This is a genomic window from Hymenobacter coalescens, from assembly GCF_054783195.1.
This window is the reverse complement of record NZ_BAAGRA010000017.1, coordinates 168,980-226,105: the sequence shown is the minus strand read 5'-3', so window position 1 is coordinate 226,105 and position 57,126 is coordinate 168,980. Positions and strand designations below refer to the sequence as shown.

The window sequence follows — 57,126 nt, the reverse complement described above, 5'->3', positions numbered from 1 at the left end:
GCGGGTAAAGCCGCTATTCCCGTGGGCCCCATTCTGGCGGGTGAAGAAAAGCTGACGGCGCAGGAGCGCGCCGAGCGCACCTTCCTGATGCCGGCCCGCAAAAAGATGCCTTCGGTGCAGCACGCCGCGCCGCGTCCGCAGCTCGACCCGGGCAGCGCCGAGGCCGTAGCCATCGGCCCGCCGACGCAGGAAGAGGCCGCCGCCGAAGAGGCAGCTGCCAAAGCCGAAGCCAGTAAGCCCGCCGTACGGGCGCATCGCACGTCGCGCCGGCACCATTCGGCGCGGCACCGGAGCAGTACCAGCCGCCGCAAATCGGCGGCGGCGCGCCGCAGCACCAGCAGCAAGAAGAAGTCGAGCAGTAAGAAGAAGACCGGGCGGCGGCGCTAAGCGGCCTTGACAGCTCCCAACGACAACGGCAGCCCGCTTGGGCTGCCGTTGTCGTTGGGAGAAAGTCTGCAATGCTCCGTTAAGCGTTCTGCGGCATCAGGCGCACAACGAGGCCATCGAGGCGCTCGGTGATGCGGATCTGGCAGGAAAGCCGGCTGCCCTGCGACATGATGGGCAAGGATTCCAGCATGGCCATTTCGTCGTCGGAGGGCTCGGGCAGCTCGGGGCCGGCCAGCACCTCCACGTGGCAGGTGCCGCACAGGGCCATACCGCCGCAGGTCGCCTGAATTTCGTAGCCCGAAGCCTTCATGACTTCCATCAGGCTCAGGCCCATATCGGTGGGGGCTACCAGCTCATTGCGCTGGCCCGGCGCCTCTTCCACGTACACGCGTACTTCGTCGGTCATAGGTATTGAGTTGTCAGTTGTCAGTGGCGGGTTGGCAGGTCAGGCAGCAGTGCAAACTGCCACCTGACAACCCGCAACTGATAACGCAGATTACAAAGTAGGCACGCCGTTGACGGTGGTGTATTTGAGCACGTACTTCTTATCGGGGAAGATGTGCTTGTAGGCGCCCTGGGCCATCAGCGCCGCCTCGTGGAAGCCGCAAAGGATGAGCTTGAGCTTGCCCGGGTAAGTGTTGATGTCGCCGATGGCGTATACGCCGGGCACGGAGGTGCTGTAGTCCAGCGTGTTCACCTTCACTGCGTCGTCTTCGAGCTCCAGCCCCCACTCGCCGATGGGGCCGAGCTTGGGCGTGAGGCCGAACAGGGGAATAAACGAATCGACGTGGAGCGTGCGCGCCGTGCCGTCGTTGGCGGTGATGGTGACGGCTTCCAGTGCCTCGGGGCCGTGCACGTGGGTCACGTTCGAGCTCAGTACCAGGTTCACCTTGCCCGCGTCGTGCAGGGCTTTCACCTTTTCGGCCGAGTCGGCGGCACCGCGGAACGTGGTGCCGCGGTGCACCAGCGTCACTTCTTTGGCCACGTTGGCCAGGAAGATGGTCCAGTCCAGGGCCGAGTCGCCGCCGCCGGCAATGACGATGCGCTGGTCGCGGAAGGTTTCCGGGTCGCGCACCATGTAGTACACGCCGCGGCCGCCCTCGTACTTCTCCAGGTCTTCGATGGCCGGTTTGCGCGGCTCAAACGAGCCCAGGCCGCCGGCAATGGCAATGGCCTTGCAGTGAATCACCGTGCCATCGGTGGTGGTAAGGTGGAAGGAGCCGTCTTCCAGCTTCTCAAACTTTTCCACCCGCTCGCCCAGCGTGAAGGTGGGGTGGAAAGGCTCAATCTGGCGCATCAGGTTCTGCACCAGGTCGCCGGCCAGCACTTCGGGGTAGCCCGGAATGTCGTAGATAGGCTTCTTGGGGTAGATTTCCGAAAGCTGCCCGCCCACCTGGGGCAGCGCGTCGACGACGTGGCAGCGGAGCTTCAGCAGGCCGGCTTCGAATACGGCAAACAGCCCAACCGGGCCGGCACCGATGATGCAGATGTCAGTGGAAATGGTAGGGTGCATTACGGGGGTAAAACAGTCAGCGGGCGCGGCCTTCGGGGCGCAGCTCCGTTCGAATCAGGTAGATAACCGCTGCCACCGGAAAGTGGTTGCTGGTTGCGCAAAAACGTCGGCAAAGGTACAGTGCTTCGCTTAAAACATAGACTACTCGGCATAAAGAAGCCCGACCGGCCGTGGCTACAACCAAACGGGCGGACGCAACTGCTGCGTCCGCCCGTTGGCCGGCGAGAAGAGGCGACAGGCTTAGTTCCGCAGCTCGATGCGCGTAAACTTGTGCGCTTGTTCGGTGACCAAGCGGGCGATGTAGAGGCCCTCGCGAAGGTTGCCCTTGGTCAGCTGATACCGGTACACCTGCCCGATGCGTCCTTCGCCCTCGGCCAGCACCGCTACCACCTGCCCCCGCGTGTCCACGATTTCGAGGCGGAAGTGGCCGTCGCGCGGCAGCTCAAACGAGAGGGTCGTGCGGTCGGCCGCGGGGTTGGGCGCGGCCGTGAGCACCACTTCCGAGACGGCCCGCACGCTCGGTACCGTGCTGCAGCCACCGAGCGAGTCGCCGTGGGCCAGGTGGTCGGCAGCCCCGACGGCATCCACGCACAGCTCTTTACCGTTGTGGCACACGAGCACCTTGTTGGAGCGGTTGCCGCAGCGCACGTCAAGCACCTTGATGGTAACCTGGGCCGTTTCCACGCACATACTGGCGTCGGTGGCCGTGACCGTGAAGGTGTACGAGCCGGCGGCGGTCGGCGTGAACACGGGGCTGCCGGTGTTGGCGCCGCTGAGCCCCGCCGCGGGCGACCAGCTGTAAGAAGTGATGTTGACGCCGTTGGCCTGCAGGGTTACGCTTTGCGGGCCGTAGCCGAGGTAAAGGGTGTTCGCATCGCCGCCGGTGAACACGTTGGAGGCCGGCACCACCGTGATGGTAGGCGGTGCGCAGGCGTACATGGGCGGCAAATCGAAGGATTCCACCTGGTCGAAGCGGCTAAAGTTGGAGCCTTGGCTGGCGCTGTAGCCCAGGCCGCGGCGGGCAAATACCTGCCAGATCATTTTCTGATTCTGGCCGCCGTAGTTCACCTGATCGGCCTGCAAAATGGCATTGCGCGCATCCGTGAAGCCGGGGTTGCAGGTTTGCAGCTTCAGCCCGTCGATGATCAACTGCATGGCCATGTTGTTGCCGCCGGTGCCGTTGTACAGGTCCGGGTTGAAGCCGTACCGGTTGATGAAGGCCCAGTTCAAATCCCAGAGCATGGTAGCCCATACAAACCCGACGCCGTGCGGCATGCTGAGCGCCGGGTTGTTGGTATCGTCGTAAGTGTAGCCGTTGACAGCAAAGTCCGTGCTGTACGGGGCCGGGCGGATGCCCCGGCCTTCGGTGGAGTAGCCCAAGGCGTAGGTACCAATGCCGCGCCGTTTGGCGCCCGTATCCCCGGGCTTCATGGTCAGCATCAGGCCAAACCAGTCGCTCCAACCCTCGCCGCCCTGTTCGTCGTTGTTGAGGCAGTTGTTGTTGAGGCGGCCGCCAGTCAGGCGGATGCTGATGCCGTGGCCGTACTCGTGGGCAATGATGCCGTTGTCAAAGTCACCGTCGAGCTCCGGCCCGACGCCATCGTTGCTGATTGCCACCTGCACCTCCTGGCCCGCGTCAAGCGCGGCTCGGATGCTGCCCCCGATTGCCTGGCCAATCATCACGGAGGGAATGGTAATGGGGCTGCTGGGCGTGCCGCCCATCGTGCTGGGCTCCCCGGGAAGGTTATTGACCACCACCACGGCCGTGGCGCCAGCCTGCTGGGCACGCAGCACTTTCTGCCATAGGTCGCAGTTGCCGCGGTACACGAAGGCAATGTTGCCGCTCATGGCCGCGGCGTTGCTCAGAGCCGTGCAGCCTTCCTGGCCCACACCGGTAGCCGTGGCCGTCAGCACCAGCTTGCCGGTAACGGGGGTGGCGGGCAGGGGCGGACCAAACGAGGCGAGCCGCGTCATGTAGAAACCCGCCAGGGATGCGGGCGCCGTCACGCTGAAGGTCTGTGGGCCAGGAATGCCGGTCCATAAGTACATCTGCATGCGCGGCCGGTTGCCGTCGATGGGCGTGAAGAAGTTGGCGTTGTTGCGGGTCGTGGCAATGTTGCGGCTGTCCTGGGCCTCGGCGCGCACGTCGTCGTTGGCGCCGAAGGGAGCCACGGCGGGGCCGCGGCTGTAATTGCTCACCTGGAAGTTGCCGCTCACCTCGTCGAAGCCATACTTGTACCACACATCATGCATGATGTTGTTCAGGTAGAACAAGTTGGTGATGGCCGCGTCGCGGTAGGTAACCGGTTGCTGGGCAAAGTCGATGGGGTAGTTGAACAACAGGCCCGGGCCGGCGTTCGGGCTGTAGTTGAGCCCGCTGTTGTTGTTGGTGGGGTCTTCGTAAGCGTGCACGTTGTTGCCCCGGGTGTTGGTAAACTCCGCGCCGGCCGCGCCGTTGGTATCGTGCCAGCCGTAGGGCGAGGCTGTGGGGTCGGCAGTGGAGCCGGCCGCAAATTCGCGCTGGCCAAGGCTGGCGTGGCTGGGGCTTTCGGCTGGCAGGGCGAATACGTGGTAGGCGTTGGCGGAGGGGTCGGCGTACGGGACCATGGCCACTGCCGGGGCCATCAGCGGCGTCATCAGTTTCCGCTTCCCGTCGATGAAGGCGCCGTCCGGACCGTGGTTGTCAAACTCGCAGTGGGTCACCAAGTTGTTCTTGTCCAGTACCTGCCCGCTGCTGGCGTCGAGGCGAATGTTCCAGGCGTTCAGGGCGTCGAGTTCGTAGATAAAGACTTCCCAGGCTAGCCTGAGGCTGCCGTCGGGCATGGGCTGGTACACGAGCCGGGCCGTAATGGGCTCCAGCGAGATACCGCCGGTTCCAAACACGGTGGTCCGTTCTGCCTCGGTACTCCGGCTGCGCGCGGTCAGCGCCTCGCGCGGGCTCAGGCCCAGATGCCGGGCGGCGGCGGCCACGGCGTTTTCGGCCGTCATTACGTTCGGGGCCGTGCGCACTTTGCGGCTTATCTCCCGGTGGAAGCGGTTGCCCACGCTCAGCACCCGCTCGTCGCCGGTCATGTTGACGGTGGTGATGGCTCCGTAGATGGGAATGCCCCGGTAACGCTGCTGCAGGTACAAATGGCGCAGGCCGTTGTTGGCGCCGCGCGTCTCGCTGCTCAAACTCAGGTCAGCCAAGTCGGCTTCCGCTACCTGGAGGGTTTGTTTGTGTTGGCGCAAGTGTTCCAGGGCGGCCGGTGGAACAGTCTTGGCGGCTGGGAGGGGCTCGTTCTGCCCCATGACGGCCGGAGCAGTCAGCAGCAAGGTGGCCAGCAGCAGCCGATGCAGGAAAGGTAGTGGGTGTGGCATAACAGGTCTTTGGTTGTTGGGAAATGAATGTACCTGTTTTTATAAGAAAAGTAATATATATTGAATATTAAGTACAGCGTATTGCTGATAATACAACCGCCCATCGGCTCGCTGCCTTGGATCGGTATGGTTGACCTTCTCGCCGCCTGCTTTATTAGGCCGTATCCCTTTCTGTAGTCGCAACAGCATGTGAGTTAAATGATTGATAGACAATTGATTGATGTTTTGTCTGCTGGGTGGTATTTTTCTGCTATCCAGTTCGAAATGTTGTGTTTGATAGGTTATTGAAATATGCCGCTTGCCCTGCTTGCGCAGTGTTACGGCCAGTGAGGTCCAAGGCATGAAGACAAAAAGCCGGTTTGGAGCAATGTCCAAGCCGGCTTCTGGTAAGTAAGAGGGGAGAGGTAGCGGCTAGCGGCCGCGGCGGTCGTCGCGGCGCCCGTACGGCTCATCGTAGCGGCTTCCCGTGTCGTTATCATAGTCGGTGCTGGGGCCGTACAGCGTAGGGTCGTAGGAGCCGTAGGCCGAACCGTAGGCGGCGTCGTCGCGGCCGCTGTGGCTGCTGCTCATGTTGCGCGTGCTGCGCAGGCCGCGGCTCTGGTCGCGGCTCTCGTTGTAGCGGTCATGATCGTAGGCGCTGCGGCCCCGGTAGCCGTCGGGTTGGTCGTAGTTGGCGCCCCGACCGTACGAACCGGCGCTACTGCGCTCGTTGTGCTCGTGGCGGCCCCAATAAGCACTGCCGTAGCGGTCCTGGTCGCGCTGCGGCAGGCTGCCGCGCCGGCTGCTGTTGAAGCCTTCGTACTCGGCGTTGGATGTGGACGCGCTCCGGGTGCCCAAACTCATCCCGCGCATTCTGCCCGCGTGCTGGTCGTGGTACGCGTCCACCGGGCCGTAGCTGCGGCCGTACTCATCGAGGCTGGCGTGGCTGCGGTTCCTCTGCTGCCTGCCCGAGTAGCTATCCTGGTCTTCATATTGGTCCATGTTGCCCGGGCCGAAGTCGGAGCGGTCCAGGCCGTGGCGCGGGCCGCGGTCGGAACGGTAGTCTCCGCGGTCAGCGCCGCCTTGCCTGCCCGCCATATCCCGGCCGCCTTCCGAACGGCGGTCTGGCCGGCCGTACAACGAGCCGGCGCGGGAGCCCCGCGCCTCATTTTCGTAGGACGACGCGCCGGGGCCGAAGCTACGGTTCTGCAACGGGCGCTCCTGGTCATTCCGGCTGCGCCGGGCGCGCTCAAAAGCGTCGTATCGGTCTTCGTCGCGGTAGTGGTTGTAGTTGGCCATGGCGGGAAGCGTGTGTTGGTTAGACCAAAATCTACTGACTCCCCAAACGAAAGGTTACCCCCGTGACAGCGTCGCAAATGCCTCAGTTAAGCTTGGTTGTGCTACCGTCGTGCCCCGTGCCAGCCGGCCAAAAGCATCCGGCCCAACGGTTGGACGCGTACAAGCAGAAACGACTCTATTCGTTTGATTGCCATGTCAAGTTCGTACTTCACACCCATCCCCGCAGACCTGCCCGAAAACGAGCAGGCTGCCCGGCGCAAGCGGCAAAACCACGCCGAGTGGGGCATTGCCGTGGCGTCATTGGGCGGTACCGCCCCCGGCCACGCCATCCTGATTGAACTCCAACGCTACATCGACGGTGAACTGAGCATAGAAGACCTGGCCGGCCTGGGCGAGCCGCCCCGCCCGGAAACCAAAGCCTTCGAAGCCGTGGTACACCGCGAACGGCTAAGCCGCGCCGCCTGAGCGGCCGCTTCGTCCCAGGAAAGCCCCGCCGGATTTTATTCGGTGGGGCTTTTTTCGGCCAAGTGCGGTAGCAGAAGCGCCTCAGAACAGGATGAGTTTGTTGCGCAACGCGTACTGAATCAGCCCCACGATGGACTTCGACTTGGTTTTGGTGAAGATGTTGCGGCGGTGCGTTTCCACTGTTCGCTCGCTGATGAACAGCTTCTCGGCAATGGCCGCGTTGGAATATTCCCCCGCGATAAGCTGCAGGATTTCCTGCTCGCGCGGGGTGAGCAGCACCGCAGGCTCGTGGGAGGGCTGCTCGCGCGTGGCGGGCACGTCCAGGTTGTCAAGCAGCGTGGCGCCCACTTTCGTATCGAAGAACGTGCGGCCCTCGGCTACGCGGCGGATAGCCGTGGCCAACTCCGTGCCGTTGGTGCTTTTGAGCAGGTAGCCCGAGCCGCCTGCGGCCAGCACTTCCTGAATGGATGCGTGGTCGTGGAACATGCTTAGGGCAATGACGCGCACACGCGGGTGGGCCGTGCGGATGGCCCGTGTAAGTTGCGCGCCCGACATCTGGGGCATATTCAGGTCGACCACGGCGACGCGTACTTCCGGGTGCTCCTGTAGGCAGCGCAGCGCCTCGACGCCCGAATGCGCCATGGCGGCCACGCGCAGGTCGGGCTCGGCCTGCAGGAGCACGCGCACGCCCTCCAGCACCAGTTGGTGGTCATCGACGAGCAGCAGCGGGATGCGGTCGACGGGGGAGAGGTCGGTGGGGGAAGCGGTCATAACTGCGGGAAGCAGAACAAATAAGCCTATTAATAAACGATTTCCTAGTCCTTTTGACAATAAAAAATCTAGTTATATACATATTTTGCAGTACGGCAAAGCATCCTGAGCCCGGCAAGCGGTTTCCGGTAGCTGAATTCATGACCACCGAATGCACCCGGATAAATCAGAATGGATGAGGAAAGGCAAGCTGGTAGGAACTGCTAGCAGGACTTGGCCCACCCTTTAGGCCAAGGCGCGGCCGCCGGGTCGGTGTTGTATCTTTGCCAAAGAGATTAGCAACCGGAGCCGGAGGTGGAGCCCCAACCCGCACAACGCAAGATCATTCATCTGGACATGGACGCGTTCTATGCCTCGGTGGAGCAGCGCGACAACCCCGCGCTGCGCGGGCGGCCCGTGGCCGTCGGGGGCGCCCGACAGCGCGGGGTGGTAGCCGCCGCCAGCTACGAGGCGCGGCAGTTCGGCGTGCGCTCAGCCATGCCTTCCGTCACGGCGGTGCGCCACTGCCCGGAGCTGATTTTTGTGAAGCCCCGCTTTGAGGTGTACAAGGCCGTGTCGCGGCAGATCCGGGCCATTTTCGCCGAGTACACACCCCTGGTCGAGCCGCTGTCCTTGGACGAAGCTTACTTGGACGTGACCCACAACCTGCCGGGCATAGCTTCGGCCACGCAGATTGCGCGCGAAATCCGGGCGAAAATCCTGGCCGAAACCCAGCTGACGGCTTCGGCAGGCATCAGCTACAACAAGTTTCTGGCGAAGCTGGCCTCGGATTACCGCAAGCCCAACGGGCAGTTCGTCATCCGGCCCGAGCAGGGGCTGGATTTTGTGGCCGGGCTGCAGGTGGGCCAGTTTCACGGCATCGGGCCGGCCACGGCCCGCAAGCTCAACGACCTGGGCATCTTCACCGGCCTAGACTTGCGCAGCCAATCGGAGGCGTTTCTGCGCCAGCACTTCGGCAAGGCGGGCGGCTACTATTACGCCATTGCACGCGCCGAAGACCACCGCCCCGTGGTGCCCGACCGGGTGCGCAAGTCTGTGGGCTCCGAAACCACCTTCGCGCAGGACCTGACCACCCACGAAGAGCTGGTGAACGGCCTGCAGCCCTGCCTCGACGAGGTGTGGGAGTATTGCCAGCGCGCCGAAATGCTGGGTCGCACCGTCACCGTAAAGGTGAAGTACGCCGACTTCCAGCTGATTTCGCGCAGCCGCACCACCTTGGCGCCCGTGGCCACTGCGGCGCTGCTGGCCCAGCTAAGCGACGAGCTGCTGCGCGGCCTGCTGCCCCTGCCCAAGGGCGTGCGGCTGCTGGGCGTGTCGCTCTCGAACCTGGAGCCCGCCGGCGAAGTGGTGGGCCGGCAACTCACGTTCGGGTTTTAACCACGCCGGGCAATGCCGCCCCCAAGCCGCCAGGGCGGCCGGTATCTTGCAGTAGCCTTACAGTTCGTCCCGATGCGTGGAGTTGCCCTGTTGCTCATTTGCTTGGCCATCATGGCCATCATGGCCATCATGGCCATCATGGCCGTCGGCAGCCACGGCCACCTGACGCTCCGGCCGCACAGGGCGGAAGACTTCGTGTTCTGGAGCATCATCGTGTGGACCGGGGCGTGGGGCCTGGGGCTGCTCGTCCGGGACCTGAAACGTGGGCGATGATAACGCCCTCGGGCTTTAAGCCGCCTTCGCCCGTTTAGCGGCCGGTACGTGTACCGGCTTGCCCTTGGCCCCACCGGTAGGCTTGCGGCCTCGTGCCTTTCGCTTCTTTACTTTCTCCCGCTCGGCCTTGCGCACTTCGCGGTTTTCCAGGCGCTGGGGCATGCGCGCCATCAGCCGGTCGCGTACGAACTGGGCGAGGTGGGAGAGGGCAATGACCTGCGTGCCGTTGAGCAGTTTGGCCACGTCGCGGCGGCGCAGCAGGCTTACGTGGTGCAGGCCGTGGTCCATGAGGTACTGCTTCACCTCCGAGAGGCGCAACAAACCGGCTACGGCGGCCCGCTCCACGGTGGCGTTGTAGCGGGCGGGGCGGTGTTCCCGCAGTCCCTCGGGCGCAGCCACCAACACGCCCACCCAGTCCGGTACCGCCTCCAGCAGCTTGGCCAGATGCTTTTCCGTCACGACGAACGTCACCAGGTCGTAAGCGCGGGCGTAGCACGGCAGCTGCGCTTTCACGCGCTGCAGCGTGTCGCCGTCGCTTTTTACCTCGTAGCCGTGCATGAAGTGCGCCGTGATATGCACCACATCGGCGCGGGTGGTGCCGGTAGGTAGCTCATCGACGTACACGCCGCCCTGGAGCAGCGGGTAAAGCAAAGCGCGGATTTCCGGGTCGTTCATGTAACCTCGAAGATACAACGGGCGGCGCAGCCGGCCAACGCGCCGCTGGTAGGAGGCAGTCTGGGAGCCGGTCGCCGGCCTACACGGGCTTTTCCAGCACCTGCAGCGTCAGCGTCTTCAGGGGCTGACCGTGGGAGGCATCGGTGGGCAGGGGCAGCTGCTGCCCGGTGCGCTGGTAGCCGCGTCGCTCGTACCAGGCCAGCAGCTCGGGCCGGGCCGTGAGCACCGTCATGCGCACCACCGGGCGGCCATGCTGGCGCGCGTACGCTTCGGCGGCCTGCAGCAGGTGGTGACCGATGCCCGCGCCCTGGCGGTCGGGAGCCACGGTGAGCAGGCCCAGGTACAGCGCATCGGGCTGCGGGTGCAAAAAGGCGCAGCCCACCAGCGTACCCTGCGCGGCGCGGGCGAGCAGCAGCGTGGCGGCGGGCTGGGCCAGCAGCTCGGCGAGGGCGGCTACGTCGGTGCGGGAGCCGCTGAGCAAGTGGTCTTCGGCCGTCCAGCCCACCGGGCCGCCTTCGCCGCGGTAAGCCCAGTTGGCCAGGGCCGCCACGGCGGGCAGGTCGGCGAGGGTAGCGGGGCTCAGGTGCAGGGTCGCGTTCATGGGGCAAAAATACCGGAGTTCGAAGAGGGCGCCGCGCAAAGTTGAGTAGCTTGGGCCGGCAAAGCAGGCCGCAGTTTCAAGTGCCGCAGGCGGCCGGTATCTTTGCTTTTGGCACGGCCGGCCACGCGCCTTCAGGCCGGCATCGATATCTACTCTCCGGGGAGGCCGTGGCCCGCCTTCCCTCCCTGGCATGGCTAAAGGAAACAAGCGCATCTCCATCGCCGACCTCGCGCAGCAGCTGGGGCTGAGCATTTCCACGATTTCCCGGGCGCTCAACAATGCTCCGGACGTCAGCGAAGCCACCAAGGCGCAGGTGTGGGCCCTGGCCGAAAAGCTGAACTACCAACCCAACAGCCTGGCCGCCGCGCTGCGCCGCGGGCGCAGCAACATGCTCGGCGTCATCGTGCCGCACATCAACGGCGCGTTTTTTCCGGCCGTGGTGCAGGGCATCGAGGAAGTGGCCAGCCGGGCGGGCTTCAACGTGATGATCTGCCAGTCGAACGAGGATGTGGCCCGCGAAAAAAAGCACGTGGAGGCGCTGCTCAAGGCCCAGGTCGACGGCGTGCTCGTGTCCATGTCGGCCACCACGCGCGACTTCGCCCACTTCGAGCAGGTACGCAGCCAGGCCACGCCGCTGGTGTTTTTCGACCGCGTGCCCGCCGAGCTGCCCAACGCCTGCGGGGTGGTCGTCGACGACTACCGCGGCGCGTGCCAGCTGATGGAGCACCTGCTCGGGCAGGGCTGCCGGCGCATCGCGCACCTGGCCGGGCCCCAAACCCTGAACACCACTCGTCAGCGCCTGCAGGCCTACCGCGACGCGCTGGCGGCCCACGGCCTGCCGTACGACGAGCAACTGGTGGTGCCGCTGGCCGACTCCGGCATGGCCGCCGGGGCGGCCGCCATGGAGCAGTTGCTGGCCCTGCCCCGGCGCCCCGATGCGGTGTTTGCGGCCTACGATTTTCCGGCCGGCGGCGCGCTGCAGGTACTGGAGGAACGCGGGCTGCGCGTGCCCCAGGACGTGGCGCTGGCCGGCTTCAGCAACGAGCCGTTCACGACGATGGTCAAGCCCCGGCTCACGTCGGTGGACCAGCGCCCCAAGCTGATGGGCGAAGCTGCCGTGCAGCTGTTTCTGCAGCTGTTTAAGCGCACCGAATACTACACCGGCCAGCGCATCGTGCTCAAGCCCCAGCTGCTCGTGCGCGAGTCGTCTTTACGCGGCGGAGCGCGGTAAGGGGCCAAAACGACGGCGCCGCCGGCTCGTTCCCGGAGGAAGCGGCCGGCGGCGCCGTGCGGAAAGATCGGTTAGAACCCCGGCTTACCAGTACACCGTGTAGAGCGTGGTCAGGATGGCCACGACCACCAGCGCGCCGATGGTGAAGCTGCGCTGGGGCTTGAACATCGACGCATCGACTTCCAGGCCCTTTGGCTGTACGCCGCGGCCGGTTTCGATCAGGCTGATGATGACCATGGCGGCGATGCAGATGACGAACACGAAGCCCATGCGGTCGAGGAAGGGAATTTCGTAGACGCCGGCGGCATTGGGCACCGCGAAGCCCAGCGGGGCCAGAAACGACAGGTCCACGAAGCCCGGCAGGAATTTGAAGAGCACCGAGAGCAGGAAGCCGCCGATGGTGGCGAACAGGGCGGCCGTCGAAGTCGTTTTCTTCCAGAAGAAGCCCAGGATGAACATCGCGAAGATGCCCGGCGACACGAAGCCCGTGTACTCCTGTATGTACTGGAAGCCGCCTTTCTTGTCGATGCCCAGGTGCGGGGCGATGAGCACGCCCAGCAGCATGGCCACCACCACCGAGATTTTGCCCACGGCCACCATTTTCTTTTCCGAAGCGCCCTCGTCGAGCACCTTCTTGTAGATGTCGAGGGTGAAGATGGTGGCAATGGAGTTGGCCTTGCCGGCCAGCGAGGCCACCACGGCGGCCGTGAGGGCGGCGAAGGAAAGGCCCTTCAGACCCACGGGCAGAATGTTGAGCAGCACCGGGTAGGCGCGGTCGGGATTTACTTCCCCATCCTGCATGAATTCACCGGCCCCGAATACGTCCTGCTTGTAGAGCACATAGGCGGCTATGCCGGGCAGCACCACAATGACGGGCATCAGCAGCTTCAGAAAAGCCGCGAACAAGATGCCCGAACGGGCCGTGGGCAGGTCGGCGCCGAGGGCGCGCTGGGTGATGTACTGGTTGCAGCCCCAGTAGTTCAGGTTCACGATCCACATGCCGCCGAGCAGCACCGTCAGGCCGGGCAGGTCGATGAAGTTCGGGTTCGACTCGTCGAAGATCATGTGGAAGTGGTCGTTGGCCTGCTGGGTCATCAGCGAGAAGCCGCTGAGCACGCCGCTCTGGCCGTAGTGCTCGGCCACCATGTTCAGGGCCAGGTAAGTAGTGGCCAGGCCGCCCAGAATCAGGAAGAACACCTGGATGACGTCGGTAAAGCCGATAACCTTCATGCCGCCCAGCGTGATGATGATGGCGAAGGCTGCCAGCGCGTACATGCAGAAGTCCAGGTTCAGGCCCGAGATGCTGCTTACGGCAATGGCGCCGAGGTACAGAATCGAGGTCAGGTTCACCACCACGTAGAGCATCAGCCAGAAAATGGCCATGATCATGGCCACCGTGCCGTTGTAGCGCTGGCTTAGGAACTGCGGCATGGTGAAGATGCCGTTCTTCAGGTACACCGGAATGAAGAACACGGCCACGATGATCAGCGTCAGCGCCGCCATCCACTCGTAAGTGGCAATGGCCAGACCCATCTTAAAGCCCGAGCCGGACATGCCCACGAACTGCTCGGCCGAGATGTTGGAGGCGATGAGCGAGGAGCCGATGGCCCACCACGTCAGGGAGCCTTCGGCCAGGAAGTAGTCCTTGGAGTCGCCCTCCATCGTGCCGTCGTGGCCCGTTTTGCGGCGGTAAATCCAGATGCCGTAGCCGGCTACTATGATGAAGTAGACGAAAAAAACGATGTAATCGAGGGTGGAGAGTTGGTGCACTGGCAGAAGATATGAGAATGAAGAAGGTGGACGGAGGAAGGAAGAAGGAAGGATTTGACTTTCTCCTTCTCCGTTCTTCCGGCTTCGTTCGCCTTAAATGTAGCGGTTGAGCAGGTTTCGGAGGTGTTTTCAGCGGCGGCAGCGGCCCGGCGGCGTGGCGTCGCCGGGCCCGCAGACCCCACCTGCTTCTGCGGTCGAGGCGTGCTGAACAGGCTTTGATCGGCGGGCCTGGGTATCAACGCAGCGAAGCGGGAGCGGAGCCCGACCGGCCGGGCCAGCACGGGCTCATGACGCCGCGGGAGCTGGCTGCGGGTCCGCGGTGCGCTCCAGGTGCTGCTCCAGCACCGCGTGCCACTGCTGGTACACCTCTTCGTAGCGCGGCGCGTCGGCGTCGGGCTGCACCACCTGCAGGCGCTGCATGTGCCGGAAGGCTTCCTCGGGCGAGGCGTACACGCCGGCGCCGATGCCCGCGCCCAGGGCCGCACCTACGCTGCCATCGGTCTGGTACAGCTCCACGGTCAGGCCCGTGGCATTCACGAAGGCCTGGGTAAAGACCGGACTCAGAAACATGTTGGCGCGGCCGGCCTTGACTACCGTCGGGTGCAGGCCGCCGGCGCGCATCACGTCAAGTCCATAGCGGAAGGCAAAGGCCACGCCCTCCTGCGCGGCGCGCAGCAGGTGGCTGGCCGAGTGCAGGTTCAGGTCGAGGCCGTGAAAGTGCGCGCCCACCTGCTCGTTGGCCAGCATGCGCTCGGCGCCGTTGCCGAAGGGCAGGCACAGCAGGCCCTCCGCGCCGGCGGGCACGGCGGCGGCCCGCCGGTTCAGCTCGGGGTAGCTCAGCTCGTGGCCCACCGCGTTTTTCACCCAGCGGTTCATGCTGCCTGCGCCATTGATGCACAGCAGCACGCCCAGGTGCGGGTGCTCGGCCGAGTAGTTGACGTGCGCAAAAGGGTTCACGCGTGACTGTTCGTCCACGAACAGCTGATCGGTAACAGCGTAAATCACCCCCGACGTGCCGGCCGTGGCCGCCACTTCGCCGGGCCGCAGCACGTTCAGCGACAGGGCGTTGTTGGGCTGGTCGCCGGCTTTGTAAGTCACCGGAATGCCGGGCGTGAGGCCCAGCTCCTCCGCCACTGCGGCTTTGAGCTGGCCGTGCTCGGCAAATACCGGCCGCACCGCAGGAACCAGGCTTTCATCGAAGCCGAAAAACGCCAGCAGCTCCGCCGACAGCTCGTGCCGGGCAAAGTCCCAGAAGATGCCTTCCGACAACGCCGAAATGCTCGTGGTGACCTCCCCGGTCAGCTGCAGGGCCAGAAAGTCGCCGGGCAGCATGATTTGGTTGATCTGCGCGTACACCTCCGGCTCGTGCTCCTTCACCCACGCCAGCTTGGCGGCCGTGAAGTTGCCGGGCGAGTTGAGCAGGTGCGTGCGGCAGTACTCCGCCCCAATGGCCTCGAACGCCTGCTCGCCGTACGGCACGGCGCGGCTGTCGCACCAGATGATGGCGTCGCGCAGCACGTGCTGGTCGCGGTCGACGGCCACCAGCCCGTGCATTTGGTACGCAATGCCGATGGCACCGATGTCGGCGGGGTTATAATGCTGCGTGGCGTGGGCCTGCAGGATGGCCTGCCGGGCGTCGAGCCACCACTGGCGCGGGTCCTGCTCGGCCCAGCCGGGCTGGCGCACGAGGATTTCTCGCTCGGTGTCGGGGTAGGAGACGGAAGCCAGGCACTGCTGGGTGGCCGCGTCGACCACCGAAACTTTTACGGACGATGTGCCGAGGTCGATGCCAAGAAGAATCATGGGAATGCGGACTGGAAAGAGGTTAGTGGTCGGTTGGGGGCTGGCTGGGGAAAACGAGCCCGTAGGCGGATGCTCATGGGGTAGCTTCTGAATGCCGGGGACGGTTCAACGGGTTGCTGGCCGCGGGTGCTGGGTTTGAAATAACGCCGTAGAGCAGGGCGCCCAAGCGTGAATGACTTTGGGGCGAACGAGAGACCGTGCGGCCCAGGCCCCCTGCTTTGTCTGGATGCCGCGTGGTTGAGCACTGCCATTGGCAAGGGGCCGCGCGAGGCGCGGTGAGTCGCTCTACGCGCTTGGCATTGGCAGCCCAGCTCAAAAAACACTTGCATGCCGCTCATGACTTGGTAAAGCTCCCGGCAGACCCACCAGGATGTTCAGGCTGGAAATATAAAGCAAATCTGCATTAAGGTACTATTCGGAAACGTTTCCGTTAGTCTGGATTTGGTGCCTGATTTTAGGTTTTGCCAACGGAGTAGCGCGTCTTTCATGAGCGGGATCTGTACTACAAGAAGGCTGGATTAAGGCAGGCAGCAACCGGGCAGAAAAGCCGGTAACGTCACGGGATGATGATCTGTATTGGCATGTGTCGACGTTTTTCACTACTTTATTTTTTTGCTTCGGGTAGTCCCAGGGCTAAGACAAAGCAAAAGAAAGCCCGCTTGGATGAGTGAGCGAGCATCGCCAAATAAAGTATCGGTAACGATTCCGGTTATGTATTTCTATAAAGCGCAAGGGCAAAGAAGAATACCATTTACAGATAGAGGAAGGTGTTCTGTTTTGCCACGCACCCGGCCGGCAAGCGCAAAGTGCCGCATCGGACAGCTTGGCGTAGGTGCAGGGGGCAGTAAGCACAATCACCATTTGCTTTGACATGCGTCATCTTTTGCCGGCCGCGCCGGCTTGATATTCACTGGCCATAGCGCAGGGCCACACTCCTGCGCTACCGCTCCCGATGCTAGACCATTTACTTGATGCGGGCCACATTGCCAGCCAATCCGTCCGGGTGGAAGCCGGAAAATACCTGTTCCGGCTAGGTCAACCCCGCGCAGGCGTGTATTGGCTGGATTCCGGCTGTGTGGGGTTGTGGAGCGAGCAGGTGACAAGCATCGGTTGCTGCGTGTTGCGTGCGCCCGCGCTGTTTGGGGCCGTGCACCTGCTGCAGGACTACTGCCTCCACACGGCCGTGGCACTGACGGCTTGCGCCGTGCGGGTGATGGACGCCGCGCACCTGCTGGCTCTCACGCAGCACCGGCCCGCGCTACGACTGTACCTGCTGCGGTGTCTTTGCCAAGAAACCAAGCTGGATTTGCCTCACTACGAGTGATATGCGCGCCTTTGGCGGTTAAGTGCCCAGCCGAGCCTGTGCCTTGCCTACGCGGTAGCGGGCCGCACGCACAAGCAGCAAGGCCAACGAAGAATTTTTTGCTGCGGAGCTAAACCTGACGCCTTCAGCTTGCTCTCAGTAAAAGCGCAGCCGGCGTTTCCTGTGCTGCCATGACCTGTCGCCGTTGTCCATGACCCCGCCCCTGACCCCGGAATCCTTCGTTGGCCTGCCGCTGCCGGAGCAGTTGTACGCCGTACTCGACCACGGCACCCTCCTGACCACGCGCTACGAGGAAACCTATGCGGTGACGCACTACTTGGTGAATGGCTTTTTTGCCGACCTATACTATGCCGCCCACGCGCTGCTGCCCGAGCGCATCCACGTGCTCGACGACCGGCTTTGGTAAAAGTCGGCGGGCGAACCGGGCCTGTGCCCGATCCGCCCGCCGCCGAATGAGCGCCGCTGCTGGCACCCTTAGTCTACCCGCAGGTTCTTGATAGGGTTGGCAGTGGCTGCCCGCACGGCTTGATAGCCAACGGTCAGGAAAGCCACAGCCGCCGCCAGCGCACCGGCCGCCATAAACGCCCAGAGCGGAATATCGATGCGGTAGGCGAAGTCCTGCAGCCAGCGGTTCATGGCCAGCCAGGCAGCCGGGAAGGCGATGAGCGCGGCCACGGCCACCAGCACCAGAAACTCCCGGGAGAGCAGCCCGACGATGGAGCCCACGCCGGCCCCGAGCACCTTCCGGATACCAATTTCCTTTTTGCGCCGCTCGGCCGCGTAGGTCGCCAGCCCAAACAGGCCCAGGCAGCCTACGAAGATGGCTACGCCGGTAAACACCCACAGCAAGGAGTTGAGCTTGTCTTCGGCCTGATACATCTGCCCGAAGCTGTCGTCGAGAAACCGGTACTCAATGGGCGTATCGGGGCTGAACCGGGCCCACACCTGCTTCACGCCCTCCACCGAACTGCCTATGTTTTCCGGTTTCAGCTTCACGGCCACCTTCCAGTAGGCGGGCGGGTGAATTTGCAGCACGGCCGGCTCCAGCCGGTCGTACAAGCTCTTGTAGTGGAAGTCCTTCACCACGCCGATAATCTTGCCGACTTTCAGCGAATCGGGATTCTTGTCGTTCCAGATGGGCCACTGCACGGTTTGCCCCAGGGCCTGCTGCGGCGTGCCGAAGCCAAATTCCTTGACGGCCGTTTCGTTGAGGATAAACGCGTGGTCCGCGTCGGTGCGCTGCTCTTTGGAAAAGTTACGTCCTGCCACCAGCTGCAGGTTGAGGGTTTTGAGGTAGTCGTAATCCACCATCAGCTGGGTGGCCGAATGCTCTTTCATCTCGCCCTTGGTAGGCACGATGAGGCCGTCGCCGGCCACCTGGTCGCCGGGGAAACCGTAGCCGATGCTGGCTGACACCACGCCGGGCACTTGTTCCAGCTCATGCTTGAACGCCTCGTACTGCTTGTTCATGTTGTCGCCGCGCATGGGAAAAAACATGATCTGGTCGCGGTTGAAGCCCAGGTCCTTGTTGTGCAAGTACGACACCTGCTCGAATACCACGAATGCGCAGACGATCAGGAATACCGACAGGGCAAACTGCACCACAATCAGCCCGTGGCGCAGCCACTGCACCCGGCCGAAAAGGCCGTCGGTAACCACGGCGCTTTTCAGCACCTTCACCGGCTGAAAGCTCGACAGCACCAGCGCCGGGTAGAAACCTGCTACCAGGCCCACGACCACCGTCAGCACCGCTAGCAAGCCCAGCAGCGCGGGATTGGCGAGCAGATCGAACGTCATGCTTTTGCCGGTAAAGGCGTTCAACGAAGGCAGCAGCAGCGCCGTGAGCACCGTGGCCAGCAGCACGCTCACCAGCGTGAGCAGCACCGTTTCGCTCAGAAACTGCAGCATGAGCTGCCGCTGGCTGGCCCCGATGGTTTTGCGGATGCCCACTTCCTTGGCCCGCTGCATCGACTTGGCCGTGGCCAGGTTCACGAAGTTGAAGCCGGCAATCAGCAGGATGAAGGCGGCGATGAAGCTCAGGGCCTTCACGTAGGTGATGTTGCCCTTTACCGCCGGGTCGTACTTGAAGCTTGAAGAGTACAGGTGCGCCTCAAGCAGGGGCTGCAGGTAGGGCCGGACCGTCAGGCGGTCCTCCTCGCTAAGCGTGGGCTGCACCTTCTGCGTGAGGTAATCCTGCAGCTTGGCCTCCGTTTGGGAGCCATGGGCGCCCGGCCGCAGCTTCACGTAGGTGTAAAACTGCTGCCAGCCCCATTTTTCCATGCGTTGCGGAGGCAGCTGGTACGCCGCCAGCGGCATGAGGTAGTTCATCTTCAGGTGAAACTTGGAGAGGCTCCCTTGCAGCACACCCGTGACCAGAAAGGTGGATTTGCTGATCTTCAGCTCTTTGCCAACCGGGTTGACATCCCCGAAAAGATTCCGGGCCACATCCTCGGCCAGCACCACCGAGGTGGGCGCGCTCAGCGCGTGCGCCGCCGAGCCGTATTTGAAGGGCAGCTGGAAAACGCCGAAAAACGTGGAATCCGTGATGATGCCGTTGTCCAGGTACATTTTCTTGTCGCCGACATCCAGCAGGTTGAGGCTGTTGCCAATCATCAGGATGCGCACGGTCTGCTCCACCTCCGGAAATTCCCGCTTCAGGGTGGTGGCAAACATGGGCGACACCGAGCTGTGGCTTTCGGGCGCCTCGCTTTGGATTTGGCGGGTGTACACGCGGTAAATCCGGTCGCCGTCGGGCACGAACCGGTCGAACTGCAGCTCGTCGTGCACGAACAGACCGATGAGCAGGCAGGCCGTGAGGCCCAGCGCCAGGCCAGCAATGTTGAGAAAGGAAAAGCCTTTGTGGCGCAGCAGGTTGCGGTAGGCCACCAACAGGTAATTCTTCAGCATGGCAGTAGGAGGGGGCTAGACGGCCAGGGATTTGTGCACGTTTTCGAGGACCACCTGCCCGTCGAGCAGGCGCACCACGCGGTGGGCATAGCGCGCGTCGTGCTCGGAGTGAGTCACCATCACGATGGTGGTGCCGGCCTCGTTCAGCTCGGTGAGCAGCTCCATCACCTCGTTGCCGTTCGAGGAATCGAGGTTGCCGGTGGGTTCGTCGGCCAGGATGAGCCGGGGCGAGTTCACCACGGCACGGGCCACGGCCACGCGTTGCTGCTGCCCGCCCGAGAGCTGCTGCGGGAAGTGGTTGCGCCGGTGCATGATCTGCATCTTCTCCAGCACCCGCTCCACTTTTTCCTGGCGCTCCGCAGTGCTCAAGCCCAGGTAAATCAATGGCAGCTCCACGTTTTCGGCCACCGTCAGCTCCTCAATCAGGTTGAAGCTCTGAAACACGAAGCCGATGTGCTGTTTGCGCAGCTGCGCCCGCTGCCGCTCGGTTACGCGCGTTACGTCCTGGCCGGCAAACACGAAGCGGCCGCCGTCGGGCTCGTCGAGCAGGCCGATGATGTTCAGCAGCGTGGACTTGCCGCAGCCCGAGGGCCCCATGATGGCCACGAACTCGCCTTCCTGCACGGCCAGCGACACGTCGTTGAGCGCCTTGGTCTGCACCTCGTCGGTGCGGTAAATCTTCTGGAGTTGTTCGATCTGGAACATGGCCGTACGGGCTGCGGAGTGGAAAATAGCGGGAAGGAAAAGGTAGCGGTGGTGCCGGAGCACCGGAAAATGCGGACGAAAAACGCGTTGTGCCAGGTGTGGCCGGGCCGGCGGCGCTGGGGAGTAGCAGCGGGGCTGCGCCGCCGGCAGCGTCGCTCATTCACCATCCTGACCGGCGCTGCCAGCGGCCCGGCCAGCCCGGCACAACGGTTTGTTCGGGAGCAGGGAAGTTTAGTCGGTTTTGGCGCGCAGCGTCAGCTCGCCCATGGTTTCGTAGCCGTCGTAGCTAGAGGTAACCACCCGGTCGCCGGGTTGCAGGCCTTCCAACACTTCGAAGTAGTCGGGGTTCTGGCGGCCCAGGCGGATGTCGGCCCGGTAGGCCTTGCTGCCGTCGGCGCTGACCTTGAAAATCCAGTTGCCGCCCGTTTTCTGGTTGAAGCCGCCGCGGGGCACGCGCACGGCCTGGGTCTGGTCGCTCAGGGCCAGGCGCACCGGCAACGACTGCCCGCGGCGGATGTCGGGCGGCGCGGCGCCCACAAATTCCAGGTCCACCTGCAGGCCGCGCGTCACCTGCGGAAAGATTTTGGTTACCCGCAGCGTATAGGGCTGGTTGTTCAGCGTCACCTCCGCTTTTTGCCCGGGGAAAATGCGCGAGATGTAGTACTGGTCGAGCGTGGCGCGCACTTTCAGCCCGGAGAGCATGTCGAGCTGGCCGATGCGCTGCCCGCGGGTTTTCAGCTCCCCGATTTCGGCGTTGAGGGCGGTCAGCCGCCCGGCCACCGGCGCCTTGATGGTCAGGTCCTCCAGCTTGTGGCGCATCAGGGCCAGGTTGCTCTGCATGCGGTTCACCGACTGCTGCATCTGCCCGATCTGCTGGGCCATGCGCAGCGAATCCTGCCGCAAGGACTGGCGCGTGAGCTGCTGGCGGCGCTGCTGGAAGCGGTAGTTGTTTTGCGACTGCGTAAACTCCTGCCGCGAAATCACTTTCTCTTGGTAGAGCGTGCTGTTCAAGTCGTAGAGGCGCTGGGCCTCACGCAGCTGAAACTCGATGTCGGCCAGTTGGTTGAGCTGCTGAATGCGGTTTTGCTGGAGCAGGTTGCGCGTGTTGTGCAGGTTGTTCATCAGGTCGAACACCGCCGTTTCGCGGTTCACCATTTCCAGCTGCAGGTCGGTGTTGGCCAGCTGAATGATGGGCTGGCCCGCCGCGAGCGTGGCTCCGTCTTCCACCAGGATGCGCTGCACCGTGCCGCCCTCCGGCGCGTCGAGGTACACGGTGTGAATAGGCATCACGGCCCCATCGACCGGCACAAACTCCTGAAACGGGCCACGCGTGACCGGGCTAATGGTCAGCCGCTCCGAGTCGACGTTGAGCTTAGCCGGTCCCGCGGCCGTCAGCAGCGTGGCGGCTCCCCACACCAGCAGCAGCACCGCCGCGCCCAGCAGCAGCAGCCGGGCGGGCGTCCAGGTTTTCTTCTGAATAGGTATGTCCATGAGCTTGGCGCCGTTTGGTTGGCCTCGGGTAGAAGCCTTGCCAATCCTTAAGGAAGAACGATGCCATTTTGGTAATTAATTGAAGTTCAATAAATTAATTTCAAGATGCTAGCCAAGGGCTTCCAAATCGTACGGTTTTGATACACCGCACCGTCCGCTTCTGATACATTTGCCCGCCGCCGCAAAGCTGAAAAACCGCTTCTGACGGCCTTCCGGCCACTTTTGAGAAATTAGTATAGTTTATGGTGGGTTATTCGGTGCTTTGCAGCTGGGTGGCCGGCTGCCCCGATTCCTTTCCTTACTCCCCATGGTTCTGAAAAAAGCGCGCGTTCTGGTGGTTGACGACGACACGGACGTGCTGTTCGCCATGCGCCTGCTGCTCAAAACCGAAGTGCAGGAAGTCGTGACCGAGAAAAACCCGGAGCTGCTGTTGTCCTTGCTCGGCAAGCAGCGCTTCGACGTGATTTTTCTCGATATGAACTACAAGAGCACCCTGGGCAGCGGCAACGAGGGCCTGTACTGGCTCGGGCGCATCCGCGAGAAAGACCCCGCCGCCACCGTCATCATGATTACCGCCCACGGCGAAGTCAGCACGGCCGTACGCTCCTTAAAAGCCGGCGCCACCGATTTCATTGTGAAGCCCTGGCACAACCAGCAGCTGCTCGAAACCCTGGAAGCCGCCCTGCGGCAGCGCGCCGCGGCGGGGCAAACCCCGGCAGTCAGCTCGTTGCCCCGCCGCCCGGCCGCGGCGGGCGGGCCCGCGCTGCTGGGCGAATCGGAGGCCATGCGAGAGGTGCTGCACAAGATCGAGAAAGTGGCCCCCACCGAGGCCAACGTCCTGCTGCTGGGCGAAAACGGCACCGGCAAAGAATTGGTGGCTAGAGCCCTGCACCAACGCTCGTTTCGCGCGGCTCGGTCTTTCGTGACGGCTGATCTAGCCGCCATGAGCGAAGGCATCTTCGAAAGCGAGCTGTTCGGCCACAAGAAAGGCTCGTTTACCGACGCCCGCGACGACCGCGCCGGCCGCTTCGAAGCCGCCTCGGGCGGTACCCTGTTTCTCGACGAAATCGGCAACATTTCCCTGGCCCAGCAGGCCAAGCTGCTCACCGCCCTGCAAAACCGCCAGGTGATTCCGCTGGGCAGCAACCAGCCCGTGCCCGTCGACATCCGGCTCATTTCGGCGACCAACGCCCCGCTGTACGAACTGGCCGGGCGGGGTGAGTTTCGCAAAGACCTGATTTACCGCCTCAACACCGTCGAAATCACGTTGCCCCCGTTGCGCGCCCGCGGCGACGACGTGCTGCTGCTGGCCCGCCACTTCGCTGCCGTGTACGCCGCCCGCAACCGCCGGTCCACGCCCGATTTCGAGTCCGCCGCCCTGCAGAAGCTGCGGCAGCACAGCTGGCCCGGCAACGTGCGCGAGCTGCAGCACGCCGTGGAGCGGGCCATCATCCTGAGCGAAGGCGACGTGCTGCGCCCCCAGGACTTCCGCTTTTCGGCCATGGAAACGCCCGCCGCGCCCACGCCGGCGCTGCCCGAGGGCCCCCTGCAACTCAGCGAGGTGGAGAAAAGCACCATTTTGCGCGTAATTGAGCGGCACAACGGCAACATCACCAAAGCCGCCAAGGAACTGGGGCTGACGCGCACGGCCCTGTACCGCCGCCTCGAGAAGCATGACCTCTAAACGGCTGGAGTTGGGCATTGCGCTGCGGCTGCTGGGGCTGCTGGCCTGGTTGGTCGCGGGCCTGTACGCCCAGCAGCGCCAGGCATATGGGTTGCTGGCGGTGGCGGCGCTGCTGCTGGCCGCGTCGGTGTGGGAGCTGGCCCGCTACGTGACGCGTAACAACCGGGCGCTGGCCGACTTCCTGCTGGCCGTGAAGTACCGCGACTTTGCCCAGCACTACAACGAGGAGCACGCCGACCGGTCGCTGCGGCCACTGTACGCGGCGTTCAACCAGCTCAACGCCACGTTCCGGCAGCTCAGCGCCGAGCGCGAGGCCCAGTTTGCCTACTTGCAGACCGTGCTGCAGCTCATCGATACGGGCATCATTTCCTACGACGAGGCGGGCCGGGTGGAGTGGGTAAACGAGGCCTTCAAGCAGACGCTGGAGCTGCCCTACCTGAAAAACATGCAGACCCTGGACAAACGCCTGCCCGAGGTATACCAGGCCATTCAGTGCCTGCAGCCCGGCACGCCGGCGGTGGTGAAGCTCCGCGTAGGCGCCAAAACCATGCAGCTGCTGCTCTCCGCCACTGCGTTTCGGCTGCAGGGCCGCGCGTTTACGCTGGTGGCGTTCAAGAACGTCAGCCGCGCCCTCGACGACACCGAAACCGAGGCCTGGCAGAAGCTGCTGCGCGTGATGACCCACGAAATCATGAACTCGGTGGCGCCCATCGCTTCCCTGGCCGATACGCTGCGCCGCCACCTGCGCCGCGAGTTGGAACAGGCGGCTGCCACCCCGCCGCTGGCCGGGCACGCCCTGCTCGACGACGTGGCCGAGGGCATCGGCATCATCCAGAGCCGCAGTGAAGGACTATTACGTTTCGCCCGGGTGTACCGCGACCTGAGCACCATCAGCGCCCCGCAACTCACGACCGTGTACGTGCAGGAGCTGTTCGGCAGCATCCGCGGGCTGATGACGCCGCAGCTGCAGGAAGCCGGCATCGAGCTGCTGACCATGGTCGAGCCAACCGATCTGCAGCTGCCCGCTGATTCCCAGCTGCTCGAGCAGGTACTCATCAACCTGGTGCTGAACGCGGCCTACGCCGTGCGCGAAGCCGTGCGGCCGCGCATTCAGCTACGCGCCCGCACCGCTGATGCAGGCCACGTTGTCATCGAAGTAACCGACAACGGCACCGGCATTCCGGCGGAGCTGCTGGACAGCATTTTCATTCCCTTTTTCACCACGCGGCCCCACGGCACGGGCATCGGGCTGAGCTTGGCCAAGCAGATCATGCACCTGCACAAGGGCAGCATCAAGGTGCAGTCGGCGGAAGGGCTGGGCACGGTGTTCCGGCTGGAGTTTTAGCTGCCCGCTGCCGACCACGCATCTGCTGCGTGCCATATCCAGCGGCGCTTCCATACCATTTGGCTGGGAGAGAAGGCAGAGCCTGTGCTGGGCCCCTCAGAAGCAAAAAGGCCCTCAGCGCAGCGCTGAGGGCCTTTTCTGTGGTCACGTAGGGACTGCGGTAATTGCATTCGTATTCCTCTAAATGCGTCGATTTACAGCTTTGGGTGGTTATATGGCGTATTCAAAGCGGATATTCTGTGTGTGAATTTGCACGAAAATGATACCGATGTTTTACCTCTTTGTTTTACCTGATTGTTCGGCGTCGTACCTTTGATGAGAAAGTCGTGACCCCAACTACATGGCAAGTGTGAAGGTTCTCCTGAAGGAGGAGAAGATCAATAAAGCCGGCGAAGCGCCCGTGTACCTGCGCATCATCAAGGACCGGAAGCCGAAGTACATCTCAATCGGCGTGCGCGTGAGGCCGCAGGATTGGGACGGTGACGCAGGCCGTGTCAAGAAGTCGCACCCGAACAAGAGTCGGGTCAACGCTTTTATTGCTACGAAGGTCGCCGAGGCGGAGGGGGTAGCACTTGATTTGCAACGGGAGTCGAAATTCGTTTCCCCAGTGCAGATCAAGAAAGCCATCATGGGGCAGTCGTCGGAGAGCTTTCTGAAGTACTTCGCGCAGTACCTGCATACTTTAGAGAAGCACGGTAAGATCAGCACGATGAGTAAAGCTACGGCTGTGTACTCCAAGCTCAAGGTGTTTCTCGGCGCAAGTGACCTGCTCTTCGACGAAGTAACGGTCAGCTTCCTGAAGCAGTATGAGACGTACCTGCGAGACGAACTGGGGAACTCCGTCAATACCATCCACTCCAACCTCAAGATCTTCCGCAAGCTCTTCAACAACGCCATGTCGGAAGACTTGGTGTCACCTGAGCGTGACCCGTTTCGGAAGTTCAAACTCAAGTTGGAAAAGACCACCAAATCGTACCTCACCGAGGAGGAGTTAGTATTACTGGAGACCGTGCCGCTGAAAGAAGGCACCAAGCTGTCGCACCACCGCAACCTATTCGTTTTCGCCACCTACGCAGGTGGGCTGCGCATATCGGACCTGCTGCAGCTCAAGTGGGAACACTTTTCAGGCACGCACATCCGCCTGACCATGCACAAGACTGGAGATGTAGTTTCGGTCTGGATGCCGAACCGGGCACTCGAAATCTTGGCGTTTTACCGCGAAGCCGGTAACAAGTCTTCCGCGTATATCTTCCCGTTTTTCCGCGCCGACGTTGATTACTCTGACCCGAAGAGGTTGTATCGTTCCATTTCGTCGGAAACCGCACACGCCAACAAAAATTTAAAGATAATTGCTACTCGGGCCGGGCTGGAGAAATCGATCAGTTTCCACAGTTCGCGGCACACTTTCGCAACCCGAGCGCTGACCAAGGGTATACCAATTGAACTGGTGTCGAAGCTGATGGGTCATGCGTCGATCAACACGACGCAGATCTACGCCAAAATCGTGAACGAGAAGCTCGACCAAGCAATGGAGCTTTTCAATTGAACACAATGAAGAAACCAAAGTTGGCACTGGAGTACTTCATTCGTCTGATTGAACTCCAGGGACTTGCAGATAGCCGGGAGGCATTCCACCGGAGATATAGTACCGCGTTCAACAGCAAACCGAAACACCCATCTGTCCAGTATAATCTCGTTGTACGCGAGTACGACGCGGTTCTTGAGAGGGTAGTGTATGAGGAATCGATACGTGGTTCCCTCCAAGGCACACACGTGTTAGATTTCGGTCAACAACTCCGCGCCGAGGTGATTGAGGAAACCCTGGAGGTAAAAGCGCTTGTACTTGAAAAGCTGAGTTCAAGTGCTCATCTTGAGCGAGAGGTGTTCTATCGTCATGTGATGACGGATATCGAGCGGTTGGCCGGGGTGGTAGCCAGGGAGGAAGTGTTTGCTCGGTACCCCTATATCGCTGCCGCTCTGCTGGACATTAAGGAGTTTGTCCTTGCCTTCGCTCCGCAGCCGTCCGAAAAGGTGGGCGACAACCAACTTGTACCTATAGAGAAGCCGGTAACCGGGTTCCACTACATGTACTTCAAGGAAGGCAGTCGCCAAGAAGACAAGTCGCTTACGCGCAGCTACCTGGGGGAGTTATTTTACGGACTACGAGAAACGCTTGGGTTAATTGCTCCAACCACCTCCCTGGCAGACTTCAGAGCAATTTTTTCTGGAAAGGTCATTAAGAAGCCCATTATGTGGATGGGGAACCTCAACCAACTTGCGTACCTCATTAAATGCGTGGAGCCCAAACTGGTCCCACCCGCACGTAAAAGGCTGCCCGCAAAGTGGGTCAAAGCGGCAGCATGCTTCACCAGGGAGGATGGTGCAAACATCGACCCCATGCAACTGCAGCAATCAGGGGTCAAGGGAACGGATGTGCTCAGAGGACGTGAAATTCAAGAAGTAGCGGCCTTGCTCAAGTGACCAACTTGTAGAGGTGCCCCATGGCTGTGCTGTCGGCTTGGTGCGCCTCTTTAAAGTCGAAGGGGAATCTGCTATCAAAAGTCGAGAAGGGGAAAGACATGAAAAGCCCGCACAGGTAATTGTGCGGGCTTTTTTTCTGGATATAGAATTTCAAGTCCATTTAAAGTGCATCTCAAGTGACTGCACCCGCCGTTTTGTAGAGGTGGGCTGCACTGTTATTTCGCAGTGTAAACCACTTCTACAAAACGCACCTCAAATGCAAGTAATCGTACTACAGAGCGAAGCATACGACCAGCTTCAACAGAACACGTTTGCCTACGTGAGAAAGCTCATGGAGCAGGAACGCAAGAAGTCCGTCATCGAATGGCTGGACAACAACGAGGCAGCTGGCCTGCTCAAGGTGACCAAGCGCACCTTGCAGAATTGGCGCGACGAAGGGCTGATCGGGTTCAGCCAGGTTCATGGGAAGATTTACTACAATCGTGAGGAAATCGACCGAATGCTCCTCAAGCACCACAATAAATCATTTCGGGTAGCTGCGTAAAGGCGTGTACGATAATCTGCATCTGCACTTCCACCTGCCCGAGCCTGCGCACGAGTTTGAAGCCGCTCTGGCCGAATCGCCTGCCTTTGCTGGTAGCGACGGCCAGACCGATGGCAGAGGACGCATTCGGGTTCAATACCGAGGAATGCGCATAGAGTACCTGCCTGGCGAATTTCGGGGACGAGTCCGAGGCTCTTTGCACACCTTCGCGCAAGGTTCAAACGTCGGCATGTTTGGCGCATCGGAAGCAGCCCAAGCTGCCAAAGACTTGGCTGCTTCTCTCGGGCTGCCTCCTGAGCTATTTATAACGTGCAAGCTGGAAGCCGGTGTCAACATCGTCGTGCCTTCTTCGCCGCGCCCGTTCCTGGAAACCTTGAGTCACCACAAAAAAAGTCTCTTCTATCCACTCACTCCTCCTGCGGGCCGCCTTCGTCCGTTGGAGTACCAAGCGGTGCACTTAAACTACAAGCTTAAGTACTACGACAAAGGTGAGTACGCCCGCCGTCAAGGTGTTCCGTTGCCAATGGATTGCAGCCACCTATTGAGATTCGAGGTGGTATTCACCCGTGCCCGCGACCTGAACAAGCTCACCGGCCGCACCAACGTTACGCTCCTGGACCTGGCTGCACCCGATGTACTCAAAATGGTCGCCACGCATGTGCACGACCAGTGGAAGCAGACGGTTCGCCGGGTTCCTGTTGACTATTCAAATCTGCCCATAGCTCATGCTGCCCTGCTGTATGCTGGTGCTGACTTGAACTGGTGGGAGGCCGTGCGGCCTGGTACCCCAAGGTCTACCTTCAAGACCACTCAGGCACGTTACCGTCAGCTTCAGGCGCGAGCTAAACGGCGAGAAGAACCTCACCCTTACGACATCCTGCTGGCTGAACATATGCGGGCTCTGTGCCCAGACGGGTTGCCGCTAATGAAGGTGAGTCCAGAAATCGGTACCGTTCTCCACACATGTAATCAGTTGGAAATTGGTGTGAGTGGTAGGTGGGAGGAGAGTGAAGTGGAAGAGCATGTAAGCGAAGTCGGAAAGGTACTCGCGGCAGCATGAGTACTGTGTGTATCTCCGTGCGCTGCTGATGTACGGCATACTACTTCGACCTCATGGGGAGCTATGCTTGCTTGGGTGTCGACGCTTCGACGAGGAACTTGTGTACTTCACCCTTGTCGGGCATGAATACAAGAGAGGACGCATTCGGAGCTTACCAGTTGCTGATTACGTACGCGCCGAGCTTCTCAGAAGGTGGGCTGACTCGACTTCGAGCGGCTCGTCGTTATGGAGTACTTCGAGCGTACTTCAACATCAGGTGTTCGAGGACGATGACCCGAATGATGGAGCCACGCCTCATTCAACCGAAGCGACACTCTACAGCTTCCGGCACGCAGCTTCGCTGAATGTCTTCGAGCGCACGCAGAACCTCAAGCTGCTGCAGCGACTACTGGGACACTCGACCTGAATACGAGCATGATCTACCTGCGCAGCATCGGCGCGGTACAGGTGGAAGCCACGATGATGCTGTCACTGCAGAGTGAAGCGCCCTGGCAGTATGTCACGAGTCACCGTCACCATCGGGAGGGAAGTCGTCGAAGCCATCGGGCTCAGATGGGGGCTGCGGTTCAGTGCGTGGCGGACTGCTTACCACCTTCGTGTCGATGATCTGCATGACCTGTACATGCAGCTTTTTCTCCGCACTGGTAAGTTTAAATGTGTCATCCTCTGACGACGGCGCTAGCACCGGCGAGTGTATCGTGTAGCGGATGACGGACTCCGTCGACAGTTCCCAGCCCAGCACTTTGCTCACGGTGGTTTCCTTGCGCTCAATAGCTACCGCAGAGTCGCGTCCTCGCCCAGCGAGGAGCTCGTTAATGGGCTCATCGTAGGGCTGCTTAAGCACTAAGCTGGCTGCGCTGGTCCACGGAAGCACCCGCGTCTCGTGCTGTAAGGCGGCATCCAACCCAAGAATCTCGTCACGGTCGTCGCGACTGACGTTGAAATGCTGAAACATGATGGAAAAGGCCACCTCTATCCGCTGGGTCGCCTCCATCAGGAGTTTCAGTTCGTGCCCTTTCGCGGCGAAATGCGTGGCTTCCCGACGGGGGCTCGACCAGATCAGCCGGCAGTTCTCGTAACACGAAACGGCGTCTTCTGAACCGAGCCACATGAGCAATTCTGCCTCTTCCAGTCCTGCTTCTGTCGACTCGACGGCATGAGCCTTCCTGACGAACGTGGCGTTGTACCTTCCCTCAGATTCAAAGGTCGCCATTGGTATACTGATGAAGAGCTTGAAGCGCTTGTTGACGGCAACAAACTTTACGTGGGTTTTCCCGCCGTAAGCTCGCACCTTCACCTCACGTAGGGTAAAACCACCTTCAAAACGAACATCTATGGTCTTCTCCCATATGGGTGACGGCGCGAACCGTAAGTACTTGATATTTTGAGGTAGTCGGATGCCTTCGACTTCCAGCCGAAATTCTGCGTCGTCGTCAGTGGATAGTTTGATTGGGCGCGCCCATTCACCTTTTTGAGCGTCTTGCACCACTTGTACCAACGGGGACTCAGCGGGTAAAGTGAAATTGATGGTGTACTGGGTGTCGCCCTCGCGTTTCCACAAGTTGTCAACCTCGAAGCCGGAAGCTGGCCCTTTAGAAGAGCCGCTGTAGCTCAAGTCGGTGCGAGACAACCAACTGAAAGTGGCGTCAGGCGATACCTCGTTGTTTTTGAGCTCAGGTAACGCTTTTTCGTTGATGTCGCGCAGCAACTCATCCACGAACTGCTCGCCTGTCATGTCGAGGTAAACGACGTTGCGACGAGCTAGGCGTTCCGCTCTCATCTTACTCAAGCCAGGGGCGACGAGATAGGCTGGTCGCATATTGGGGCCGAGGGTATCGAGAACACGCATGAACACATCCAATACGTTGGGGTCTTCCAGTGCGTACCCCACGAACAAGAGCGTATGCGTCGCGAATAAGGCTTCCAAGTGCGTCCAAAGCGCGCGGTCTGCTTTGTCGAAGAATCGGTTATAGTGGCTTTCCGTGACAATTATGCTGTTCGGATCGTGAACATCGCCGTGCACTTTGTAGAGGGTAGTCTTACCGCGCTGCCGATACGGCAAATTGATACCGCTGGTGACTGTGTGCAGCCGGTCGAGATACGCGTACTCGAAGAGCCGGTCGTAGTTGGTGGTAACGATGTGCTCGATGAAAGCCACTTTTGCTAGCTGCTCATGTGTCTGCATTGTCTGCGGACGAGCCGAGAATAAGTCGCACACTACTCGGTTGAGCGCGTGCGCATTACCGCCGTGTAAGTCGAGGAAAAGCTCGGCGAACTTAGGCAGCGGGATGTCTGGGCATTCCGGTTTCTCCTGCCGTAGCTCTTGAGCCAACTGCAGCCGCTGCGCGCTCGACAACGCCCCGTACAGGTGCTCGACAACACCAGCTCCCATTGGGTAGCCAGCGTACCGGGAGAAGCCGGAGCCAGCCCACAGCACGACTTCTTGACGGCGGATAGCTTTGAACAGAGTCTCTTTGTCCATGACCAGCAGGTTATTGGAAATGATCAACCGGTAGCCGACCAGCGAAATTGGCTTCGGGTTGACGGAGTCGTTAACACGTTGTGGGTACCCGTCGGGCGGTCCAGCACTTGCGGGAGACCTTATTCGTCAACCAACTCTGCCGATGGACGTGGCTTGTTGCGCTGCTCGAAGAGGTAGATAAATTGCCGCAACCGGTCTTGAGGCGTTGGTGCATCGGAGTCTCTCGGACTTCCAGGGTACTGCTCTATGGGCTCAGGACCGTACAACCCTCGGGCGATATTCAGCAGGTCGTCTCCCACGGACTCAGCCAGCAGGTTGACCTCTGATGAAGTCAACCCAGCGCGGAAGAGCGGGCCGCCGTTCACCGAAACGTGGGGAGAACTTGCCTCAAGCAACGCGTACACATCGTTGGGGTTGGCTTCGAGAAACGGTAACACGTAATCCCTCAACTTCACAGTAGTCCGAGACTTTTGCCAGTACATGTGCATGAGCCTGTTGGCGTGTTCTGGATGAGACTTGTAGAGTGGTTCCGTATCGGCTTCCCGAAAGGCCCTCTGCAGCAGCGCTTCCGACAATTGGTGCTCAGCAGCGTCCCATTCACGCAGGGTGAGCAACTCGTCGGCAGCGTCGGCGTCGCCGTTCTGCAGACGAGTCATCACGGACTCTCGGTGTGTTAGGAGCACCTCCGTCAGCGCTGCGGCCAACTCGAACGTTCCTCCACTGCCCACTTGGCCGAGTAATATGGAAAATCGGTCAGGTTTGGGCACGAAAGCGAGCAGCTGGAGCAGCACCCAGCTCGCATGAGTGACCTCGCTTCTGGAAAGGAAGATCAGGCCGGCAGCACGCTCCGCGCTCATTTTGGGGCTCAGAGAGCTAATTACCTGCCACAGAGATGTCGCCTGTTCCGTACTCAATTCATGAGTGCGGAAGCTCACTTTCTGCAAGAAGGTACTCATGCTCAACCTCGCGATGAGTTCCTGGGCGGTTTGCAGTTGGCTCGGGTACGGTAGCATCATGAAGCTATCAAATTCCTGATCCGAAACGTCGCCGGTTAGAACTGTGTAGGCAAAATACCGTCCGAAGTGCGTAGACGCAGCTATATGTCGGTGGCGGGTAAGCTCCTCGCTCGTCAGGCGACTGGTGTGGTTGGTAGTGCCGAAAAGCCTTCTGCGTCCATTCAGGGCATTGATCCGGGGAAACAGGGTGCTGAGTAATGCACGGGCGGCGCTGCGCTCATCGGCTGACTTGTAATGTTCGAGTACCTCGTCAATGATTGCCTCTTCTTTGCTCTCGCGCTCTGAGCCCTGCAATCCGTATCCCGACTGGTTGCGTGTACTGCCTACGAAAAGGGCCTCGCGGCTTGCGACGAAACGGTAAAGCTGCGGGTAGAAGACGTGCATTGCTTCCGTGAGCAGAAAGTCCACTGTGTTGACCTCTCCTTTGAGCAGCGGCAGGCTGAACGTAATCGCATTGGCGTACCGTACAGCTAGTCGGGGCGTCGTCAACCGGGGTAAAATGGCGCTGCGTAATCCGCCCCCAATGCGTCCTGCCTCTTCCTGAGTGGGTTCAATACCCGCTTCAGCCAGAGCTTCGTCTACGCGTTGGAAACAGAATTGCATCAGCGCATCGGTGCGCGCTGGTGGAAGACGCAATGGGACCTGAATGATCTTCTCCAGGAAATTTTGACCAGCGAGCAAGGCTCGTCCTTCGGTATCGTCTTCGGAGCTGGACGTAAATACCTCGCCGATGGCACGGGCAACCATGACATCGTCGAAGGCGAGTAGGTAAGCGGTGTGCTTGAAGTCGGCCGTCAGTTTTATCAACCGAAATACGGCCTGTATCTGGCTCTTTTCCAAGCGGTCAATGTCGTCGATGATGACGACTACGCGCTTCCCTGAATCGGCAATCAGCTTCTCGATACGCTCACGCTGGGCGTCGACTTCGGGCTGAGCCAACTTCAGTAGCGCTTCGATGCTCTTGTTCACATCTACCGACACGGGCCCTGCTGGCAATGATGGGATGAGAGGGGCGATATACGTGCTGAAGCCTTTGACTGCCTGTTGCGTCTTCGTCAACAGGTTCTGGTCGATGACTTTCGCTAGCTCACCAAAGAAGTTCAGTAGCAGTTGGGTCTCATCCGGAAAGCGCCACGGATTGAAGTTCAGGACGGCAACTTTCTCGGGCTTCTCTGCAAGAGCGCGCCGAATGAAATTGAGTACCGTGCTTTTGCCTTCTCCCCATTTGCCATACAGACCGACTACGATGCTGTCGGGGTTGTTGCGTTGCGTAAGGCTTTCCGCAATTCGCTTCGCGAAAGGTGCCCGCTGAAAATTGTCGTGGAGAAGGTCTACAAGTGGGCGGTCTGTAGCTCGGGCCGCTTGGTCAAGAGGGGACGACATCAAAGATGGGGACTGACGATAGGTAGAGAACTGTCGTGAAGAGGCACCTCAATATCGTTCCAATATGCGAGTAGCCACACGCCGGGTCGCTGTTCGTTTTGATGTAAACGAGCTAGGTATGGCGTTATTCACCCATTCCCCTATACATGGCCGCTAAACCTCCTTGTCCGAATGGGTAATTGCCGGGTCGTCGACCAAGTCGCGCACTTCTAGACCCAGCGCCCGACTCAGGGTGATGAGCAGGTCGAGTGTAGGGGCGAGCTGTACGAGCTCGATGCGCTTGATGGTGGACTGCTCCACGTTGGCAATGTCCGCCAGCTTCTGCTGCGAGTATCCGCGCTCCTTGCGTAAAAAGCGCAGCCGTTCGGAGAAAGCCTTGAGACCTGCGGGGTTTTTCACACGGCAAGCTGCCGCGGATGACGTTACGATTTAAGGGCGTATGCGCCCTTAAAATGACGTACTTTCATTACCTTGCGGAGGTGTTTCTCTGGCGTGAGAGCAACAGCAAGCCGAACATCGACTTTCACAGGTCGGCGGTGGACACGTCACGCTATTGGAGTGGCTGTTGACACGCCTGCAAGAAACCATTGAGTTCGGAGACAAAACCTGCCATCCTCATGCTTTCATCGTCGCCCCATCCTTCTGCGAACCACTTTTCCTACACGCTGGCTAGTTCAGAGCAACGTGCACAGGCGCTAGCCTACGCACGGAAACGGTTAGACCCACAGCTTCCGAACTTCAGCGATGAGCAATGGGAGAACATGTTCAGCACGTATGCCCCAGCATTGAGCGTGGAGCACGAAACGGGTGCCGTGGCGCTTGCAGACGATGCATTGCTGTTGTTCGCCAATTGGGTTCACCTCCACCGGAATACTGAGCACGACGTGTCCCTTTACGGACATGAAGCCTACTACCTCGCTCGAAATTTGGTCTCTTACGCACAGGAAGCCAGCGACCTGGTTGCCGGTGATCCAGAATTGTCGAAGCCGGAGTCCATCGGCATGATGAGGGCGCTTTTCCAGCGGCTGTCAGTTGGCAACGTGGTTGCTGAACGGGTCTACCACGCATGTCAGAAGCCCGATGAGCAGGGGGCGTGAACAGTCGGCTTGAGACCACCAGAGACGACCACCACAACTCTATCTAACAAGCAACGGCAGGGCAGCGCTATCGACCGCTCAGCAGAGGCTCTGCTGAGCAGCGCCGCCGCAGGCCGACACTTATAGTATATGCGCAGGTCATTACTGGTATTGACGCTTCTGCTACCAGCCTTCACCATTCGGGCTCAAGAGCTGATGTTGCCGGCGAAGTACTTCGTCTACAAGATTGTGCTTACTCGTCGTACGCCCGAAAACCCAGCTGAGCGCCAGCTCAACTCGTGGGACGTGTCGATGATTATGGTTACCAATGAGGCCGGTGTTCAGCTGTACAAAACTGACCATAAAGACGGTGCTGATGGTCGTCAATTCCGTGCAGTCGGCCCACCCGTGTACCGGCTGAGCGCTCTGGAGTATGCCAAGAGCACCTACAGTGAAGGCGTAACCACGGAACTGTATGCGGCATCTTACAAAGGAGCCATCACCCCGCCCGAGGACTTGGTACGGAACCCTGGTGCAGTTATCGTGGGCTGGGAATCTGGTGTTCAGGAAGGTAACGCGCTGAAAGTACTCTGGCCCCTCGACAGCAAGAGCGGCAACAAGAGCACCCCGCTTCTTGCCAGGGGAAATTATCGTCTTTCCTTCTACTGCATGTCTGCGGAATAATCATTCCCCAATGAGTTGACGTCGGAAGCTGCAGAAGAGAAAGTTCTGCGTGGTGGCGAAGGGTGTGATATGGTCTTCAGTAAGGCACCGAATTTTCTCGAAGCCGTGATGCAACTCAGCATTCAGAGAGTCTTCGCTGTATTGACGGATGGGTAACCCGTTACACTTGGCAGGACCTTGCTCAGAAAAGGTGCCGATGGTGAGAAACCCCGTTACGGCCTGCCGAACGGTAGTCAGGTAGCGGGCAATCTGCGCCTCGGTAGTCAGGAAATGAAACGCGGCTCGGTCATGCCATAGGTCGAAGGTGATGTCCGGCTTGAACTCGGTTATGTCGCTGATTACCCAATTCACTCTCTCAGCACGGCTGCCGAGGCGCTGTCTAGCTTTGTCGAGGGCAATGGGCGAAATGTCGAGTACGGTCAGGTTTTCGTAGCCTTCGGCGAGCAGGAAATCAACCAGCCTACTGTCGCCGCCGCCTACGTCGATGATGCGCGCCGTACGAGGAAGATGAAAGGAATGGATGAAGTCCAATGAGGTCTGCGGTACAGACTGCGTCCAGCTGACTTGCTCGGGCGTTTTAGTGGCGTACACAGCGTCCCAATGATTTTGAGCAGCAGAAGACATAATCGCCGAATTTTTCGGGTTGAACAAGAAGCTAGTTCAAAGCTGTCGTTGGCAAACCGCGTAGCTGCCATTCGGGAAAGCCTTCATCAAGACACACGGCTGGGTGCCCTAGTCCACGCAGGTAGACTACGGCGTCGTCAGCAAACACACAGAATGGCCCGCGACAGTAGGCTACTATGGGGGAACCGGCAGGTAGTTGGGCGGCGTATGGGGCTAAATCAACCAGAGGCACGGACACAGCCTGCGGAATATGCCCACGCTGGTATTCATCTGCCGGGCGCACATCGAGAAGAATCACGGTGTCGGCAGCCTGCCGCTCGACCAATTCATCGATAGTGATGCGGTCGAGCGTATGACGCGCATTCCGAAAATCATGCACAACCTGTCTTACCTCGGGCAAGTGTTGTAGCGCTAGCGTCCGCAACGCGTGCCAAGTTTGCAGTACGGCCTCACTACCCAAGCGGTAGTAGATGTGGTTGCCGCGGCGGTGCGTGACCAGCAGCGCTACTTGCTTGAGTACCTGCAGATGTTGCGAGGCATTTGCAACCGACAGACCAGTTTCGTCGGCAATACGCTCCACGGTCTTTTCACCCTGCGCCAGCAACTCGATTATCTCGACTCGGTGCGGGTTGGCCAGTGCTTTGGTCAGGCGCGTAAGGTGGGTGTACACCCGGTCTTTAAACTGACGTTTCTCCATGCCACATGTTCGTTGGCGTAACGTTCGTCATAAACCACTGTATATTCAAGAAATTTATTGAATAGTATGGGGCGATATTTCATGGCGGCCGATAGCGCAGAGCCATACGCTTCGGGCTGTGTACAAAATGGGTAAAGCAAAGCGCCCTCCTGAGAGAAGGGCGCTTTGTTGGGAGGTCAGAACTTCATGCGTTGGATGCGAACGGCGTTCAGGATAGCCAGCAATGCTACCCCCACGTCGGCAAACACGGCCTCCCACATCGTCGCCAAGCCGCCCGCACCCAGCACTAGCACGATGCCCTTGACGATGAATGCCAACCAGATATTCTGCCACACAACTGAGTGGGTGGCGCGCGCAATGCGCCGGGCGGTGGCAATCTTGCTTGGGTGGTCTGTCTGAATGACGACGTCGGCCGTCTCGATGGTGGCATCGGAGCCGAGGCCGCCCATCGCAATGCCTACGTCGGCCAGCGCTACCACCGGTGCGTCGTTCACCCCGTCGCCCACGAAGGCGAGCTTACGGCCCGCATCGAGGTATTGCTGTAAGTAGCGGGCTTTGTCCTCGGGCAACAGCCCACCGTGGGCCTCATCGATACCCAGTTCTTTGGCTACGCGCTGAGTGACGCTGTCCTTATCGCCGGAGAGCATGACGAGCTTAGTAATGCCGTCAGCGCGCAGTTCCTGCACGGTACGAGCGGCATCCTCTTTCGGCGCATCGGCTACGGTGAGGTAGCCGGCGTACTCCCCATTTATGGCGCCCACGACGATGCTATCAACCACTGCGTCGACTTCAGTCGGGTAGCTGACGCCAAACTTGCGCAACAGCTTGGTGTTGCCAGCCAGCACCTCCTGCCCGTCGACTTTCCCGCGTAGGCCGTGACCGACTATTTCCTCCACGTTGTCGACAGCGACACCTTGGGCAGCCGGGCCAGCGTGCGTCATTACAGCTTTGGCTATCGGGTGCGTCGATTTGGCTTCGAGCGCACCCAGCAGGCGTAGCAACTGAGCTTGGTCGGTACCGGGGGCGGGCTGCACCTGCTGCACGGCGAAGACGCCCTGGGTGAGGGTGCCGGTTTTGTCCATGACCACCGTGTCCAGCTCGCGCATCGTGTCCAGAAAGTTGGAGCCCTTGAACAGGATGCCGTGGCGTGAGGCTGCGCCGATGCCGCCGAAGTAACCCAGCGGAATGCTGATAACCAGTGCGCAGGGGCAGGAGATGACTAGGAACACCAGCGCCCGGTACAACCAGTCGCGGAAAACGTAGTCATCAACTACGAAGTAGGGCACCAGCACCAGCAGCGTTGCCAGTACTACCACGATGGGCGTGTAGACCTTGGCAAAGCGGGTGATGAACTGCTGGGTCTTCGCCTTACGGCCTACCGCATCCTGCACCATCTCCAGAATTTTGGCCAGCTTGGTGTCTTGGTACGTGGCTGTCACGGCAACCTGAATCAGTGATTCCAGGTTGACCATGCCGGCCAGCACAACTTCACCCTGCTGCTTAGTCTGCGGGGCCGATTCGCCGGTGAGGGCGGCAGTGTTGAAAGACGCCGGCCCCTTCGTCAGGGTGCCATCAAGGGCGACTTTCTCCCCCGGCTTCACCTCAATGGTGTCGCCGACCTGCACCTGTTTGGGGTCGAGTACCAGCGCCTGACCGTCGCGCAGGACGGTTACTTCGGTAGCCTGGATTTCGAGCAGGGCGCGGATGCTGCGCTTGGCGCGATTCACGGCTGCATCCTGAAACAGCTCGCCCACGGTGTAAAACAGCATCACGGCTACACCTTCGGGGTACTCACCGATGGCAAAAGCGCCTAGCGTGGCAATGCTCATCAGCAGGAACTCGTTGAACACGTTGCCACTGGGAATGCTCAGCACCGCCGTGCGGACGACTTTCCAGCCGACGAGCAGAAAAGCCACGCCGTACCAGAGCAGGCGCACGAAGCCGGCGAAAAATGCCACGTCAAAATAGTCCAGTGCGATACCGCCGAGCAGCAACGCCAGGCTCACGCCCGGCCAGAGGTATGGGTTGCCGCCCGCGTCGCCGTGGTCATGGTCGTGCCCATCGTCGGCACCGTGGTCGTGGCTGGCGTGTTCGTCTTCGTCGGCAGCTGGCTTGGGTTTAGCTTGTTTCTTCGCGCTGGGGGCAGGTACGCTGCAGCACGAGTCGCCCAGCGGATCAGCGGCGGGTTTACGCGTAGGAGGCGTGGTGGGAGCAGCCGGCGCGTGGTTGTGACCGGGTACGTCGTGCCCCTGGGGGTTAGCCGCTGCTTCGGGGGTGAGCTGGTCCCGGTTGAGGGCACCCACGTTGTCGAGGTTCGCTTGTTTGGCGGTGTTCAGCTCCTCGTTGGTGTTCTGGGAAGTTGGATCAGTCATGGAAGGCAGAGCAAGTGTGAAGAGATAAGACCGAGCCGGAGAGCGGCTACCAGTCCAGGAAAAAGCCCGCCAGACCCACTAGCACGAGGACCGCGCCGGTGAGTCGACGTTCGTGCCGGGCCAGTGCCGCCAGGTTCAGGCGACGCAGGCCGGTATAGGCGGCGACAACCAGCGTCGTCATCGCCCCGACCGTGACCAGCAGGTAGGTAAGCATAAGCAGCGCCAGAACCAGGGGGCCGCGGGCGCCGGCCGTGAGAAAGAAGGTTTGAATCTCCAGGCAGGGTGCCAGCAGCATGGTTGCGGTCAGGCCCAACACGACGTGGCCGCGCGGACGCACCGGCGCCGGGTCGGGGTGCGTGTGACCCTGGCCGGAGAGGGCATAGAGCGCACCGATGAGTACGAGCAGGGCTGGTGCGGCTACTTCCGCAAACTGCTGGAAGCGGGCAGACAGCTGCCACCCAAGCAACCCCAGGGCTACCCCCACCAGCACCGTGCTCAGGACGTGCGCCATGCCCGCAATCAACGTCACGCCCACAGCTCGGCGCAGCGGCCACTGCTCGGCCCGTGCGACGGCCAGCACCGGCGCCCAATGATTGGGAATGGCGGCGTGCAGCAGGCTGAGCAGCAGGGTTCCGGTGAGTAGTTCAAGCATGGTGGAGCGTTACGAGCGGGGCCAGAACAGAATGATGCCGATACCCAGAAATACGACCGTCCCACCCAGCACGTCGTAGCGGTCCGGACGAAAGCCGTCGACGTACCAGGCCCACACGATGGAGAGGATGATAAACACCCCGCCGTACACGGCGTAGGTTTTGCCGAACGAGGTGGTTTGCCAGGTGGCGACGACGCCGTAGAGCACCAACAGCAGCCCGCCGACCACTCCCGTCCAGCTGGGCCAGCCGGCTTTGAGCCATTGCCACATCAGGTAGCCGCCACCGATTTCGCAGAGACCGGCCAGCAGGAACAGCAGTAAGGGTTTGAATGGGGACAGCATTGACGGTCAGTAGTAAGTGGAAGTCGAACTACTCTTCTTCTTCCGCATTTTTGAGTTTCGCCAGCAAGGAGTACGCCCCATCTGTGACGAAAGTGGTGCTGGTCGGCACCTTAGCAGGCAGTTGCACTTCGGTATAGCCGTCCTCGCTGCGGCCGGGCGTCACGGGCACCATACGGTAGCGGCCGGCTGCCTCCTCGGCAAAGGCGTAGTATTGTCCCCCGAAGCGCACCAGGGCCGCGTCAGGTAGGGTAGGCGCATTGCTCCGGCCCGTTTCGATGGTGGCGCGCACGTACAGACCGGGCAGTAGGGTAGGGTCGTTTTCCCGGTCGATGTGACCGTGGACACGCACGGTGCGGTCCTCGCCGATGGCTCGACCCACCAGGTACACATGGGCGGTGCGCTCCTTCGAGGTGCCGGTGGAGTCGCTGGCAAGGGTGAATCGGATCAGCTGGTCTTTCTGCACCCGGGCCACATCCTTCTCAAACACCGTCAGCTCGACGTGCAGGTGCTCGGGGTCGACGATTTCAAACAACGGCTCGGTGGCCGTGACGCTCTGACCTACTGTCACGTTCACCGCCCGTACGAAGCCCGCCCGCGGTGCCCGCAACGTGGCCGTGGGCGTGATGGCGCCGCCTACCGGCAGGTTCGCAATGCGCAGCTGCGCAGCCTGCGCGCTGAGCTGTACTTGTAGTGCTTCCACTTCGGCCTGGGCGAGCTGGTAATTTTTGAGCGGTGCTACTTCCTGCTCGTACAGCTCGCGCTGCCGGGCCAGCTCGGCGTTGGCGAATTTCAGCCGGCTGCGCAGCTCTAGGTACTGCTTCTGCAGGGTCACGAACTCGGGGTTGCGCAGCACGGCCAGCACCTCACCCTTGCGTACGCGGGTGCCCTGCAGCAGTCCGGTGCTCTGCACGTAACCGCCCAGCGGGGCAGTGATGGATACGGCGCTTTCCGGCGGCACGTCCAGAGTGCCGTTGACGGCCAGGCCGGTGCCCATCGGTCGGTTGGTCAGCCGGCCGGTTTTCAACCCGGCAGCTTGCTGCTCGGCGGCGGATAGGGTCACCAGGTCGGTGGCCTCTTCGGCTTCGCCCACGCCGGCTTCTTGCTCACCGTTGGCGGCAGCTTCGGTCTTTTCCGGCTCAGCGGACTCGGGTTGGTTACGGCCGCAGCCAGCCAGGGTTAGGCTCAGCAGCAGCGCGGCAGATGTGAACTTATACATGGTAGAGAGGTCGGGAAGAGGGAATTACTGCGCAGCCGTGCCGAGCAGGTAGTCCAGGTCGATGACGGTTTGATTGTGAGCCAGCACGGCGTTGAGGTAAGCAGTTCGCACCCCGAGGGCACGCTCCAGATTCACCAGTAGCTCGGTGTAGGTGGTTTCGCCGGCTTTATAGGCTCGCTGACTCAGCCGCACGATGACGTCGGCCTGGGGCAGCGCGGTCTGCTCATAGAACTGCACCCGGCGCTGCTGCTCTTGCTGGCGCAGGCGCAGTTCGTCGAGTTGGGCGGCAGCTTCGGCCTGGTAGCGTTGGTAGCCGGCAGTGGCTACCTGCTCCTGCAGCTTGGCCGCCTGCACGCGGGCGCGCTGCGGACCCCGAATCAGCGGAATGGCTACGCCGGCCTGCACGCTGTGAAACCGGTCGCCGGAGCCATAACTGACGGTACCGCCGGACTCCAGGTAGGTGCCGCGCAACGACTGGTTGGTGTAGCCCACGGTCACGTCGGGCAGCCCGCGAGCTTGCTCCACGCGCGTTTCGGCCTGACGTTCGGCTATCTGCTGCCGGAGCGCCTGGGCCTGTGGCGTCTGCGCCAGGCGTGCCGTATCGGCGGCCGGAGCGGCGAGCAGCAGTAAGGTGCTATCGGAAACCGCCACGGGAGTCGTGGTTTGGAGCAGCGCCTGCAGCTGACGTTGGGCAATCAGCAGGTCGGCGCGGGCCTGTCCCAGCAGATTCTGGGTTTCACCCTGCTGAATGATAGCGTTGGCCGGCTCCAACCGCGCCACTTCGCCGGTTTTGAAGCGCAGCTGGGCGGAGCGCAGAAACTCGGCGTAGATACTGTCCTGCCCGCGCAACGTGCGTAGGCGGTGCCGGGCGTACACGGCCTGCTCGTAGCTCAGGCGTACCTGCCGCCGTAGCTCGGCCTGCACCTGCGCCAGCTGCTGCTCTCGTCCCACAATCTGCGCCTGACTCAGATTCGCCTGCGCCCGGTAGTACCCCGGCAGCGCCACCGATTGGGCAATGTTCACCACGTTGTCGCGCTCCGGCGAGTTGATCTGCCCATACGTACCCAGGATGGTGGTACGGCCGATGTCGAAAGCGGTCCGACGCAGGGCTTGTTGTGCCTGCAACGAGCGTTGGGCAGCCTGCACGGTGCCATTGGCCTGCAATGCCTGCGTCATTGCCTGCTGAGCCGTCAGCGCCCCTTGTGCCCTCGCTGGAGTCGCTGCCAGCATGCTACCCAACCCCACCAGCAGCATTACTGTCGCCAAATGGGCTCGACTGGGTTGAGTCGGTGCCTCGTCCGGCGTGTCGGACTGCCGTTGCCTACCTTCCGACAGCGCGTACAGAATTGGCAGCACTAGCAAGGTGAGCAGTGTGGCCGTCACCAGCCCGCCGATAACCACGGTAGCCAGCGGCCGTTGTACTTCTGCACCAGCGGAGGTGCTTAGTGCCATCGGCAAGAAGCCCAATGAGGCGACGGTAGCCGTCATCAGCACCGGACGCAGGCGCACCTGGGTGCCCGTCAGGATGCGGTGGTAGAGATTCGTTTCACCCTCGGCCTTGAGCTGGTTGAAGTAGCCGATGAGCACGATGCCGTTGAGCACGGCTACCCCAAACAGGGCAATGAACCCGACACCCGCCGATATGCTGAACGGCATTCCGCGAAGCCACAACGCCAGCACCCCGCCGATGGCCGACAAGGGAATAGCGGTGAAAATCAGCACTGACTGCTTCAGCGAGCCGAAAGTGAAGAACAGCAGCACGAAGATGAGGGTCAGGGCTACCGGCACGGCCACGCTCAGCCGCTCAGTAGCTTGGCGCAGGTTTTCGAACTGGCCGCCGTAGGTGGTGTAGTAGCCGGGAGCCAGCTTCAGCTGCCGGTCTACCTTGTTCTGTAGCTCTTTCACCACACTTTCCACGTCGCGGCCCCGTACGTTGAAGGCTACCGTGATGCGTCGTTTGGCGTCGTCGCGCTGAATCTGGTTGGGGCCTTCCACCAAATCCACGGCGGCTACCTGCTCCAGCGGAATCTGCTCGCCGGCGGGCGTGGCAATCAGCAATTGCCGCACTTGTTGCATGTTCTGGCGCAGCTCGGGGGCCAGCCGCAACACCACGTCGAAGCGGCGTTCCTGCTCGAAAATCTGCCCGGCGCTCTGGCCAGCAAAGGCCGTTTGTACTGTGCGGTTTACGTCGTCGGCGTTCAGCCCGAAGCGGGCCAGGCGGTTACGGTCCAGCTTCACCACAATCTGGGGCAGGCCGGTTACCTCCTCCACGTACACGTCCTCGGCGCCTTCCACCTGTCGTACCAGCCGCGCGGCACGCTCGGCGTACTGGGCCAGTTGCTCCAGGTTCTCGCCGTAGATTTTCAGTACTACGTCCTGCTTGGCGCCCGAAATCAGCTCGTTGAAACGCATCTGGATGGGCTGCTGGAAGCTGAATGTCACACCCGGAATCACGCTGACGGCTTCGGCCATCTTCTCCGCCAGTTCTTCCCGGCTGCTGGCGGAAGTCCACTTCGTCGGGTCTTTTTCCAGCACAACAATCACGTCAGCCGCCTCGATGGGCATAGGGTCGGTCGGAATTTCCGCCGAGCCGATTTTGCTGACGACTTCCTTCACTTCCGGAAACTGCTTTTTCAGAATGGCGGCGGCCTGCTGGCTCTTCTCCACCGTGTAGCTGAGCGAAGAGCCCGTCAGCACCCGCATTTCCACCGCGAAGTCCCCTTCCGAGAGCTGCGGAATGAACTCGCCGCCCAGGGTGCGAAACAGAAGCAGAGCCCCCACGAACAGCGCTACGGCCGTACCCAGCACCAGCGCCTTCCAGCGCAGCGCCCATTCCAGTACCGGCCGGTAACGGGCTTCCAGCCAGCTCATCATGCGGTCGGAGAAGTTGCGCTTGTATTCGGTCTGACGGCTCAGGCCCAGCGCCGACATCATCGGCACATAGGTGAGCGAGAGGATGAAGGCGCCAATGATGGCGAAGGCTACCGTCTCGGCCATCGGGCGGAACATCTTCCCTTCAATACCAGCCAAGGCCAGTAGCGGCAGGTACACAATCAGGATGATGATTTCGCCGAACGCCGCCGACGAGCGGATTTTCGATGCTGCCTCGTATGTCGCGTCGTCCATCTGCGCCTGCGTCAGCTTGCCGTGGGCACCATCGGGGTGAACGGCCGTACCCTGATGCGTATGCAGCCGGTGCACAATGGCCTCCACGATAATTACCGCTCCGTCGACTACCAAGCCGAAGTCGATGGCGCCGAGGCTGAGCAGGTTGCCGGATACGCCGAACAAGCGCATCATGCTGATGGCGAACAGCATAGCCAGCGGGATGACCGACGCCACCACAAGGCCGGCACGCAGGTTACCCAGGAACAGCACCAGCACAAAAATCACGATGAGGGCACCTTCGATCAGGTTCTTGCTTACCGTGTGCATGGCGCGGCCCACCAGCTCGGAGCGGTCCAGGTACACGTCGATGGTCACGCCTTCGGGCAGCGACTTTTCCACCGTCATCATGCGCTGCTTTACGGCCTGGATGACTTCGTTCGCGTTGGCACCCTTGAGCATCAGCACGATGCCGCCGGTGACTTCGCCCTCGTTGTTGCGCGTCATGGCTCCGTAGCGGATGGCCGAGCCCAGGCGCACCTCGGCGACGTCACGCACCAGTACGGGCAGGCCGTTCTGCGTCAAGCGCACCACGATGTTGCCGATGTCGGCCGCGTTTTCAGCTAGGCCCTCAGTGCGAATGAAGTAGGCGGCGGGCTTCTGGTCGAGGTAGGCGCCACCGGTGTTCTGGTTGTTGCGGGCTACAGATTGGTATACCTGGTCCACCGTCACGTTCAGCGCCCGCAGCCGGGCTGGGTCTAGCGACACTTCGTACTGCTTGAGTTGTCCGCCGAAGCTGCTCACGTCGGCCACGCCGGGCGTACCCAACAGCTGACGCCGCACAATCCAGTCCTGAATCGTGCGCAGCTCACGGGCATCGTACTTCTTCTCGTAGCCGGGTTTAGCTCGTACGATGTATTGGTAAATCTCACCCAGACCTGTGCTGACGGGTGCCAACTCGGGCCGGCCGATGCTTTCCGGAATCTGACTTTCGGCTTCGCGCAGGCGTTCAGACACTTGCTGCCGAGCCCAGTAGATGTCAACTTTGTCCTCGAAGACGATGGTGACCACCGACAGTCCGAAACGGGAGAAGGAGCGTACCTCTTCGCGACCCGGAATGGTGGCCACGCTCTGCTCCACAGGGAAGGAAACCAGTCGCTCAATGTCCCCGGCGGCCAGCGAAGGTGCCACGGTGTAGACGACGACTTGGTTGGTTGTAATGTCGGGCACCGCGTCAATCGGTAGCCGACTGAGGGAGTAGCTGCCCCAGGCAATCAGCGCTAGGGTCAGCAGCCCGATAATGAGCTTGTTGTGAATGGAGAAATGAATCAGCCGGTCGAACATCAGCTGTAGGGGTTGAGAGTCTAACGCTTCCAGTAAGAACCTGCATACCAGTCCCTCCCGTCACATCAGGAAGAGACACGTGGTGACATACCCCAGCCGGCACAGGCCAGAACTGGACCGACCCGTTGCGCACGGCAACGAGCCGCCCTACAAGGGTCGTCGGCAGGAAGAAAGGGGAAGAGTTAGGCGCGGGGCGGCTGCCACACGGCCGTGGTACCCCGTGTGGGGGCAGCTACCACGAAGACAGCACGCACGACGCCGGGGTGGGTGGCTACAGCCCGCGTCGGCAAGCGTAGCGTGGCTCCTGGCAGAGTAGCACCAGCACAGCAGCGGCACTGGCACAGCGGGGAACACCAGTCGCCCAGGGCTTCGGAGTGACAGCCCGCGTGCGTGGATGCCGCTACGGTCGTCTGCATCGGTTCCAACGGACGCGCTACAGCCTCATCCGCGCATGGCAAGCACGCGAGGACGGCGAAGTAGAGCGAGAAGAACAGAGCCAGGAAGCGCATTAGGAGCGAAGGTACGTGAAAAAGCCAGCAATGTTCATGGGCGCCACCCCATTACGGCGCATCCTGATATAGACTTACACCCCCTGCGCCGGCGGCGAGAATCGGCGTCCCGGTTGGAGTATGTCCATACGAACTGCCCCACCAGCCTCGCTGCTTTGCCCTGCAATAGCCGGCCGATTCGTCTCCTCCAGTTCCGGTTTCTTTGTCGGGAATGTCAGTTCGTCCGCTGGTGCTACTCTTATGAAGCACAAGTGGGTTGTGTGTTGTCTAAAGTTCTTATATTCACTTCTGTCAACGTGCAAAGCTCCTCTACTGTGAGGGCTCGAAACGAAGTTCCACCTCCAAACCACTTCCTGTCATGGGTCTCAAACCTGGACCAAAACCGAATAAGCAAGATGGTACACCCGACGAAAGAAGACGGGTTAATCCGGAAAACGCGCCGAAACACCCCGATTTGAAGCCCCACAAACACAAGAAGGGGGATTAACGCTTCGACGATGGAAGCATACCGAAGCCGTGACGCCCAGTTGCACCGAGCCGCTGGGCGTCACCGTTTCCGAGGCTATACCTCTTGCGTCAAACAGATGCACGCAGTAGCACCCGCGTAGCCGTCCAGCCGCTAGAAGTACGTCGAAAAGCCCAGCTGCACCGTGGCTGTTTTCGCCGAGGGGTTGCGCAGAAAGTCACGGGTGCGCTGCCAGCGGTAATTGGCGCGCACCACCGTTTGCGCAGTGGGCCGCCAGCTAAGGGCTGGTACCACTGCCCAGGTTTCCTCCCCGATGCGGCCATTGGTTTCCATGAACCGATCCTGGTTCCAGTCAGCGTACTCCAACCGCACAGCCGCGTTGAGCACGGCGTTGTCGAAACCCCAGAGCCGACCCCGCCGCAGCGGCTGCACCACATCCACGAAGCCGCCCGCCTGCCGCCGTCCGTACTGCGGTGAGTAGGTAACCGGCACGTCCACGCGTATCCAGGCCCATTCACCGGTAATAGTGGTGCGCCACCGGAGCAGGGTGTTCGTATAGTCCACGGCGTATACTCGCACCGGGCGTCGGCGGTCCAGGCGCAGGCCGTCGTCCTGAAACTTGTTGTACACTCCGCCCATGTAGGACAGGCCCACCTCTCCAGCCAGACGGTGACGTACGGCCGCTTTGCCCGTCAACAGTGGCACGCCATTGAAGCTCTCCTCAAACCGGTCGGGGTTGCGCTTGCTGGCTGGTAGGAAAGTGCGGTTCTCCGCGTTGGAGATAATCTGGTCGTCGAAGCCGTTGGTCAGGTACGCTTCGTAGGCTACCACCCAGCTGCGGTTGAGCTTTTTGCCATACACACCAGCGCCCACGTTACTCCAGGTGGCCGGCAGCAGTTGCGTGGCGGCGATTGGGCGGTCCACGAACTCCCACTTGGGGCCGTCGTGGTTCTGGTTGAAGGCTCCGATGGGGTTCATCACGATGCCGCATTTGTAAACCAAACTCGCGGGTACACAGAGCTTCCAATCCAACCCGGTACGCTTCGGCGTTGGCGTCACCAATCGAGCGGATGGCGTCAGCTTCGCCGGCACCGCACAGACGAGTAGCTCCCGAATCAGCAAGACATACGCCGTGTACGGGCAGTCTTTTTATACAACGACCTCGTGTGCGCAGGTCATGCAAGCGAGGCAAGCGAAGTAGATGGTGAAGAACAAAGCGAGCAGACGTATAGGGTGGAGGTGCGAATCGAGCGGTTCCACTGCTTAGAAGTGATTAAGGATGTCGCCGCAGTGTACATGAGAGAAGCATGCTGAAGCAGGAACCAAAGGATGTCCTCGCTCGAATCGGAGTATTTAAGCTTTTGCTTAAATACGAAAACAGTAACTTTGGGGCAAATACCACTATGACGACTTCCTGCATTCGTGTCTTTACTGACGGCGCACACATTGAACACAGCAAGCAACGTCTGGCTGCTGTTGAGCCGGACCTGGAGTCTGTCGCGGCGGTGTTGGCCCTAGCGGGCAATGGTGTGCGCTTGAAGATGATGTTTTTATTGCTTGATCAGCAACATCTCTGCGTGTGCGACTTGGCCGATGTGCTGCAGATGAATGTATCGGCCATTTCCCAGCATCTGCGCAAGCTCAAGGACGGCGGCATTGTACAAGCGCGTAAAGTCGGGCAGACCGTGTTCTATACCCTGACACCCGCACTTCGTCCTATGGTGGAGCCTTTGTTGGCTTCTGTATTCACCTCTCTGCCCACCGTTGCTGTATGAGTCACCCCGCCTCCACCCCCAATAAGTCCCTCGCTGGAACCAGCTTATTGGCAGCGCTAGCGGCTTCCCTGTGCTGCATTACTCCATTGCTGGCCGTCGTTGGTGGACTAGGAGGTGTTGCCTCCTCCTTCTCGTGGTTGGAGCCTCTGCGTCCTTATTTGGTGGCCCTGACCGTGTGCGTACTTTGCTTTGCCTGGTACCAGCAATACAAGCCCGCGTCTGTGGAGGTCGATGGCTGCGGTTGCTCTGAGCCGATGAAGAAACCATTGCTGCAGTCACGCGGCTTCTTGGCTGCCGTAACGGCGGTAGCAGTGATACTCCTGACATTTCCGTATTACGGTGCCCATCTGTACCCTGCCAATGATTCGATGCCAGCGGCTACTATTGTCAACCCGGTCTGGAAAACCGCTTCCTACCGCATCGGCGGGATGACCTGTGAGGCGTGCGCCCGCCATGTCGAACATGATGTGCAGCAGGTACCAGGTGTGCAAAGCGTGCGCGTATCCTACGACCAGGGAACGGCCCAAGTACGCTTCGACCCAGCTGTGACACCTGCTGTCCAGGTGGAAAAGGCTATCAACGGTACCGGCTACCATGTGCTTCCCGTTAACTGATGTTTCTCGTTGCAATGTCGATTACTAACCCACCTACACCCGTACTGACTTCGCTGCTCACATGCTCGGTGTGCGCTCATGCACAAGCAGAACAGATGCCCACCGACGCGTGTCAGTACTTTTACGAATGCAGTCGTTGCCACACCATCCTCAAGCCGTTGATTGGGGACTGCTGTGTGTTTTGTTCCTATGGGTCCGTGCCGTGCCCACCTATTCAAGTAGCCGGGACCAAAGGATGCTGCGGGTAGTCAATACCTGACTCTTGGAGTCAATTTGTTTATGAAACCACCGAAATCGTGGGCGCTGTTGGTATCAAACTCCACCCCGCATCCAACAGACGGATACTTGCGCAGGCCGGACCGCCGTCTCCGGCGCACCCCCACATACGGGCTCGAAACACATTATCTGGGGTAGCCAATGCCTGTTCGACCAGAGCCGCTGTCAGCACCGGCAATGGAACCTTGGCGCGGCGCGACCAGCACGAATCGGCCTGACCGGCATAAGTACCAGCGTTCAGATAGAGAAACCGGTCGTCTCCCCGCCCGTGGACGCACGGGCCACTGAGCCGAAACCTGTGTTGCTCAGACGCCTGAACCACACCTAGTTCGGTTTCAAACACCAGTAGTTCAGAACTCGCTGCCACTGGGGGAAGCAAGGTTGTTGTGCCATGCTGCAACGCCATTGTGACACCCAAAGGAGCACTTAGCACCTGCAGTTGAAAAAGCAGTAGCGGTTTCATGGGGGTAAGGTATGGCCCCTGCATGAAAAAGCCAGGTTGTTGACCTACAAGGTTACTGGAGACAGCACATTTTCCTGTTGGACATGGGCGAAGGTTACCGGGTACTAAGAGCCGTAGAGGGAGATGACTGCCTGTAGTACTTGCGGCGGAACCAGAAGGCGAGATTCACCAGAGCAATCAGTGCGGGCACCTCAATGAGCGGACCGACGACACCTGCAAACGCCTGTCCAGAGTTGAGCCCGAACACGCCGATGGCGACAGCAATAGCCAGCTCGAAGTTGTTACCCGTGGCTGTGAAGGCGATGCTGGTGGTTTCGGCGTAACTCGCCCCCAGATACTTGCCGGCTACGAAGCTGAGCGCGAACATGATGCCGAAATACAGCGCCAGCGGCAGGGCAATGCGCAGCACGTCGAGCGGGATACGCACGATCAGTTCACCCTTCAGGCTGAACATCACCACGATGGTGAGCAACAACGCAATCAGCGTGACGGGGCTGATGGTCGGCAGAAATACCCGTTCGTACCACTCGTCGCCCTTCAGCTGGCGCAGCATTAGGCGTGAGAGAAAGCCGGCCGCGAACGGGATGCCGAGGTAAATGAGTACGCTCTGGGCAATGTCGCCAATACCAATGTTGACCGCGTACCCCTTCAGCCCGAAGTAGGGTGGGAGCACGGTGATGAACAGCCACGCCAGCACCGAGTAAAAGAGCACCTGGAAGATCGAGTTCAAGGCGACCAGCCCGGCCGCGTACTCGCGGGAGCCATCCGCCAGATCGTTCCACACGAGTACCATCGCAATGCAACGGGCAATGCCGATGAGGATGAGCCCCATCATGTACTCAGGCTTGTCGGGTAGCAGCCAGACAGCCAGCAGGAACATCAGCAGTGGTCCGAGAACCCAGTTCAGGAATAGCGACAGGCCGACGATGCGGGTGTTGCGGAAGACCCTCGGCAACTGTTCGTACTTGACCTTCGCCAGCGGCGGGTACATCATCAGGATGAGCCCCACGGCCAGCGGCACGTTCACAGCCCCGACCGAGAAGTAGTTGATTGCGTGCTCGATGTCGGGCACGAAATAGCCGAGCGCTACACCGAGCGCCATTGCGAGGAAGATCCACAGCGTGAGCCCACGGTCTAAGCCGGAAAGCTTCTTACGTGCGACAGCCTCTGTGGGAGCGTGCGTCTGGTTCAGGAGTTCCATGTTCGAGGGTTAGGCGAGGCCGACCTGGGCGCTGCGACGCTCCAATAGGAGGGTGTCGCGCCACCAGTCGCCCATCTTACCGATTCGCTCCCGGCGACCTACTTGCCGGAAGCCCACGGACTCGTGCAGGCGTACGCTGGCTTCGTTTTCGGGGAAGATGCCGGCTTGCAGCGTCCACATGCCCTGTTGCTCCGACTCCTGCACCAGCGCTGCCAGCAGCTGCCGGCCCACCCCGCGGCCCTGCGCTTCGGGGGCCACGTACACGCTCACCTCACCTACGCCGCCGTACACGCAGCGGCTCGACACGGGCGACAAGGCAGCCCAGCCGAGCACCCGACCCGCGTCGTCCAGCGCCACCAGGCGGCTGTGTGGCAGGTGCCCTTTGTCCCAGTCTTCCCAACTGGGGGCTTCGGTCGCGAAGGTGGCGTTGCCGGTCGCAATACCGGCTTCGTAAACAACTTTGGCGGCGGACCAGTGCGCGGCGGTTAGCGGCTGCAGAGTCATACGTGAGGATGAGTTAGGAATGGGGGGGGACACGTTAGTAAGCCTTGCGGAGCATGTCGGCGTACTCGTCAGGCAACGGGGATGCTTCCACGGCCTGGGCGGCTTGCTCGACGTCGTACGCCACGCGCACTAGTTCCGAACGCACACTTTGTGGGTCCGTCAGCTGGGTGTTTTGGTCGAGGTGCAGCAGCAGGTAAGCGGCGCGCGGGTCACCGTCCTTGGGTTTGCCTACTGAGCCGATGTTCAGCGCGTGGCGGTAGCGTGTCTCGCCCTCGTGCTCATAAGCAAAAGTGCGGTGGTAGGGCTTGTGGGTGTGGCCAAAGAGCAGCACGTCGGCGTTGGCGTCGGCCAGCACCCGCAGAAAGCTCGCTTCGGGACGGTCCTCAAACAGGTACTCATTGATCTTGCGCGGCGAACCATGCACCATCAACAAGCTCAGCGTGCAAGGCTCTTCCTGAAAGTCCAGCCGCATGTGCTTGGGCAAGTGGCGCAAGTACCGCCGCTCCTCGGGACCAACGACTTGGTTGGTGAAAGCAATGCTCTGGGCGCCGAGGTCTTTCTCCGTGTCCGTCTTATACGCGCAGCCGCAGTTCTCGCTGGCCAACCCGATGCCCTGGTCGTAGTTGCCGGCCAGCGTCGGGATGCCGCGGCGGCGGACTTCGTTGACGACTTCGTTGGGCCAGGGTGCGTAGCCCACTAGGTCGCCCAGGCAAAACACCATGTCGGGTCGGCGCTGGTCGAGGTCAGCCAGCACCGCTTGGAGTGCCGGCAGGTTGCCGTGCACGTCGGAGAAAAAGGCAATCGTCATTGAAAAAGGAGAGAAGGACATAGAACAAAACGGCGCCACCCGGGGAGGGCAGCGCCGTTGGAGGAGAGCTTAGCAGCAACCGCCGCCGGGCGTGCAGCCTGCTATTTGCAGTTGCGGCAGCGCCAAGTCCTGGTTCGGAATCCCGCACGCATCCTGCGCCAGGCAGGCCGTCTGCTTCTGGGTCAGCACGAAGTCGGTGCCGTCGAAGGCCAGCCCGAACTTGCCAATGGTTGCCTGCTGGTACTCTACTTCAATGTTCAGGTCCTCCGAGCCGAGAATTTTCTCCGACAGCTTCAGGATGTGCAAGAACTTCTGCGGAGCCAATCGGTGGTCGTAGTCGCCGGCTTCCCAGAGCTGGAAGTTGGCTACGGTTTCCTGGCGCTCTACCCCGCCACAGTCAATGAAGTGCTTGCTGACCAGCCCGACTTCCGTCACATGGAAGTGGGAGGGGAGGTACTCGCCGTTGGGCAGCCGAAAGTTGACTGCCTCCAGTCCAGCCAGGGACTGCTTCATTTCCGAGATTTTCATGGTCAAAGGGTGGGGTGATGAAGGGTGAATTAACTAACAGCAAGAGCCGCCGGGTGCGCAGACGTCGGTGGTCGTCGACTCGATGAAGAAGGCGGTGAACTGCTGGTGTACTTGGCGCAGCAACTCGGTATTGAGGCAGTAGCACACGGTCAGCCCGTCGATTTCGCCGCGGATCAGGTCCAGTGCCTTGAGTTCCTGCAGGTGTTGCGACACGGTGGTGCGCGACAGAGGCAGCTCAGCGGCAATGTCGCCGGAGATGCAGGTCTTTTTCGACGCCAGCAGCTGGATAATAGCCACCCGTGCCGGGTGCGCCAGCGCTTTGGCTACACGGGCGAGCTGCTGTTGCTCTTCGGTGAAAGCGGATGTCTTGGCGTAGGTCATCGTGTGGTTATGTAGTATGTCGCAAATATACGACATTAAATGTCGCATGTTTGCGTCATGAAGTTTTTTTGAGAGTTTTATGGCAGATTACCACGCGGCTGGCAACGGACAAAATCAAAGCGCCTACCAGAAAGACTCTGGTAGGCGCCCCATTTCGTTGCTGTTACGCTATTGCCCACCGGCGCTGCCAACAATCTGCATGCACGCTTCTTCGCAGCGCTTGCAGGCTTCAGCGCACATACGGCAGTGCTCCATATGATGGTGCTTAGCGCACTCGATTCCGCAAGCGCGGCAGATTTCGGCACATTCGCGTAGCAAGTGCTGCGCGTGCTCCGAGCCACGGGCTACGAAACGGGCCGTCAACGCGCAGATGTCCGCGCAGTCGCGGTCTAGCTGAATACAGCGGACCATCATCTTCACGTCCTGCTCCTGCAGGCAGGCGGTGGCGCAATGTTCGCAGGCGGCTAAGCAGTCGGCCAGGGCTTGCAGAAGGGGTTGATTTTGTTGGTGCATGGTCTTTTGAGGTTAAGTGTTGAAGTTCATCTCTACTTACCCTCCGCAGCCGGCGTGGTTGGACACAGTTCGGCTGCATCACTTGCAAAATTTGCTTGCACTTCGTTCAGCTGCTGGCGGTACTCGGTAGGGGCTACGCCCAATACCTGCCGAAATTGCCGCGACAGATGCCCGTGACTGCTGTAGCCGAGCTGCCGGGCAATGCGACCTACCGACAACGGGGAACTCTCCAGCAGCCGAGCCACGGTGGCTACCCGGCGCTGAATGACGTACTGCTCCAGGCTAACCCCCTCCTCGGCCGAAAACGCGTGGCTCAAGGACGAGTAGTTGCGCTGCATTTTTGTGCTGAGCATGGTGGCAAAACGCCCATGCAGACCCTCCGGGTTCGTAGTAAGCAACTCGTCCACTGCTGCCGTAATCTGTTCGACCAGGCGTCGGCGAGGTAGATGCCAGAGGCGGAAGCCGTCAGCGGCTAACATCTGCTCCAGTTGGGGCCAGTCCACGGCCGTGCGGTCCATCTCCAACTCGACCAAGCCGAGTTCCACTCGCCGGGTAGGGTAGCCCAAGCGCCGAAGCGCCTCGCGCACGGCCTGCACGCAACGCGGGCACATCATGTGCTTGACCAGAAAAATGGTTCTGGGAGTTAATTCGGTGGTGTGGGTACCTTCCATTACTACAGTTGCGGCTGAAGGAACGCCCGATTGCTCAGGCCAGCGGGCGTATCAGGAGGACTGGGGTACGGAGCCGGGCTGTCGGTCAGCGGACGGGGTGAACGGCTGCGGGTCCAGTTCCTGTGGATGAACTCCTAAGCCCGTTTCGTGATGACCGGCGAAGTACTCGGCCAGCGCTTTTTCGCCTACCAGCCAGAACACCACGGGCGTTACGATGATGTCGAGGAACGTCGAGGAGAGCAGGCCGCCCAGGATGACGGTGGCTACGGGGTAGAGTATCTCCTTCCCAGGCGCATCCTTGGCCAGCGTGAGGGGCACCAGCGCCAGCGCGGCTACCAGTGCCGTCATCAGCACCGGCACCAAGCGCTCCAGCGAGCCGCGGACAATCATGGCCTTACCGAACTTCTCGCCTTCGTGCTCGACGAGGTGGATGTAGTGCGAAATCATCATGATGCCGTTGCGGGACGCAATGCCGGTCAGCGTGATGAAGCCCACCAGCGAGGCAATGCTAAAGGTGCCCCCGGTGAGCAGCACGGCTACCACCGAGCCGATGAGGGCCAGCGGGATGTTGAGCATGATCTGCAGCACCATGCGCGGCGACTTGAAGTGCGAGTAGAGCACCAGGAAGATGCCGGCCAGCGAGAACAGGCTCAGCCAGAGAATCTTCTGGGAGGCCGACTGTTGGCTCTCGAACTGCCCACCGTAGGTCAGGTAGTAGCCACTGGGCAGCTTCACCTGCTGACGTACCCGTTGCTGAATTTCCTGCACCGTGGAGCCCAGGTCGCGGTCGGCCACGTTCAGCGAGATGGTAATGCGCCGCTGGGTGTTTTCGTGGTTGATGGTGTTCGGTCCCGGCTCGTAGCTGACGTCAGCCACGGCGCTAACGGGTACGAAGCCTCCGGCCGGCGTTTCGATGCGGGTGTTGGCAATGGCCTGCAGGTCGTTGCGCTGCTCTTCGGGCAGTTTCACGATGAGGTCGAAGCGTTGTTGCCCGTTGAGCATCTGCGACACCACGGAGCCCTGAAACAGGGTTTGCAGGTCCTGCACCACTTCACCACGCTGCATGCCATAGGCGCGCAGCGCCTGGTCGCGCGGACGAATGAGCAGCTGCGGTATCTGCACTTGCTTTTCCACCTGCAGGTCTACTACACCCGGCACGGTGGCCGCCGCGTCGCGCACTTGGGCGGCGTAGCGACGAAGCTCCAGTAAGTCGTTTCCGAAGAGCTTGATGGCTACCTGCGCCCGCACGCCGGACAAGAGGTGGTCCAGGCGGTGGGATATGGGCTGACCGATGTTCACGTTCACCCCTTTGATCAAGCTCAGTCGTTGGCGCAGGTCGGCCAGGATTTCGTCGCGGCTGCGCATCTCACGGCCTTCCTTTTCCAGCTCCGCTTCCGACTTGAAGGCCACCTCGATTTCGGAGTTGTTCACCGATTCGGCGTGCTCATCCAGCTCGGCCCGGCCGGTGCGGCGGGCGGTGTAAGCCACTTCCGGTACCTGCAGCATCAGCTCTTCGCCGATGGTACCCAGTTTGTTGGACTCGGTGAGCGAGGTGCCGGCCGGGGCCGAGAAGTTGACGGTAAGCGAGCCTTCGTTGAAGGGCGGTAGAAACTCGGTGCCGAAGAACGGGACCAGGGCAGCGGCACCCAGAAACAGAGCGGCCGTCGCGGTGAGCACCGCTTTGGGGTGCAACAGGCCCCAATTCAGCAGGCGGGTGTCCTTGCGCTTGAGCCAACGAACCAACGGGCCATCGGTTTCGTCGTGGTTCATCTGCTTCATCTTGGGCAGCAAGTAGTAGCAGAGCACCGGCGTGACGGTGAGCGAGACGAACAGCGACGCCACGATGCTGGTGATGTACGCAATGCCCAGGGGAGCGAAAATGCGGCCCTCCATGCCTTCCAGCGCGAACAGGGGTAGGAACACCAGCACCACGATGACGGTGGCGTACACAATGGAATTACGCACCTCAGAGGACGCGGCGTAGATGACCTGCAGCACCGGTTTGGGACTTGGCAGGTGCCGGTTCTCGCGCAGACGCCGGTACACGTTTTCCACGTCCACGATGGCGTCGTCGACCAACTCACCAATGGCAATGGCCAAGCCGCCCAGCGTCATGGTGTTGATGCTGATGCCGGCAAAGCGGAACACCAACGCCGTGACCAGCAAGGACAACGGTATGGCTACGAGTGAGATGAACGTGGTGCGCACGTTCAGCAGGAAGGCAAACAGCACGATGACTACCAGAATGGCCCCGTCGCGCAGGGCTTCTTCCACGTTCGTAATCGACGACTCAATAAACTCCGACTGTTTAAACAGTCGGGAGTTAAACTTCACATCTTTGGGAAGCGAGGGCTGCAAGTCCGCCAGCGCGGACTCCAC

The 57,126-nt window shown here is 60.9% G+C and carries 52 protein-coding genes (2 of these 52 only partly in view); 18 read left to right on the top strand and 34 right to left on the bottom strand.

Translation table 11 applies throughout. From position 1 onward, the window contains the following. Positions 1-387, top strand: the 3' portion of a protein-coding gene (locus ACYVKQ_RS15550; RefSeq protein ID WP_460676277.1) for a hypothetical protein. It extends 108 nt beyond the left edge of the window; the window shows 387 of its 495 coding nt (coding positions 109-495); its start codon lies off the left edge, out of view; it ends in the stop codon at positions 385-387. 79 nt (positions 388-466) lie between these two features. On the opposite strand, the gene ACYVKQ_RS15545 is transcribed toward ACYVKQ_RS15550, so the two are convergent. From ACYVKQ_RS15545 to ACYVKQ_RS15525, 5 genes are all read right to left on the bottom strand, one after another. Further along, a complete protein-coding gene (locus ACYVKQ_RS15545) occupies positions 467-793 on the bottom strand; it encodes a 2Fe-2S iron-sulfur cluster-binding protein (protein ID WP_460676276.1) in 327 nt (108 codons plus the stop codon). Between the two features lie 90 nt (positions 794-883). Further along, positions 884-1,900, bottom strand: a complete 1,017-nt coding sequence (locus ACYVKQ_RS15540) for an NAD(P)/FAD-dependent oxidoreductase (protein WP_460676275.1) — start codon at positions 1,898-1,900, stop codon at positions 884-886. A gap of 240 nt (positions 1,901-2,140) precedes the next feature. Then, on the bottom strand, positions 2,141-5,260 hold the full coding sequence (locus ACYVKQ_RS15535; RefSeq protein WP_460676274.1) for a T9SS-dependent M36 family metallopeptidase: 3,120 nt from the start codon (positions 5,258-5,260) through the stop codon (positions 2,141-2,143). A gap of 39 nt (positions 5,261-5,299) precedes the next feature. Continuing rightward, positions 5,300-5,635 (bottom strand): hypothetical protein, encoded by a 336-nt coding sequence (locus ACYVKQ_RS15530; RefSeq protein WP_460676273.1) that lies wholly within the window; start codon positions 5,633-5,635, stop codon positions 5,300-5,302. A 36-nt stretch (positions 5,636-5,671) separates the two neighbouring features. Next, positions 5,672-6,538 (bottom strand): hypothetical protein, encoded by an 867-nt coding sequence (locus ACYVKQ_RS15525; protein WP_460676272.1) that lies wholly within the window; start codon positions 6,536-6,538, stop codon positions 5,672-5,674. 192 nt (positions 6,539-6,730) lie between these two features. Here ACYVKQ_RS15525 and ACYVKQ_RS15520 point away from each other — a divergent pair, with 192 nt between their 5' ends. Then, complete coding sequence (locus ACYVKQ_RS15520) at positions 6,731-7,003, top strand: hypothetical protein (protein ID WP_460676271.1); 273 nt, start codon at positions 6,731-6,733, stop codon at positions 7,001-7,003. An 81-nt stretch (positions 7,004-7,084) separates the two neighbouring features. On the opposite strand, the gene ACYVKQ_RS15515 is transcribed toward ACYVKQ_RS15520, so the two are convergent. Beyond that, the gene (locus ACYVKQ_RS15515; RefSeq protein ID WP_460676270.1) at positions 7,085-7,774 is read right to left on the bottom strand and encodes a response regulator; all 690 of its coding nucleotides are present in this window, start codon (positions 7,772-7,774) and stop codon (positions 7,085-7,087) included. A 294-nt stretch (positions 7,775-8,068) separates the two neighbouring features. Between ACYVKQ_RS15515 and dinB the strand changes: the two genes are divergently transcribed. Further along, positions 8,069-9,151 carry a DNA polymerase IV gene (gene dinB, locus ACYVKQ_RS15510; protein WP_460676269.1) on the top strand — a complete coding sequence of 361 codons (1,083 nt, stop codon included), beginning with the start codon at positions 8,069-8,071 and terminating at the stop codon, positions 9,149-9,151. Between the two features lie 72 nt (positions 9,152-9,223). Next, positions 9,224-9,424, top strand: coding sequence for a hypothetical protein (locus ACYVKQ_RS15505; RefSeq protein WP_460676268.1), 201 nt, complete (start codon positions 9,224-9,226; stop codon positions 9,422-9,424). A 15-nt stretch (positions 9,425-9,439) separates the two neighbouring features. Here the strand turns inward: ACYVKQ_RS15505 and ACYVKQ_RS15500 are convergent, their stop codons facing one another. After that, on the bottom strand, positions 9,440-10,099 hold the full coding sequence (locus ACYVKQ_RS15500; protein ID WP_460676267.1) for a sce7726 family protein: 660 nt from the start codon (positions 10,097-10,099) through the stop codon (positions 9,440-9,442). 79 nt (positions 10,100-10,178) lie between these two features. Further along, the gene (locus tag ACYVKQ_RS15495) at positions 10,179-10,700 is read right to left on the bottom strand and encodes a GNAT family N-acetyltransferase (RefSeq protein WP_460676266.1); all 522 of its coding nucleotides are present in this window, start codon (positions 10,698-10,700) and stop codon (positions 10,179-10,181) included. A gap of 190 nt (positions 10,701-10,890) precedes the next feature. Between ACYVKQ_RS15495 and ACYVKQ_RS15490 the strand changes: the two genes are divergently transcribed. Next, complete coding sequence (locus tag ACYVKQ_RS15490; protein WP_460676265.1) at positions 10,891-11,931, top strand: LacI family DNA-binding transcriptional regulator; 1,041 nt, start codon at positions 10,891-10,893, stop codon at positions 11,929-11,931. 84 nt (positions 11,932-12,015) lie between these two features. Here ACYVKQ_RS15490 and ACYVKQ_RS15485 read toward each other — a convergent pair whose 3' ends face one another. Next, the gene (locus tag ACYVKQ_RS15485) at positions 12,016-13,701 is read right to left on the bottom strand and encodes a sodium/sugar symporter (RefSeq protein WP_460676264.1); all 1,686 of its coding nucleotides are present in this window, start codon (positions 13,699-13,701) and stop codon (positions 12,016-12,018) included. A 285-nt stretch (positions 13,702-13,986) separates the two neighbouring features. After that, complete coding sequence (locus ACYVKQ_RS15480; RefSeq protein WP_460676263.1) at positions 13,987-15,504, bottom strand: xylulokinase; 1,518 nt, start codon at positions 15,502-15,504, stop codon at positions 13,987-13,989. Positions 15,505-16,456: 952 nt separating this feature from the next. Here ACYVKQ_RS15480 and ACYVKQ_RS15475 point away from each other — a divergent pair. Next, the gene (locus tag ACYVKQ_RS15475; RefSeq protein ID WP_460676262.1) at positions 16,457-16,828 is read left to right on the top strand and encodes a cyclic nucleotide-binding domain-containing protein; all 372 of its coding nucleotides are present in this window, start codon (positions 16,457-16,459) and stop codon (positions 16,826-16,828) included. Positions 16,829-17,018: 190 nt separating this feature from the next. Further along, positions 17,019-17,234 (top strand): hypothetical protein, encoded by a 216-nt coding sequence (locus ACYVKQ_RS15470; RefSeq protein WP_460676261.1) that lies wholly within the window; start codon positions 17,019-17,021, stop codon positions 17,232-17,234. Between the two features lie 68 nt (positions 17,235-17,302). Here the strand turns inward: ACYVKQ_RS15470 and ACYVKQ_RS15465 are convergent, their stop codons facing one another. The 3 genes from ACYVKQ_RS15465 to ACYVKQ_RS15455 form a co-directional block, all read right to left on the bottom strand. After that, positions 17,303-19,735, bottom strand: coding sequence for an ABC transporter permease (locus ACYVKQ_RS15465; RefSeq protein ID WP_460676260.1), 2,433 nt, complete (start codon positions 19,733-19,735; stop codon positions 17,303-17,305). Between the two features lie 15 nt (positions 19,736-19,750). After that, positions 19,751-20,440, bottom strand: a complete 690-nt coding sequence (locus tag ACYVKQ_RS15460) for an ABC transporter ATP-binding protein (RefSeq protein ID WP_460676259.1) — start codon at positions 20,438-20,440, stop codon at positions 19,751-19,753. A 231-nt stretch (positions 20,441-20,671) separates the two neighbouring features. Continuing rightward, a complete protein-coding gene (locus tag ACYVKQ_RS15455; protein WP_460676258.1) occupies positions 20,672-21,931 on the bottom strand; it encodes an efflux RND transporter periplasmic adaptor subunit in 1,260 nt (419 codons plus the stop codon). A 307-nt stretch (positions 21,932-22,238) separates the two neighbouring features. Between ACYVKQ_RS15455 and ACYVKQ_RS15450 the strand changes: the two genes are divergently transcribed. The 6 genes from ACYVKQ_RS15450 (at position 22,239) to ACYVKQ_RS15425 (ending at position 29,045) form a co-directional block, all read left to right on the top strand. Next, positions 22,239-23,615, top strand: coding sequence for a sigma-54-dependent transcriptional regulator (locus ACYVKQ_RS15450; RefSeq protein WP_460676257.1), 1,377 nt, complete (start codon positions 22,239-22,241; stop codon positions 23,613-23,615). Then, positions 23,605-24,960, top strand: a complete 1,356-nt coding sequence (locus ACYVKQ_RS15445) for a sensor histidine kinase (RefSeq protein WP_460676256.1) — start codon at positions 23,605-23,607, stop codon at positions 24,958-24,960. Before ACYVKQ_RS15450 ends, ACYVKQ_RS15445 begins: the two co-directional genes overlap by 11 nt. Positions 24,961-25,309: 349 nt before the next feature. Further along, the gene (locus tag ACYVKQ_RS15440) at positions 25,310-26,506 is read left to right on the top strand and encodes a tyrosine-type recombinase/integrase (RefSeq protein ID WP_460676255.1); all 1,197 of its coding nucleotides are present in this window, start codon (positions 25,310-25,312) and stop codon (positions 26,504-26,506) included. Between the two features lie 5 nt (positions 26,507-26,511). Continuing rightward, positions 26,512-27,441, top strand: coding sequence for a hypothetical protein (locus ACYVKQ_RS15435; RefSeq protein WP_460676254.1), 930 nt, complete (start codon positions 26,512-26,514; stop codon positions 27,439-27,441). 256 nt (positions 27,442-27,697) lie between these two features. Beyond that, positions 27,698-27,985 carry a helix-turn-helix domain-containing protein gene (locus tag ACYVKQ_RS15430; protein ID WP_460676253.1) on the top strand — a complete coding sequence of 96 codons (288 nt, stop codon included), beginning with the start codon at positions 27,698-27,700 and terminating at the stop codon, positions 27,983-27,985. Between the two features lie 4 nt (positions 27,986-27,989). Then, complete coding sequence (locus ACYVKQ_RS15425; RefSeq protein ID WP_460676252.1) at positions 27,990-29,045, top strand: hypothetical protein; 1,056 nt, start codon at positions 27,990-27,992, stop codon at positions 29,043-29,045. 499 nt (positions 29,046-29,544) lie between these two features. On the opposite strand, the gene ACYVKQ_RS15420 is transcribed toward ACYVKQ_RS15425, so the two are convergent. From ACYVKQ_RS15420 to ACYVKQ_RS15410, 3 genes are all read right to left on the bottom strand, one after another. Then, the gene (locus tag ACYVKQ_RS15420; protein ID WP_460676251.1) at positions 29,545-31,527 is read right to left on the bottom strand and encodes an SIR2 family NAD-dependent protein deacylase; all 1,983 of its coding nucleotides are present in this window, start codon (positions 31,525-31,527) and stop codon (positions 29,545-29,547) included. A 119-nt stretch (positions 31,528-31,646) separates the two neighbouring features. Continuing rightward, on the bottom strand, positions 31,647-33,926 hold the full coding sequence (locus tag ACYVKQ_RS15415) for a KAP family P-loop NTPase fold protein (protein ID WP_460676250.1): 2,280 nt from the start codon (positions 33,924-33,926) through the stop codon (positions 31,647-31,649). 153 nt (positions 33,927-34,079) lie between these two features. Then, entirely contained in the window at positions 34,080-34,325 is a 246-nt protein-coding gene (locus tag ACYVKQ_RS15410) for a helix-turn-helix domain-containing protein (RefSeq protein ID WP_460676249.1), read from the bottom strand. Between the two features lie 218 nt (positions 34,326-34,543). Between ACYVKQ_RS15410 and ACYVKQ_RS15405 the strand changes: the two genes are divergently transcribed. Continuing rightward, positions 34,544-35,023: a hypothetical protein gene (locus ACYVKQ_RS15405; protein ID WP_460676248.1), complete on the top strand. Its 480-nt coding sequence runs from the start codon at positions 34,544-34,546 to the stop codon at positions 35,021-35,023. 150 nt (positions 35,024-35,173) lie between these two features. Then, positions 35,174-35,686 carry a hypothetical protein gene (locus ACYVKQ_RS15400; protein WP_460676247.1) on the top strand — a complete coding sequence of 171 codons (513 nt, stop codon included), beginning with the start codon at positions 35,174-35,176 and terminating at the stop codon, positions 35,684-35,686. Here the strand turns inward: ACYVKQ_RS15400 and ACYVKQ_RS15395 are convergent, their stop codons facing one another. The 9 genes from ACYVKQ_RS15395 to ACYVKQ_RS15355 form a co-directional block, all read right to left on the bottom strand. Further along, the gene (locus ACYVKQ_RS15395; RefSeq protein ID WP_460676246.1) at positions 35,687-36,310 is read right to left on the bottom strand and encodes a class I SAM-dependent methyltransferase; all 624 of its coding nucleotides are present in this window, start codon (positions 36,308-36,310) and stop codon (positions 35,687-35,689) included. 31 nt (positions 36,311-36,341) lie between these two features. Then, positions 36,342-37,007, bottom strand: a complete 666-nt coding sequence (locus tag ACYVKQ_RS15390) for an ArsR/SmtB family transcription factor (protein ID WP_460676245.1) — start codon at positions 37,005-37,007, stop codon at positions 36,342-36,344. Between the two features lie 176 nt (positions 37,008-37,183). Continuing rightward, positions 37,184-39,379, bottom strand: coding sequence for a heavy metal translocating P-type ATPase (locus tag ACYVKQ_RS15385; RefSeq protein WP_460676244.1), 2,196 nt, complete (start codon positions 39,377-39,379; stop codon positions 37,184-37,186). Positions 39,380-39,425: 46 nt separating this feature from the next. Further along, positions 39,426-40,031, bottom strand: coding sequence for a hypothetical protein (locus ACYVKQ_RS15380; protein WP_460676243.1), 606 nt, complete (start codon positions 40,029-40,031; stop codon positions 39,426-39,428). A 9-nt stretch (positions 40,032-40,040) separates the two neighbouring features. Beyond that, positions 40,041-40,373 (bottom strand): YnfA family protein, encoded by a 333-nt coding sequence (locus tag ACYVKQ_RS15375; RefSeq protein ID WP_460676242.1) that lies wholly within the window; start codon positions 40,371-40,373, stop codon positions 40,041-40,043. A 28-nt stretch (positions 40,374-40,401) separates the two neighbouring features. Then, positions 40,402-41,589 carry an efflux RND transporter periplasmic adaptor subunit gene (locus ACYVKQ_RS15370; RefSeq protein WP_460676241.1) on the bottom strand — a complete coding sequence of 396 codons (1,188 nt, stop codon included), beginning with the start codon at positions 41,587-41,589 and terminating at the stop codon, positions 40,402-40,404. Positions 41,590-41,613: 24 nt separating this feature from the next. Beyond that, positions 41,614-46,038, bottom strand: coding sequence for a CusA/CzcA family heavy metal efflux RND transporter (locus ACYVKQ_RS15365; RefSeq protein ID WP_460676240.1), 4,425 nt, complete (start codon positions 46,036-46,038; stop codon positions 41,614-41,616). 182 nt (positions 46,039-46,220) lie between these two features. After that, entirely contained in the window at positions 46,221-46,547 is a 327-nt protein-coding gene (locus ACYVKQ_RS15360) for a DUF6660 family protein (RefSeq protein WP_460676239.1), read from the bottom strand. A gap of 619 nt (positions 46,548-47,166) precedes the next feature. Continuing rightward, positions 47,167-48,015 (bottom strand): hypothetical protein, encoded by an 849-nt coding sequence (locus tag ACYVKQ_RS15355; protein WP_460676238.1) that lies wholly within the window; start codon positions 48,013-48,015, stop codon positions 47,167-47,169. A gap of 305 nt (positions 48,016-48,320) precedes the next feature. Here ACYVKQ_RS15355 and ACYVKQ_RS15350 point away from each other — a divergent pair, with 305 nt between their 5' ends. Genes ACYVKQ_RS15350 through ACYVKQ_RS15340 form a run of 3 tightly spaced genes read left to right on the top strand, consistent with a single transcriptional unit; the run spans position 48,321 to position 49,650 of the window. Then, positions 48,321-48,788 carry an ArsR/SmtB family transcription factor gene (locus ACYVKQ_RS15350; RefSeq protein WP_460676237.1) on the top strand — a complete coding sequence of 156 codons (468 nt, stop codon included), beginning with the start codon at positions 48,321-48,323 and terminating at the stop codon, positions 48,786-48,788. Continuing rightward, the gene (merTP, locus tag ACYVKQ_RS15345) at positions 48,785-49,402 is read left to right on the top strand and encodes a mercuric transport protein MerTP (protein WP_460676236.1); all 618 of its coding nucleotides are present in this window, start codon (positions 48,785-48,787) and stop codon (positions 49,400-49,402) included. Before ACYVKQ_RS15350 ends, merTP begins: the two co-directional genes overlap by 4 nt. Next, positions 49,402-49,650, top strand: a complete 249-nt coding sequence (locus tag ACYVKQ_RS15340; protein ID WP_460676235.1) for a GDCCVxC domain-containing (seleno)protein — start codon at positions 49,402-49,404, stop codon at positions 49,648-49,650. The genes merTP and ACYVKQ_RS15340 overlap by 1 nt, the downstream gene beginning before the upstream one ends. Before the next feature lie 29 nt (positions 49,651-49,679). Here the strand turns inward: ACYVKQ_RS15340 and ACYVKQ_RS15335 are convergent, their stop codons facing one another. The 9 genes from ACYVKQ_RS15335 to ACYVKQ_RS15295 form a co-directional block, all read right to left on the bottom strand. Next, complete coding sequence (locus ACYVKQ_RS15335; protein ID WP_460676234.1) at positions 49,680-50,141, bottom strand: DUF5990 family protein; 462 nt, start codon at positions 50,139-50,141, stop codon at positions 49,680-49,682. A gap of 94 nt (positions 50,142-50,235) precedes the next feature. Beyond that, a complete protein-coding gene (gene arsB / locus ACYVKQ_RS15330; protein ID WP_460676233.1) occupies positions 50,236-51,342 on the bottom strand; it encodes an ACR3 family arsenite efflux transporter in 1,107 nt (368 codons plus the stop codon). A gap of 9 nt (positions 51,343-51,351) precedes the next feature. Then, a complete protein-coding gene (locus ACYVKQ_RS15325; protein WP_460676232.1) occupies positions 51,352-51,846 on the bottom strand; it encodes a GNAT family N-acetyltransferase in 495 nt (164 codons plus the stop codon). A 34-nt stretch (positions 51,847-51,880) separates the two neighbouring features. Next, positions 51,881-52,654, bottom strand: coding sequence for a metallophosphoesterase family protein (locus ACYVKQ_RS15320; RefSeq protein ID WP_460676231.1), 774 nt, complete (start codon positions 52,652-52,654; stop codon positions 51,881-51,883). 69 nt (positions 52,655-52,723) lie between these two features. Continuing rightward, positions 52,724-53,182: a DUF6428 family protein gene (locus ACYVKQ_RS15315; RefSeq protein WP_460676230.1), complete on the bottom strand. Its 459-nt coding sequence runs from the start codon at positions 53,180-53,182 to the stop codon at positions 52,724-52,726. 33 nt (positions 53,183-53,215) lie between these two features. Next, entirely contained in the window at positions 53,216-53,563 is a 348-nt protein-coding gene (locus tag ACYVKQ_RS15310) for an ArsR/SmtB family transcription factor (protein ID WP_460676229.1), read from the bottom strand. A 168-nt stretch (positions 53,564-53,731) separates the two neighbouring features. Next, on the bottom strand, positions 53,732-54,076 hold the full coding sequence (locus tag ACYVKQ_RS15305) for a four-helix bundle copper-binding protein (RefSeq protein WP_460676228.1): 345 nt from the start codon (positions 54,074-54,076) through the stop codon (positions 53,732-53,734). A gap of 32 nt (positions 54,077-54,108) precedes the next feature. Beyond that, positions 54,109-54,690: a helix-turn-helix transcriptional regulator gene (locus tag ACYVKQ_RS15300; RefSeq protein ID WP_460676227.1), complete on the bottom strand. Its 582-nt coding sequence runs from the start codon at positions 54,688-54,690 to the stop codon at positions 54,109-54,111. Positions 54,691-54,798: 108 nt separating this feature from the next. Next, on the bottom strand, positions 54,799-57,126 hold the 3' portion of the coding sequence (locus tag ACYVKQ_RS15295; RefSeq protein WP_460676226.1) for an efflux RND transporter permease subunit. Its footprint extends 900 nt past the window's final position; 2,328 of the gene's 3,228 nt are visible here — the last part of the coding sequence; its start codon lies beyond the right edge, outside the window — the gene reads right to left on this strand; its stop codon occupies positions 54,799-54,801.

Coding starts and splice junctions, on each gene's coding strand:
- ACYVKQ_RS15545 (WP_460676276.1), bottom strand. CDS start 793: ATGACCGACGAAGTACGCGTGTACGTGGAAGAGGCGCCGGGCCAGCGC.
- ACYVKQ_RS15365 (WP_460676240.1), bottom strand. CDS start 46,038: ATGTTCGACCGGCTGATTCATTTCTCCATTCACAACAAGCTCATTATC.
- arsB (WP_460676233.1), bottom strand. CDS start 51,342: ATGGAACTCCTGAACCAGACGCACGCTCCCACAGAGGCTGTCGCACGT.
- ACYVKQ_RS15495 (WP_460676266.1), bottom strand. CDS start 10,700: ATGAACGCGACCCTGCACCTGAGCCCCGCTACCCTCGCCGACCTGCCC.
- ACYVKQ_RS15475 (WP_460676262.1), top strand. CDS start 16,457: ATGCTAGACCATTTACTTGATGCGGGCCACATTGCCAGCCAATCCGTC.
- ACYVKQ_RS15525 (WP_460676272.1), bottom strand. CDS start 6,538: ATGGCCAACTACAACCACTACCGCGACGAAGACCGATACGACGCTTTT.
- ACYVKQ_RS15300 (WP_460676227.1), bottom strand. CDS start 54,690: ATGATGTGCCCGCGTTGCGTGCAGGCCGTGCGCGAGGCGCTTCGGCGC.
- ACYVKQ_RS15420 (WP_460676251.1), bottom strand. CDS start 31,527: ATGGACAAAGAGACTCTGTTCAAAGCTATCCGCCGTCAAGAAGTCGTG.
- ACYVKQ_RS15335 (WP_460676234.1), bottom strand. CDS start 50,141: ATGAAACCGCTACTGCTTTTTCAACTGCAGGTGCTAAGTGCTCCTTTG.
- ACYVKQ_RS15320 (WP_460676231.1), bottom strand. CDS start 52,654: ATGACGATTGCCTTTTTCTCCGACGTGCACGGCAACCTGCCGGCACTC.
- ACYVKQ_RS15490 (WP_460676265.1), top strand. CDS start 10,891: ATGGCTAAAGGAAACAAGCGCATCTCCATCGCCGACCTCGCGCAGCAG.
- ACYVKQ_RS15450 (WP_460676257.1), top strand. CDS start 22,239: ATGGTTCTGAAAAAAGCGCGCGTTCTGGTGGTTGACGACGACACGGAC.
- ACYVKQ_RS15360 (WP_460676239.1), bottom strand. CDS start 46,547: ATGCGCTTCCTGGCTCTGTTCTTCTCGCTCTACTTCGCCGTCCTCGCG.
- ACYVKQ_RS15305 (WP_460676228.1), bottom strand. CDS start 54,076: ATGCACCAACAAAATCAACCCCTTCTGCAAGCCCTGGCCGACTGCTTA.
- ACYVKQ_RS15350 (WP_460676237.1), top strand. CDS start 48,321: ATGCTGAAGCAGGAACCAAAGGATGTCCTCGCTCGAATCGGAGTATTT.
- ACYVKQ_RS15520 (WP_460676271.1), top strand. CDS start 6,731: ATGTCAAGTTCGTACTTCACACCCATCCCCGCAGACCTGCCCGAAAAC.
- ACYVKQ_RS15385 (WP_460676244.1), bottom strand. CDS start 39,379: ATGACTGATCCAACTTCCCAGAACACCAACGAGGAGCTGAACACCGCC.
- ACYVKQ_RS15540 (WP_460676275.1), bottom strand. CDS start 1,900: ATGCACCCTACCATTTCCACTGACATCTGCATCATCGGTGCCGGCCCG.
- ACYVKQ_RS15395 (WP_460676246.1), bottom strand. CDS start 36,310: ATGTCTTCTGCTGCTCAAAATCATTGGGACGCTGTGTACGCCACTAAA.
- ACYVKQ_RS15470 (WP_460676261.1), top strand. CDS start 17,019: ATGACCCCGCCCCTGACCCCGGAATCCTTCGTTGGCCTGCCGCTGCCG.
- ACYVKQ_RS15455 (WP_460676258.1), bottom strand. CDS start 21,931: ATGGACATACCTATTCAGAAGAAAACCTGGACGCCCGCCCGGCTGCTG.
- ACYVKQ_RS15390 (WP_460676245.1), bottom strand. CDS start 37,007: ATGGAGAAACGTCAGTTTAAAGACCGGGTGTACACCCACCTTACGCGC.
- ACYVKQ_RS15415 (WP_460676250.1), bottom strand. CDS start 33,926: ATGTCGTCCCCTCTTGACCAAGCGGCCCGAGCTACAGACCGCCCACTT.
- merTP (WP_460676236.1), top strand. CDS start 48,785: ATGAGTCACCCCGCCTCCACCCCCAATAAGTCCCTCGCTGGAACCAGC.
- ACYVKQ_RS15430 (WP_460676253.1), top strand. CDS start 27,698: ATGCAAGTAATCGTACTACAGAGCGAAGCATACGACCAGCTTCAACAG.
- ACYVKQ_RS15325 (WP_460676232.1), bottom strand. CDS start 51,846: ATGACTCTGCAGCCGCTAACCGCCGCGCACTGGTCCGCCGCCAAAGTT.
- ACYVKQ_RS15310 (WP_460676229.1), bottom strand. CDS start 53,563: ATGACCTACGCCAAGACATCCGCTTTCACCGAAGAGCAACAGCAGCTC.
- ACYVKQ_RS15405 (WP_460676248.1), top strand. CDS start 34,544: ATGCTTTCATCGTCGCCCCATCCTTCTGCGAACCACTTTTCCTACACG.
- ACYVKQ_RS15445 (WP_460676256.1), top strand. CDS start 23,605: ATGACCTCTAAACGGCTGGAGTTGGGCATTGCGCTGCGGCTGCTGGGG.
- ACYVKQ_RS15370 (WP_460676241.1), bottom strand. CDS start 41,589: ATGTATAAGTTCACATCTGCCGCGCTGCTGCTGAGCCTAACCCTGGCT.
- ACYVKQ_RS15460 (WP_460676259.1), bottom strand. CDS start 20,440: ATGTTCCAGATCGAACAACTCCAGAAGATTTACCGCACCGACGAGGTG.
- ACYVKQ_RS15465 (WP_460676260.1), bottom strand. CDS start 19,735: ATGCTGAAGAATTACCTGTTGGTGGCCTACCGCAACCTGCTGCGCCAC.
- ACYVKQ_RS15480 (WP_460676263.1), bottom strand. CDS start 15,504: ATGATTCTTCTTGGCATCGACCTCGGCACATCGTCCGTAAAAGTTTCG.
- ACYVKQ_RS15500 (WP_460676267.1), bottom strand. CDS start 10,099: ATGAACGACCCGGAAATCCGCGCTTTGCTTTACCCGCTGCTCCAGGGC.
- ACYVKQ_RS15380 (WP_460676243.1), bottom strand. CDS start 40,031: ATGCTTGAACTACTCACCGGAACCCTGCTGCTCAGCCTGCTGCACGCC.
- ACYVKQ_RS15435 (WP_460676254.1), top strand. CDS start 26,512: ATGAAGAAACCAAAGTTGGCACTGGAGTACTTCATTCGTCTGATTGAA.
- ACYVKQ_RS15315 (WP_460676230.1), bottom strand. CDS start 53,182: ATGAAAATCTCGGAAATGAAGCAGTCCCTGGCTGGACTGGAGGCAGTC.
- ACYVKQ_RS15505 (WP_460676268.1), top strand. CDS start 9,224: ATGCGTGGAGTTGCCCTGTTGCTCATTTGCTTGGCCATCATGGCCATC.
- ACYVKQ_RS15340 (WP_460676235.1), top strand. CDS start 49,402: ATGTTTCTCGTTGCAATGTCGATTACTAACCCACCTACACCCGTACTG.
- ACYVKQ_RS15515 (WP_460676270.1), bottom strand. CDS start 7,774: ATGACCGCTTCCCCCACCGACCTCTCCCCCGTCGACCGCATCCCGCTG.
- ACYVKQ_RS15375 (WP_460676242.1), bottom strand. CDS start 40,373: ATGCTGTCCCCATTCAAACCCTTACTGCTGTTCCTGCTGGCCGGTCTC.
- ACYVKQ_RS15535 (WP_460676274.1), bottom strand. CDS start 5,260: ATGCCACACCCACTACCTTTCCTGCATCGGCTGCTGCTGGCCACCTTG.